The sequence below is a fragment of the Secundilactobacillus sp. MJ173 genome (assembly GCF_059704265.1).
Map to the genome: position 1 here is coordinate 1 of NZ_BAAKGN010000049.1, position 44,163 is coordinate 44,163.

General features: G+C 43.8%; 41 protein-coding genes and 1 riboswitch. Of the genes, 25 read left to right on the forward strand and 16 right to left on the reverse strand.

Annotated features, from left to right (window positions below; translation table 11 throughout):
- Window positions 1-69 precede the first annotated feature (69 nt).
- Entirely contained in the window at window positions 70-744 is a 675-nt protein-coding gene (locus AC6H04_RS07615; RefSeq protein WP_497571124.1) for a transposase, read from the forward strand.
- Between the two features lie 169 nt (window positions 745-913).
- Window positions 914-1,633 (forward strand): IS3 family transposase, encoded by a 720-nt coding sequence (locus tag AC6H04_RS07620; RefSeq protein WP_497571125.1) that lies wholly within the window; start codon window positions 914-916, stop codon window positions 1,631-1,633.
- Window positions 1,634-1,764: 131 nt separating this feature from the next.
- Here the strand turns inward: AC6H04_RS07620 and AC6H04_RS07625 are convergent, their stop codons facing one another.
- Window positions 1,765-2,283, reverse strand: coding sequence for a nitroreductase family protein (locus AC6H04_RS07625; protein WP_497571162.1), 519 nt, complete (start codon window positions 2,281-2,283; stop codon window positions 1,765-1,767).
- A 100-nt stretch (window positions 2,284-2,383) separates the two neighbouring features.
- Window positions 2,384-3,262, reverse strand: a complete 879-nt coding sequence (pepI, locus tag AC6H04_RS07630) for a proline iminopeptidase (RefSeq protein ID WP_497571126.1) — start codon at window positions 3,260-3,262, stop codon at window positions 2,384-2,386.
- A gap of 145 nt (window positions 3,263-3,407) precedes the next feature.
- Between pepI and AC6H04_RS07635 the strand changes: the two genes are divergently transcribed.
- Both AC6H04_RS07635 and brnQ read left to right on the forward strand, forming a co-directional pair.
- Window positions 3,408-3,926 carry a GNAT family N-acetyltransferase gene (locus tag AC6H04_RS07635; protein WP_497571127.1) on the forward strand — a complete coding sequence of 173 codons (519 nt, stop codon included), beginning with the start codon at window positions 3,408-3,410 and terminating at the stop codon, window positions 3,924-3,926.
- Between the two features lie 327 nt (window positions 3,927-4,253).
- The gene (gene brnQ, locus AC6H04_RS07640; protein WP_497571128.1) at window positions 4,254-5,588 is read left to right on the forward strand and encodes a branched-chain amino acid transport system II carrier protein; all 1,335 of its coding nucleotides are present in this window, start codon (window positions 4,254-4,256) and stop codon (window positions 5,586-5,588) included.
- 66 nt (window positions 5,589-5,654) lie between these two features.
- Here brnQ and AC6H04_RS07645 read toward each other — a convergent pair whose 3' ends face one another.
- Complete coding sequence (locus AC6H04_RS07645; protein WP_497571129.1) at window positions 5,655-6,281, reverse strand: LysM peptidoglycan-binding domain-containing protein; 627 nt, start codon at window positions 6,279-6,281, stop codon at window positions 5,655-5,657.
- 468 nt (window positions 6,282-6,749) lie between these two features.
- On the opposite strand from AC6H04_RS07645, the gene nrdD reads away from it, so the two are divergent.
- The 3 genes from nrdD (at window position 6,750) to AC6H04_RS07660 (ending at window position 11,080) form a co-directional block, all read left to right on the forward strand.
- Window positions 6,750-8,948, forward strand: coding sequence for an anaerobic ribonucleoside-triphosphate reductase (nrdD, locus tag AC6H04_RS07650; protein WP_497571130.1), 2,199 nt, complete (start codon window positions 6,750-6,752; stop codon window positions 8,946-8,948).
- A 9-nt stretch (window positions 8,949-8,957) separates the two neighbouring features.
- Window positions 8,958-9,533: an anaerobic ribonucleoside-triphosphate reductase activating protein gene (nrdG, locus tag AC6H04_RS07655; RefSeq protein ID WP_497571131.1), complete on the forward strand. Its 576-nt coding sequence runs from the start codon at window positions 8,958-8,960 to the stop codon at window positions 9,531-9,533.
- Window positions 9,534-9,886: 353 nt separating this feature from the next.
- Complete coding sequence (locus AC6H04_RS07660) at window positions 9,887-11,080, forward strand: MFS transporter (RefSeq protein ID WP_497571132.1); 1,194 nt, start codon at window positions 9,887-9,889, stop codon at window positions 11,078-11,080.
- A gap of 52 nt (window positions 11,081-11,132) precedes the next feature.
- Here AC6H04_RS07660 and AC6H04_RS07665 read toward each other — a convergent pair whose 3' ends face one another.
- Entirely contained in the window at window positions 11,133-11,747 is a 615-nt protein-coding gene (locus AC6H04_RS07665) for a hypothetical protein (RefSeq protein ID WP_497571133.1), read from the reverse strand.
- A 293-nt stretch (window positions 11,748-12,040) separates the two neighbouring features.
- Between AC6H04_RS07665 and AC6H04_RS07670 the strand changes: the two genes are divergently transcribed.
- The 5 genes from AC6H04_RS07670 (at window position 12,041) to AC6H04_RS07690 (ending at window position 18,434) form a co-directional block, all read left to right on the forward strand.
- The gene (locus AC6H04_RS07670) at window positions 12,041-13,147 is read left to right on the forward strand and encodes a GGDEF domain-containing protein (protein ID WP_497571134.1); all 1,107 of its coding nucleotides are present in this window, start codon (window positions 12,041-12,043) and stop codon (window positions 13,145-13,147) included.
- A gap of 71 nt (window positions 13,148-13,218) precedes the next feature.
- Window positions 13,219-13,662 (forward strand): universal stress protein, encoded by a 444-nt coding sequence (locus tag AC6H04_RS07675; RefSeq protein WP_497571135.1) that lies wholly within the window; start codon window positions 13,219-13,221, stop codon window positions 13,660-13,662.
- A 395-nt stretch (window positions 13,663-14,057) separates the two neighbouring features.
- Window positions 14,058-14,963 carry an AraC family transcriptional regulator gene (locus AC6H04_RS07680; protein ID WP_497571136.1) on the forward strand — a complete coding sequence of 302 codons (906 nt, stop codon included), beginning with the start codon at window positions 14,058-14,060 and terminating at the stop codon, window positions 14,961-14,963.
- A gap of 301 nt (window positions 14,964-15,264) precedes the next feature.
- Entirely contained in the window at window positions 15,265-16,743 is a 1,479-nt protein-coding gene (locus AC6H04_RS07685) for an MFS transporter (RefSeq protein WP_497571137.1), read from the forward strand.
- Between the two features lie 68 nt (window positions 16,744-16,811).
- Entirely contained in the window at window positions 16,812-18,434 is a 1,623-nt protein-coding gene (locus tag AC6H04_RS07690; RefSeq protein ID WP_497571138.1) for a glycoside hydrolase family 43 protein, read from the forward strand.
- A gap of 89 nt (window positions 18,435-18,523) precedes the next feature.
- On the opposite strand, the gene AC6H04_RS07695 is transcribed toward AC6H04_RS07690, so the two are convergent.
- The 4 genes from AC6H04_RS07695 to AC6H04_RS07710 all read right to left on the reverse strand — a co-directional run bounded on the left by AC6H04_RS07695 (window position 18,524) and on the right by AC6H04_RS07710 (window position 21,865).
- On the reverse strand, window positions 18,524-19,054 hold the full coding sequence (locus tag AC6H04_RS07695) for a hypothetical protein (RefSeq protein WP_497571139.1): 531 nt from the start codon (window positions 19,052-19,054) through the stop codon (window positions 18,524-18,526).
- Window positions 19,044-20,666 carry an APC family permease gene (locus AC6H04_RS07700; protein WP_497571140.1) on the reverse strand — a complete coding sequence of 541 codons (1,623 nt, stop codon included), beginning with the start codon at window positions 20,664-20,666 and terminating at the stop codon, window positions 19,044-19,046. Before AC6H04_RS07700 ends, AC6H04_RS07695 begins: the two co-directional genes overlap by 11 nt.
- Before the next feature lie 109 nt (window positions 20,667-20,775).
- Window positions 20,776-21,288: a universal stress protein gene (locus AC6H04_RS07705; protein WP_497571141.1), complete on the reverse strand. Its 513-nt coding sequence runs from the start codon at window positions 21,286-21,288 to the stop codon at window positions 20,776-20,778.
- A gap of 67 nt (window positions 21,289-21,355) precedes the next feature.
- Window positions 21,356-21,865, reverse strand: a complete 510-nt coding sequence (locus AC6H04_RS07710) for a YbhB/YbcL family Raf kinase inhibitor-like protein (protein ID WP_497571142.1) — start codon at window positions 21,863-21,865, stop codon at window positions 21,356-21,358.
- A 178-nt stretch (window positions 21,866-22,043) separates the two neighbouring features.
- On the opposite strand from AC6H04_RS07710, the gene AC6H04_RS07715 reads away from it, so the two are divergent.
- Together AC6H04_RS07715 and AC6H04_RS07720 are read left to right on the forward strand one after the other, a co-directional pair.
- The gene (locus AC6H04_RS07715) at window positions 22,044-23,195 is read left to right on the forward strand and encodes an ArgE/DapE family deacylase (RefSeq protein WP_497571143.1); all 1,152 of its coding nucleotides are present in this window, start codon (window positions 22,044-22,046) and stop codon (window positions 23,193-23,195) included.
- 268 nt (window positions 23,196-23,463) lie between these two features.
- Window positions 23,464-24,351, forward strand: coding sequence for a DMT family transporter (locus AC6H04_RS07720; RefSeq protein ID WP_497571144.1), 888 nt, complete (start codon window positions 23,464-23,466; stop codon window positions 24,349-24,351).
- A gap of 91 nt (window positions 24,352-24,442) precedes the next feature.
- Here AC6H04_RS07720 and AC6H04_RS07725 read toward each other — a convergent pair whose 3' ends face one another.
- Window positions 24,443-25,138 (reverse strand): hypothetical protein, encoded by a 696-nt coding sequence (locus AC6H04_RS07725; protein WP_497571145.1) that lies wholly within the window; start codon window positions 25,136-25,138, stop codon window positions 24,443-24,445.
- A 265-nt stretch (window positions 25,139-25,403) separates the two neighbouring features.
- On the opposite strand from AC6H04_RS07725, the gene AC6H04_RS07730 reads away from it, so the two are divergent.
- The 4 genes from AC6H04_RS07730 to nhaC all read left to right on the forward strand — a co-directional run bounded on the left by AC6H04_RS07730 (window position 25,404) and on the right by nhaC (window position 29,527).
- On the forward strand, window positions 25,404-26,387 hold the full coding sequence (locus tag AC6H04_RS07730) for a LacI family DNA-binding transcriptional regulator (protein WP_497571146.1): 984 nt from the start codon (window positions 25,404-25,406) through the stop codon (window positions 26,385-26,387).
- A gap of 21 nt (window positions 26,388-26,408) precedes the next feature.
- Window positions 26,409-27,272: an aldo/keto reductase gene (locus tag AC6H04_RS07735; protein ID WP_497571147.1), complete on the forward strand. Its 864-nt coding sequence runs from the start codon at window positions 26,409-26,411 to the stop codon at window positions 27,270-27,272.
- 162 nt (window positions 27,273-27,434) lie between these two features.
- Window positions 27,435-27,824, forward strand: a complete 390-nt coding sequence (locus AC6H04_RS07740) for a hypothetical protein (protein WP_497571148.1) — start codon at window positions 27,435-27,437, stop codon at window positions 27,822-27,824.
- A gap of 311 nt (window positions 27,825-28,135) precedes the next feature.
- On the forward strand, window positions 28,136-29,527 hold the full coding sequence (gene nhaC / locus AC6H04_RS07745; protein WP_497571149.1) for a Na+/H+ antiporter NhaC: 1,392 nt from the start codon (window positions 28,136-28,138) through the stop codon (window positions 29,525-29,527).
- Between the two features lie 53 nt (window positions 29,528-29,580).
- Here the strand turns inward: nhaC and AC6H04_RS07750 are convergent, their stop codons facing one another.
- Together AC6H04_RS07750 and AC6H04_RS07755 are read right to left on the reverse strand one after the other, a co-directional pair.
- A complete protein-coding gene (locus AC6H04_RS07750; RefSeq protein ID WP_497571163.1) occupies window positions 29,581-30,564 on the reverse strand; it encodes a GMP reductase in 984 nt (327 codons plus the stop codon).
- Window positions 30,565-30,578: 14 nt separating this feature from the next.
- Window positions 30,579-31,886 carry an adenylosuccinate synthase gene (locus tag AC6H04_RS07755; protein WP_497571150.1) on the reverse strand — a complete coding sequence of 436 codons (1,308 nt, stop codon included), beginning with the start codon at window positions 31,884-31,886 and terminating at the stop codon, window positions 30,579-30,581.
- A 306-nt stretch (window positions 31,887-32,192) separates the two neighbouring features.
- Between AC6H04_RS07755 and purB the strand changes: the two genes are divergently transcribed.
- Window positions 32,193-33,488, forward strand: a complete 1,296-nt coding sequence (purB, locus tag AC6H04_RS07760) for an adenylosuccinate lyase (protein ID WP_497571151.1) — start codon at window positions 32,193-32,195, stop codon at window positions 33,486-33,488.
- Between the two features lie 432 nt (window positions 33,489-33,920).
- On the opposite strand, the gene AC6H04_RS07765 is transcribed toward purB, so the two are convergent.
- Together AC6H04_RS07765 and AC6H04_RS07770 are read right to left on the reverse strand one after the other, a co-directional pair.
- The gene (locus AC6H04_RS07765) at window positions 33,921-34,847 is read right to left on the reverse strand and encodes an alpha/beta hydrolase (protein WP_497571152.1); all 927 of its coding nucleotides are present in this window, start codon (window positions 34,845-34,847) and stop codon (window positions 33,921-33,923) included.
- A 17-nt stretch (window positions 34,848-34,864) separates the two neighbouring features.
- Window positions 34,865-35,665, reverse strand: coding sequence for a tyrosine-protein phosphatase (locus AC6H04_RS07770; protein WP_497571153.1), 801 nt, complete (start codon window positions 35,663-35,665; stop codon window positions 34,865-34,867).
- Window positions 35,666-35,837: 172 nt separating this feature from the next.
- Here AC6H04_RS07770 and AC6H04_RS07775 point away from each other — a divergent pair, with 172 nt between their 5' ends.
- The 4 genes from AC6H04_RS07775 (at window position 35,838) to tenA (ending at window position 39,840) form a co-directional block, all read left to right on the forward strand.
- On the forward strand, window positions 35,838-36,494 hold the full coding sequence (locus AC6H04_RS07775; protein ID WP_497571154.1) for an NAD(P)H-binding protein: 657 nt from the start codon (window positions 35,838-35,840) through the stop codon (window positions 36,492-36,494).
- Complete coding sequence (locus tag AC6H04_RS07780; protein WP_497571155.1) at window positions 36,495-37,376, forward strand: alpha/beta hydrolase fold domain-containing protein; 882 nt, start codon at window positions 36,495-36,497, stop codon at window positions 37,374-37,376.
- Window positions 37,377-37,586: 210 nt separating this feature from the next.
- Window positions 37,587-37,674, forward strand: a riboswitch (TPP riboswitch).
- A 117-nt stretch (window positions 37,675-37,791) separates the two neighbouring features.
- On the forward strand, window positions 37,792-38,970 hold the full coding sequence (locus AC6H04_RS07785; protein ID WP_497571156.1) for an RNA-guided endonuclease InsQ/TnpB family protein: 1,179 nt from the start codon (window positions 37,792-37,794) through the stop codon (window positions 38,968-38,970).
- 153 nt (window positions 38,971-39,123) lie between these two features.
- Entirely contained in the window at window positions 39,124-39,840 is a 717-nt protein-coding gene (gene tenA, locus AC6H04_RS07790) for a thiaminase II (RefSeq protein WP_497571157.1), read from the forward strand.
- A gap of 260 nt (window positions 39,841-40,100) precedes the next feature.
- On the opposite strand, the gene AC6H04_RS07795 is transcribed toward tenA, so the two are convergent.
- Window positions 40,101-40,841 carry a gamma-glutamyl-gamma-aminobutyrate hydrolase family protein gene (locus tag AC6H04_RS07795; protein WP_497571158.1) on the reverse strand — a complete coding sequence of 247 codons (741 nt, stop codon included), beginning with the start codon at window positions 40,839-40,841 and terminating at the stop codon, window positions 40,101-40,103.
- A gap of 163 nt (window positions 40,842-41,004) precedes the next feature.
- On the opposite strand from AC6H04_RS07795, the gene AC6H04_RS07800 reads away from it, so the two are divergent.
- Both AC6H04_RS07800 and glpK read left to right on the forward strand, forming a co-directional pair.
- Entirely contained in the window at window positions 41,005-41,256 is a 252-nt protein-coding gene (locus AC6H04_RS07800; RefSeq protein ID WP_497571164.1) for a hypothetical protein, read from the forward strand.
- Between the two features lie 517 nt (window positions 41,257-41,773).
- Window positions 41,774-43,288 (forward strand): glycerol kinase GlpK, encoded by a 1,515-nt coding sequence (glpK, locus tag AC6H04_RS07805; RefSeq protein ID WP_497571159.1) that lies wholly within the window; start codon window positions 41,774-41,776, stop codon window positions 43,286-43,288.
- A gap of 55 nt (window positions 43,289-43,343) precedes the next feature.
- Here glpK and AC6H04_RS07810 read toward each other — a convergent pair whose 3' ends face one another.
- Window positions 43,344-43,550, reverse strand: coding sequence for a helix-turn-helix domain-containing protein (locus tag AC6H04_RS07810; RefSeq protein ID WP_497571160.1), 207 nt, complete (start codon window positions 43,548-43,550; stop codon window positions 43,344-43,346).
- An 11-nt stretch (window positions 43,551-43,561) separates the two neighbouring features.
- A complete protein-coding gene (locus tag AC6H04_RS07815) occupies window positions 43,562-44,044 on the reverse strand; it encodes a DUF2975 domain-containing protein (protein WP_497571161.1) in 483 nt (160 codons plus the stop codon).
- Window positions 44,045-44,163: the final 119 nt, after the last annotated feature.

A 44,163-nucleotide genomic window follows, 5' to 3' on the forward strand; every position in this document is an offset into this window, starting at 1 on the left:
GCGATAATCCCTTTATGGTTGTCAAATGAAAAACAATAATTCATTTGATAATTATGGAGGGATTTTTATATGCCTAGATCTAAATATACAGCCCAGGAGAAACTAGCTTTACTTGAACAGTTCAAGCACTCCGATCTCTCTGCACAAAGATTTTCGCAGCAGCATCGCATTAGTGCCCGTACCTTGGGAAGATGGCAAGAACGATATGATCGAGATGGCCTTGAAGGCCTCAATGAAACAACCAAGAATAAGAAATACTCGACAGCGCTTAAGCAAGCAGCCGTATATGCCTATCAAGCTGGTGAAGGCACACTTGATGAATTGAGTATTCGCTTTGGACTTCGTAATTCTGCACAGCTAAGCGACTGGATTATCAAGTATAATGAGGACAAACCTTTAACGGCATCGCCGTTTAGAAAGCAGGTCCCCACTATGGGTCGAAAGACAACATTTGAAGAACGAATTGAAATAGTCGAGTATGTAATCAAAGACAAACACTCTTACGCTGAGGCTGCGGAGCATTTCCAGGTCTCTTATCAACAGGTCCGCGCCTGGGTACTCAAGGTTAGAAATGGCGGGTACGAGGCTTTGGTAGACAATCGTGGACACCATAAAAATGAATCAGAGTTTACAGAGACTGATCGTCTTCGTTTAGAAGTCAAACGTCTTAAGGCCGAGCTTGCAGATAAAGAGCTCATCGAGGCATTCGTAAAAAAACTGCAGGAACTTCAGCGCAAGGGGTGAACAAACAACGTCGTCTGGCCTACGTTGCAATTAAAGAGGTCAGTAAAGGTAAACATGGGGCAGTTTCCACACTCTTAAAATTGATTGGTGTAAGCCGACAGGCGTACTACAAGGGACTGAACCGTACCGAAACAACTTGGGAGCAACACAATGTGTTGCTTAAAAACGTGTGCAATATTGGTATGACTTTCATCACCAAGGGATTGGAGCCGATAACTTACTCATTGCCCTGCAGCACGACGATGAAATCAAGTTTCCGGTCACAATCAAGATGGTTCGTCGCGTGCAGCGAGAACTGGATATTCACTGTCAGATTCGCGTCAAGAAGCGAAAGCGCCGTAAAGAAAGTGAGCAACATATTCTGGACAATGTCCTCAATCAAAACTTTGATGTAGAGGCGCCTAACCAGGTCTGGTTGTCGGACTCAACCGAATTAACCTATGGTGTAAATGGTGAATGCAGGATACGGTTCAGTGGTGTGCTTGATCTCTATGGACGTCGTTTGTTGGCTTATAATCTGAGTGCCACAGAAACATCAGTAGCAGAAGCCAAGGTTTTCCAACGAGCGTTTGAAGTCGCCGGGGATGTGCACCCAATGGTTCACACCGACCGTGGGTCAGCGTTCACTTCCAGTTTCTTCAACAACTTTCTCAGTCGTCACAATATCATCAGAAGTATGTCTCGACCGGGAACGCCATACGATAACGCACCTATGGAGCGTTGGTGGAATGAATTTAAATTGCGTTGGATGGAACGGCATCCAATGCCGAAGACGTACAAGGACCTGGTAAAGTTGGTTGAGAAAGGAATCGAATACTTCAATCATCACAATCGTTCAGCACAAAGAAACGGCCTCACTCCAGATGAATACTGGAGTGAAGCCGTTTAGAAACACACAAAACTTTATATTATTTCATTTGTCAACTTGACAGGGCCAAGTGCATCGGAATAGGCTTTATTGGCGTTAAATTCTGGAATCTCCCGATTTTTGTCACAGCTTCTCTTTTGATGCACACTGTTTTAGTCTAAAATTTCCGTCTTAATGCGATCTTGAGGAATATCGCGATCCCCATATGCATCTTCAGTTGGGCCAACGACCAAACCAGCAACCGGTGTGAAGCCTTTGTCGATTTTCAGGGCGTCCTTCACTTCATCGTTATCTGCGAATGCAGCAAGTGCACCCCAAATATGGCAAGCGCCTAAGTCGAGCTCAACTGCTGCAAGGTTCAGGTTTTCAATGACAGTAGCGGCGTTAGAATACGCTGCGTTATCACTAGCGTCACCCTTTAGCTGAACTGAAGCAATAATCAGCATTGGTGCGCCGTACAGCATTTTTTCGCGGCCAAAACGTTTGGCGGCCGTGTCGTCAATTAGTGATAACAGCTTAGGGTTCTGAACCACAGTTAATACTAGGCTATCATACTGCCCCATTGATACTGGTGAGGCGTATGCAGCCCTCAATAATTGCTCCCGCTGCTTCTCAGTAACTGGTTCACCGGTGTAGCTTCGTACAGACTTACGTTCCAATAATGCTTTCATCGTATCCAAATCTGTCACTCCTTTTGGGGTTAGTTTATCACTAACAATGAAACGTTTACAATTTTAATGTTTCATCGTTTTAACAGTTGTGTATCGGAGATTAATCGTTTTCTTTAAGCCAGTTATCCAGCACTTGGATGAACTCATCATGTTGATCTAATAGTGCCAAGTGACGGCTGTTAGCAAACAAGTGCCATTTCGCACCAGGAATGTGATCATAGACGGATTTAGCAATCAGTGGGGTGCAGAGATCATCCGTTCCGTTGGTGACTAGCACGGGCACGTGAATCTTATGCAGATCGTCGGTAACATCATAGTCGCTGATAGTACCGTTTTCGGTAAATTCGTTGGGACCTTCTGCGATTAAACTAGCACGTTTGCCGTTAGTTTCGCGACGCAGAGGTTCTGGTGAATTTTCGTCTGGGTCATCCCAGCAGTAGCGCTCCATGTAACGGTCATTGGCTGCTAGATACTTAGGACCAGTGAAGTTACCTGTACGTTCAGCTTCAGCGATGGCTTGACGGTCTTCGTAGCTGAGATATGAAATTAACCGGTGCTGTTCTTGCGTCCAGAGTTTGATTGAAGCAGGGGAGCCGTCGATCATGACGCTCTTGACACCAGTTTGGTCATATTGAGTGAGGTAAAGCATTTCCAGCATACCGCCCCAAGACTGGCCCAGCATGTGGATTTGATCCAGATGCAGATATTTCCGTAGCGCAATCAGTTCTTCAGCCCAAGTTTCTTTGACGTAGACGCTCTCGTCTTCAGGCAGAGAAGACTTACCGCAGCCAACCTGATCATACATAATTAATTGACGGCCAGTTTCAGCGTAGTCGTCCATCAGTTCAAAGTAGTTGTGTGATGATCCAGGGCCACCGTGAATGAGCAGTAGTGGTGCTAATCCCGGGGTGCCTTCACCCACGATGCGGTAGTAAGTTTTATAGCCACGAAATGGCATGTAGCCTTCTTGAATTTTCATTAATGATCAATCCCTTTCAGAATAGACTTCATAGATGATTGTACTACTGATTAGGGGTAACGGCTTGAAAATGGCGAGTTGCCTATCGTAAAATAGACCTAATTATTTTGTTCAAAATATGGGTGAAGGTATGGTGAGGTTAAACATGGCAGATTCAATTATTCAGTTAACGGAAGCTGATGCGGAGGAGCTGCAGGCAATCAGTCGGGAAACGTTCTTGGATACGTTTGGCGCGTATAATACTGACGACGATATGGACTGGTACCTCAACAACGAACTAAGTCTTAAGCGGCTGCAGCAACAATTGCAAAATGAAAATTCCTTCTTTTATTTTTTGAAGCAGGATGAGCAAATTGTGGGTTATTTAAAGTTGAATATAAACGATGCACAATCCGAGGATCAGGGCGGAGACGCGTTGGAAGTTGAAAGAATTTATGTCCGGGCAGACTATAAAAGACAGGGGTATGGCCGTCAGTTAATGGATTACGCCATTAAGCGGGCGTATCAACTGGATAAAAAATTTGTCTGGTTGGGCGTGTGGGAATATAATCACGCGGCTCAAAAGTTCTATGGGGCCATGGGTTTTAAGCAATTCGGCGACCATCTATTTATGCTGGGCGGTGCGCGACAGAGGGATGTGTTGATGAAAAGAGAAAGAGTGTGAAGGTAGGCGCTTAGAGACTGGAGCGTAAGCTAAGAAACACGGTGACCAGGTGGTTTGGGCCTGGTCACCGTGTTTCTTGGCTTACGTGCAAGTCTCTGCCTACCTGAACACGTTTAGACTATGGAACAGGAACCACGTGCAAGTCTCTGCCTACCTGAACACGTTTAATCTATAGAGCAGAAAAGCACCATGCCTGCCTGAACACGTTTAGTTTAAAAAACAGAAAACGCATGCAATTCATCCCCAAATTTTCATCATTTTCTCCTCAAAACTCTCTCAACCAACAGTAAAATAAAGGAAGAATGTTACATATATAGGAGAAATAAAATGTCCACACAAAAATTAAGCACCCGCAATCTGCTTTTCATCGGGATGATGTTATTCGGCCTGTTTTTTGGTGCCGGTAATCTAATTTTTCCCGTTTTCGTTGGCCAACAAGCCGGGACACACTACTGGCCAGCTTTGGTTGGCTTTTTGATATCCGGTGTTGGCTTGCCATTGTTAGGGGTAGCGGCAATTGGTATTACGAAATCGGATGGTGTTTTTCAATTGTCGCAGAAGGTTAACCGGTTTTATGCCTATGCCTTTACGGTGTTGCTGTATCTATGTATCGGGCCGCTGTTTGCTTTGCCACGATTAGCATCCATTTCGTTTGAAGTGGGGCTTAGTCCATTTGTTGCTCATGGGCATCAAAGTGTTGGGTTGCTGATATATTCGGTGCTATTTTTCTTGGCCGCTTGGTGGTTTGCCCGTAAACCCAGTAAGATCATGGTCTATGTTGGCAAATTTTTAACGCCAGCCTTCTTGATTTTACTAGCAGCTATTTTAATTATGGTGGTCATTAAGCCCATGGGTAGCGGTCAAATACCAGTTGGCGACTATGTAAAAGTACCGCTGGCAGCTGGTTTTACCGCGGGGTATTCCACCATGGATGCTTTGGCCGCGTTAGCTTTTGGAATTATTGTAGTTAACGCAATCCGTGATTTGGGCATCACTGAACCAACACAAATTGCTGGGGATACCATTCGTGCTGGAAGCATCGCTGTGGTGCTGATGGCGGTAATCTACGGTCTATTAGGATTATTGGGTAGGAATGCTCTGGGTCATTTTAGCCGTGCAGCCAATGGTGGACCAGTTTTGGCCAACGTTGCCCATTATTATTTCGGTGAGTTTGGAAATGTCTTGTTAGCGCTGTTGGTCATCTTAGCTTGTCTCAAAACGGCAATTGGGCTGATCACTGCGTTTGGTGATACTTTTAAAGAACTGTTTCCCCGAATGCCATACGCAGCACTGATTATTTTCGCTAGTGCCACACCATTGATTTTCGCAAATATTGGTCTGGATCAGTTACTGCTATTTTCCACACCGTTGCTTTATTTCATTTATCCGCTAGCTATTACTCTGATCTTAATGAGTCTACTGACACCAATTGTCGGCGAATCACGCTGGTTGTTCAGTACGGTAACGGTCTTTACCCTGATCCCAGCGTTGCTTGATGGTCTAAATGCACTGCCTGCTAACCTCCATCAGGGGTGGATTGCCAATGTTCTTTCAGTGGGCCACTTATTACCGGGATTCAGTATGGGTCTTGGCTGGACGGTGCCTGCATTGGTCGGCTTAATCGTTGGCTGGTGTTTATCAAGAATAGTGCCGCAAAAATAGCTGAAGATACAAAAAAACATGACGGCAATTGTCGTCATGTTTTTTAATTATTGGGTGGGATTTATCTTATAAAGCCCAGGCGCCCATGCCTTGTGCTTTGTAAAGTGAAACTGCAGCATTCACTTGGGCGTTAACGTCGCCACCGTTGATGTGCATGTTTTGGAACAGACCGTAAGCACCGCTTGAACTGTTACGGATGTTGGCGTTCCAACCAGATTCACGAGTGATGATTGCGTTCCAAGTGGAAGCTGAAACACCAGTCCGTGAAGCCATTTGGTTCAAGACGTAGCTCTTCATGTTGCTACCAGTGTAGCTTGATGAACTAGCGGTGTTGTTAGTTTGGGTAGCACCTGTGTTAGCTGAACCAGTGTAGTTGCTAGTTTGATTCTGGCTTTGGCTGTTAGCGTTGTAAGCTGGGGTTGCTTGACTAGTAGTTTGAGTAGCCGTTGCTTGACTAGTTGTTGAGCCATCAGGAATGACCAACTTTTCACCAGTAATGATCAGGTGGTTGCTGATGTTGTTAGCTTGTTCGATTGAGTTGATCGTTGTATGGAAAGTTTGTGAGATGCCCCATACTGAGTCGCCTGACTTAACGGTGTAAGTAGTCGATGCGCTGGCACTAGCTGCGCCTGCGAAGAATAAAGCGACGGCTGCTGCGGAAGTTGCTAAGATTGAAGTAACAAATTTTTTCAAGTATATACACTCCTATAATTTAAACCTGTGAGGTCCATCAATGTGTCGATTCATATCAATCAACACGACTGAGTTTACATGGTGGGTATTACCTTGGCGTATCACTGATTTTAAGAAAACAAGTCACTGTGCAACAATAAATTGAGCTTTTGTAATATTTGAAATAATAAAGAAACTTTTAAGCGTCTGGTATAAAGACGGTAAAGTCATGTATAGGTGACGCTTCCAAAATCAAATATGATGCTGATGAATGTTAAATATATTACTGAAAAATGAATTTTAGACATGTAAAAAGGTTAAATAGTTCTCCGATACATTTCTAGAATACTTTAATAATGATTACTATATATTGTGGTAATATTTTAAAATTCTTTCCGATTACATACAATATATGGTTGCAGTCCCTTGAACAACCCTATATCATGTATTTATGACAGAAAAACGGAACAAGATATTGAGGTGAGTGGGATGCAAGAACCAAAAGAATTAACTATAGAAACGTTAACGGTTCTCAAGCGTGATGGCCGGGCCGTTAAGTTCGATACCAAGAAGATTGAACGTGCAATCAAACGGGCAGCTATTTCTGTTGAGTCAGAGTTAACGGATGAAGATCAGCACGCCATTGATGACGTGGTAGAGGCTGTTTTGACCGAAATCAGCAGTCGATTCAAGGAAAACGTTAAGATTTACGAAATCCAAAGTATTGTTGAACACGAATTAATGGAACGTCATCAACTTGACTGGGCACAGGCCTACATTAATTACCGTGCTCAAAAAGACCTCAAGCGAAACCAAGCTACTGACATTAACTTTACGATTCAAAAGCTGCTACATAAAGATGAAACAGTAGTGAACGAAAACGCCAATAAAGATAGTAATGTTTTCAACACGCAACGTGATTTAACTGCCGGTACAGTTGCGAGAACGATGGGACTGAAAATGCTGCCACCGGATGTTGCCAACGCTCATTTAAAGGGTGATATTCACTGGCATGATTTGGATTATCAACCATATAGTCCAATGACCAACTGCTGTTTGATCGACTTCAAAGAAATGCTGAATCACGGTTTTAAGATTGGTAACGCTGAAGTTGAACCGCCTCACTCCATTCAGACGGCGACTGCTCAAATGTCACAGATCATCGCTAACGTCGCTTCTAGTCAATACGGTGGCTGTTCAGCTGACCGGGTTGACGAATTGTTGGCACCATTTGCGCTGAAGAACTATGACAAACACCTTGTAGACGCAAAACAGTGGATCGATGGTGAAGACCGGCAAAAAGCCTTTGCTAAGCAAAAGACCATCAAAGATATTGATGACGCGATGCAGGCGTTGGAATACGAGATCAACACCCTTTACTCTTCTCAAGGACAGACACCATTTACCACGCTTGGTTTTGGTCTGGGGACCAGCTGGATTGAACGGGAGATCCAAAAGGCTATCTTGAACGTTCGGATTGCTGGTTTAGGCAAGGAAAAGCGGACTGCCATCTTCCCTAAGCTGGTTTTTACTATCAAACGCGGACTGAATTTAAAGCCCGAAGATCCCAACTATGATGTCAAAGAATTGGCTGTAAAATGTGCCACTAAGCGGATGTATCCGGATGTTTTAATGTACGATAAAATCGTTGAACTTACCGGATCATTTAAAGCACCTATGGGTTGCCGTAGTTTCCTGCAAGGCTGGAAGGACGAAAACGGCGAGGAAGTTAATGCTGGGCGGATGAACTTAGGAGTTGTTACCTTGAACTTACCTCGTATCGCGCTCGAATCAAAAGGCAACAAGGACAAGTTCTGGTCAATCCTAAAAGAGCGACTTGATATCTGTAAAGATGCTTTGGTGTTTAAGGTTAACCGTGCTAAGCAGGCCACGCCGCAAAACGCACCGATTCTTTATGAATATGGTGCTTTCGGTAAGCGTCTTAAGCCAGAAGACTCTGTGGATGAACTATTCAAGAATCGCCGTGCTACGGTTTCACTAGGCTATATTGGCCTTTACGAAGTTGGCACAGTATTCTATGGTCCAACTTGGGAGCATAATTCTGAAGCTAAGCAGTTCACGGTTGACGTGGTTAAGAAGCTTTATAATAGTTGCAAAGATTGGGAAGATCAGTACGGTTATCACTTTAGCGTTTATGCGACACCCGCTGAAAGTCTGACCAATACTTTCTGTCAAGCTGACATTAAGAAGTTCGGTCGGGTTAAGGATGTTACCGATAAAGAGTACTATACGAATAGTTTCCACTATGATGTTCGTAAATCGCCAACCCCATTTGAGAAGATCGACTTTGAGAAGGATTACCCGCCATACAGTGCCGGTGGCTTCATCCACTATTGCGAGTATCCAAATTTGAAGCAGAATCCTAAAGCGTTGGAAGCGGTGTGGGATTACGCTTATGATCGTATTGGCTATTTGGGCACCAACACGCCGATCGATCAATGCTTCAAGTGCGGGTTTAAAGGGGAATTCAAACCAACGGCTCGTGGCTTCGAATGCCCAGAGTGCGGCAACACTGATCCTGCTACTTGTGACGTGGTTAAGCGGACTTGTGGCTACTTGGGTAACCCTAACCAGCGGCCGATGGTTCATGGTCGGCACGTTGAAATTGCTAGCCGGGTCAAGCATATGACTTTAGGTAATGATCAAAACGATATTGCAAGACAGTAAGGTGACTGGATGGAAACGAATAGAGTGAGATTGCCGAAGAATCCGCAGCCAAAAGAATGGCTGGCTGATGATTTGAGTGAGCAGCGTGTCGCTAGCTACAAACCTTTTAACTTTGTGGATGGTGAAGGTGTGCGCTGTAGCTTGTATGTGAGTGGCTGTATGTTTAGCTGTCCGGGTTGCTATAATAAAGTCGCCCAGAACTTTCATTTTGGAACACCCTATACGCAAGAACTAGAAGATCAGATTATTGAAGACTTAAGCCAGTCCTACGTTCAGGGATTGACGTTATTGGGTGGCGAACCATTTTTGAATACTCAGGTCTGCAACCGACTTTGTCACCGGGTTCGTCAAGAATTTGGGCATGATAAGGATATTTGGAGTTGGACTGGATATAAGTGGGATGAACTCATGAAAGAGTCTGATGATAAAAAAGAACTGCTGAGTCTAATCGATATTCTAATAGATGGTCGATTTCTCGAGGCTAAAAAGGATTTAACGTTGCGGTTTCGTGGTAGCAGTAACCAACGGATCATTGATGTGCCTGAATCGCTGAAGAGTGGGCGGGTTGTGATGTGGAGAGCGTGAAACAACTCGGGTTGATTCCAGAGTGTAACGCAAAAAGGCGGGGTTCCCCGAACTTGGGGACTTCGCCTTTTTGCGTTACACGGCCGGAATCAGAGTTGTTGAACGCGTTTTGGCTATGTAGCAGTAAAAGGGCGGGGGTTCCCCGAACTTGGGAACCTGCCTTATTATTGTTATACGGCCGGGGTCAGTGTTGTTGAGCGCGTTTGGCTATGTAGGAGAAAACGAGTTTTCCAAACTTGACTCCTCAGACATTCCACTAATTACGCAAGTGTTATCATTTTCTCAAAAAAACTTTTAGTTGTCCTCAAAAGTGTAGTATTCTAAAACAGGATTAACTTCGGGAGGAATTAAATTTGAGTAAATATCGATTACAAGCAATTGTGTTTGTGTTAGTGGCTTTTATGCTTGGCTGTAACGAATTCATGGTTGTGGGAATTCTGTCAGACATTGCCAGTCATCTACACGTTTCGATTGCATCAGTCGGATATCTGGTGACTGTTTTTGCCACGGTTTATGCTATCAGTACGCCATTTATTACGATTTTGACGAGCAAATACAGTCGTTATAAGACGCTATTGGTTTTGATGGGTATCTTTTTGATTGGGAATACACTAAGTGGCTTTGCTACAAATTACTGGTCGATGTTGGTGTCTCGTGTCATCGCGGCTTCTGTTGCGGGCTCGATTATTTCACTGATCATGACGTTCACCACGACTGTTGCGCCACAAGAAAAGCGGGCAAACCTCGTGTCATGGGTGTTCGCCGGCTTCAGCATTGCCTCAGTCATTGGGGTGCCAATCGGGACCACGATTAGTACAAACTATAGTTGGCGGTACGCCTTTTTTGCGGTTTCAGTTGTTACTGTGATCACCTTTTTCCTATTAGTGTGGTTACTGCCTAAACACGTTAAACAAGTTCAAGGTTCGATCAAAGATCAATTAAGCTTATTAAAAGATCCCCGTATTTACACGGGAATTTTGCTGGTCCTTTTCACCGCAGCAACAATGTACGGTTACTACACGTATATTCGTCCGTTACTCACTACGGCGTTAGGGTTCAGTAATGAAAGCTTGAATATTTTGCTGTTTATTATTGGTATCATGAGCATTGTGAGCAATCGGTGGTCAGGTCGAATCGCCGAAAAGAGTGGCCTGAGCGGTATGCCTAAGTACTACGTTGCTGATATTATTTTTCTGGTATTGTTACCTTTAGCACTGGCAACTAAGATTTCAGGATTCGCAGTTTTGTTGATTCTTTCGCTGATTGTGACGTTGATCAATTCACCTATTCAAATTCATTTTCTCAACACAGCAGAACGAGAATACCCGCAGTCGCTGGTATTAGCGTCTTCACTGAACTCGATTTTCTTTAATTTTGGTATTTCGTTAGGGTCAGCTACTTCGTCGGTTTTAGTTGATTCGATTGGGCTGAAGAATATTAGTTTAGCTTCGGCTGCGTATGCGATTATTTCGTTGGTACTTATTATTGTACTGAACCGGAATATTAAAGCTAATAAACAGGTTGAACAAGTTCGCCAATCAGAATAGTAAAAAGCCTAGTTAATCAATCAAAGTGATTGGTTAGCTAGGCTTTTTGACTCTAAGAGATGCCATCAAGATTGCTAGGTTCCTCTAAGTAAGGAATGTAGAACGCTTGGGAAGATTTCTTATTAGTTGCTGTAACTGTATAGGTGAGTTTGGGTTTATATTGTTTTAATGATAATTTGAAAACTGCTTGTGTGCCGCTACCCGTGTTCTGACTCTGAAGTTGCTTCTTACCGCTGAAGAGGCGCACGGTACGATGCGAACCTAACGTATGAATCGTTACGGTAGCATCCGACTTAGTTCGAACTTCGCCGAAATTGACGATATCGTTTGTGGCATACGCAGAACTGGATAGTTTCTTGATCTGAGTGACACGTTGATGCTTACTGGTTGTCCCATATAGTTCAAAGGTTTTATAACCAGTAAATTTGTAGTTTAATTTGTAAGTATTTTTCTTTAATTTGTAATAGCTCGTGTGGTGATTGTATTTAACCGCGAGCAGTTTTGCTGACTTTGGTGCTTTGACCTGGACGTTCAACTTAGAAGAAGCGTACGTGACTTTCTGAGTACTTAATTTAGGTAAAGATTTTGCAGAAGCCGATGTTGTTGTACCAAGAGACCCTCCAAGCAGTGTCAGAAAAAGGCCGGAAATAAATAAAAATTTTCGCATGAAATCTCCTTACTATAACGGTTAAAACAGTAGATAGTGACGATAATATCATAATTATGATACAGCGTAAAGACGATTCTATATACATTTGGCATATAATTAGTAGCGCTATTATGACAGGTTAAACTTGAGAATGCAAGGATTTGTTTCGCAAATAAACTCAAAATTGAAAGGCCGTTAACTTGTGTTTACATCCAAAGCGGGTTAATCAAGGTACGATGATTAATCAGTTTACCATTGTCTTTAAAAATTCTATAATTAAGGTAAATGACTCGCTGCGAGGGGGTGCAGTAATGGGGATGATAGCAGCAACATTCCTATTAAGTTTTTTAACGATAGGTTTTATTGGGTCCTTGCAGCAATTAATGCATATGCTGGATCATGATATTGAAGGTAAGAACCCTTCTCCATGGCGAACTGAACTGGTTTATACGTTGTATTTTGCAGCGGTGACGACCTTCGTATTCGTGATGTCTATGCACGCAAATTCCACAGATCAACTGTTGTGGATCAACGGTGCGCTGGTACTGATGATGAGCTATACGGACGCCGTTAAAACACGGTTGAACATTATTTTACCGCTGATTCTCACTGTGGTGCTATTTTTCTTCATTACAGGGACTTTTAGTTACTGGCTCATTTTAACGTTAACAATTGGGATACTTTTACTACTAATTGAACGCCGATGGTTTTTCCCGTTTGATAAACACCCACTAGTCATTCTCAGCGTTAAGGCCATCATTGGGGCAATTTCGTGGGCAGGGTTAACGGCGGCACTCGATTTGAAAACGCGTCAAGCAATCATGATGTACGTTGTTTATTTGTTGGTAACCGCACTCGTTTATTGTTTTATGGTCTTGCTTCGGCGTGAACACATTGCTAATGTTGATACGGCGCGTAGCCTGCTTTATGATAATTTAACTAACGCTCATAGTTGGTTGAGTTTCAAACGGGATGCCGATGATTATTTTGACAATTATCACGAACTTAGTATGATTGCCATGGATATTGATAACTTTAAACAGATTAATGACACTTATGGTCACTTGGTTGGCAATGCAGTGCTGGTTCAGTTTACAAAGCGTCTAAAAGAAATTTTAGCTCAACAGGCAAGTGATGCGAAACTTTATCGAACCGGTGGCGAGGAGTTTACTATTCTTTATCCAGGCGTGACTATAGAAACTGTCAAGCAAACCGCTGAGGGACTCCAAAAGGCTGTTCGGCATCTGCTGATTGAGACCGAGACTGGTGAACAAATTCGGGTGACGGTGTCGATGGGTGTTGATTGCCGACGTGGATCTGATAAGAAAGCCATCGAAATCTTCAATCGTGCTGATCGTTTGTTATATGCCTCCAAGCGAAATGGTAAAAATCAAATTTCAATTGGTGCAGAGGGGTAAGCTTTGGTACAATAAAGAGCGAAGTCAAAGTTCGTTTAACCATTTTAATCCATGACGAAGGAGTAATTGGTATGGCTGATTTAGATCCGAAAAAGTTTAAGCATATTTTAGTTGGCGTTGATGATTCACCGGATGCCCAATTAGCCTTTCGGTACGCAATGAACCGTGCCAAAGAGGATGATGCTGAGATGACGATTACGTCGATCCTGGAATCTGACGATATGAACGTATATCAGGCACTGAACAAAGATTTTGTGCATGGCAAACGTGATGAGTTGGAAAAGCACGTTTTAGGCTATCGAGATTTGGCCATGCGGTTTGGCATTAAAAAAGTGAACGTTATTATTGGTGAAGGCAATCCCGGTGAAACGATTGTTAAACAAATTATTCCCGAAGTTAAGCCCGATTTATTGATTATTGGTTCACTGTCAAAAAAGGGTATTCGGAAACGTTTCGGGTCTCAGGCAGCATATATGGCCAAGTACGCACCAATCTCTGTGTTGGTGATTCGTTAATATTGAACTCGTTCAAACAAGTGTGTGACAAAACTTGGGAGATTTCAGAATTTAATGTGAAATAATGCCAATTCCGACGTATTTTGTTGGAATTGGCATTATTTGCGTTAATGGAAGGAATCTGAGTTTTGGCGCACTATTTTTTCGGCATGAGTAATTTAGATTATGTCGGGTAAGTTATTTGTAGCGGTAACTATTTTAGAAATTCTGATATCAAAATCAAACAATCAGAAAAATTAATATCATAAAATAACAAATTTCGGTCAGTAAAAGCCAATTCTGATTGTTTGAAATTCAGATATTCAATTTGACTAATGAATAAATATTGCATAGTATAAAATTGGATAGTAAACTACTATAGATTACAGATGGTTTATCAGAGGACGGTGTGTTTAATGACAGAGAGATTTGTGTCATTACCAGTAGTTGAATCGAGCATCTATATATTTGGTGGACACCAGCGGACTGTACCGGGTGGCTGGAGTTTCTTTGAACAAAAACACCAGGTATTTGAGCTCATGTGTATCGTTGAAGGACAGCAAACAACCGAAATTAAGGGTGTTTCTGCTTATACGTATGGACCAGGAGACGTGATGATTATTTCACCCGGCACGCTGCACACTAACTGGAATGCCAGTAAAACTGCTGAAATGACCTACATTACGTTTCACTTTAACATTGAGAGTCTTGAATTAAAGTCGGAAATTATTAGTACCTTAGCAAACAAAGTGTTGAAAGCGGATACAGAAGTGGCGCAATTGGCAATGAAAACTGCCCAGCAAATGGTGCAGGATAGTCGGGAGTCTGATCTTAGTTCAGAAAAGTTGAAAATTAAGGTTCAAATTGAACTGCTGAAATTCTTATATGGCCTCATGAAGCATAACGAACACGCGAAAGGATCCAATTCTAAATACTCGGAACGTGAAGCTCAAACTGCGCGTGAGATTGCCACTAGAATCGAAGATAAAATCGAGCAGGACGAGGTCAGCCATTTTTCTTTTGGTGACATCTGCCAAGCACTGGGAATTAGTCAAGGACACGGCCACCGGGTTTTCAAGAAGGTGTATGGCGTTACGCCGTTACACTTTGCTGACGAGCAAAAATACCGCAAATCAAAACTATTGTTAGGCTCACCGGAGAACTCCATTGAGGAAGTTGCCTATAAGATGGGGGCCAGCAGTATGTCTAACTTTAGTAAGCAATTCAAGAAGTGGTCGGGGATTACGCCCAGCAAGTACCAACGTCAAATGATTGGCAAACGGTCAGTCAAAAATGTTAAAGAAGGCGGCTATTTTGAATAGAATATCATCATTAATGAATATTAAATCATTATCACATGCAATGGTTTTGACCCAAAAATAGTCTTGATTTTGCATGTGAATATCATAATTTAACTAAAAATAGGCATAAACGAAGATAGATTGACCAGTTGGAAGCGATTACACTTGTCCTATAACAAGCTAGCTTGTCGCTTAAAAAGTTAGTTGGTAATTAAGCGAAATGCAACCGGCGTTGTAGGTTACCGAGAGAACTTAACGTTGATTTGGTTGTTTTAATTAACCAACTAATAAAGCACGACACTTTTGATTGGAGGAAACAATTATGGCATCTGTGCCTAAGCAAGAAGCCGTTGAACAAAACGACGAATTTGCCAAGTTATCTTGGCGTGAACGTATAAGTTATGGGGCTGGTGACCTCGCACAAAACCTGATCTTTGGGACCATTGGTTCTATGCTCTTATTCTATCTGACTACCGTTTATGGTATTTCTGCAGCTGCTGGTGCAACGATTTTCTTAGTTGTCCGCTGGATCAACGTTTTCTGGGATCCATGGGTTGGCGCGTACGTTGATAGACATAAGTTTAACCCTAAAGTTGGTAAGTACCGTCCGTTCTTGATTAAATATGGGATTCCGTTGACCATTCTGTCAGCAATGCTGTTTTTGCCAATACCAGCTGTACGAGGCAATATTTTATATGCCTTCTTAGCTTACATGGCAACTGCAATGGTTTACTCGATGGTTAATATTCCTTACGGTGCTTTGAACGCATCATTAACCCGTGATAACGATGAAGTTTCAACCTTAACGACTGTTCGGATGACTGAAGCTAATATTGGTAACTTGTTGGTATATACCTTCTTACCACTTTTTGTTCAGTTAGCTTCACCAGACAAGCAATTAAAAGACATTGGCTTCTTTGGTATCAAGTTACACCTTGGTAACTATGCTTCACCCAAAGCCGGTGGCGCATACTTCCTTGTCATGGCTATTTACATGGTGATTGGATTCGCGATGTTGTTATTCACTTACTCTGGTGTTAAAGAAAGAATTTTACCAACCAAAGAAGAATCAGCATCCGTTAAATACAGTGATTTATTCGGTGAAATCAAACGTAACAAGCCACTGCAAATCTTGGGCTTATTCTTCCTGATTGGGTTCACATTCATGTTCTTTGGTAACACTGTATGGCCATTCTACATGCAATATAACGTTGGTCACCCAGAATGGATGGCTTCAATCAACTTGATTGGCTCGATTCCAGGTATTTTCTTAGTCTTCTTATGGCCAATCGTTCGTCGTAAGATTGGTAAAAAAGGTTTCTTCTACTTGTTCCTTAGCTTGTTCATCGTGGGTTCATTAGTTCTTTGGGCATGGTCATTACCAGGCTTTAAAGATCAAACGATGCTTGGCTACATTGGTCGTTTCTTGCAACAATGGGGCTTAACAGCTGCTACCGGTTACATGTGGTCAATGGTGCCAGAAGTGGTTTCATATGGTGAATACAAGTCCAAGAAGCGGGTTGCTGGGATTATTAACGCCATCATGGGTCTCTTCTTCAAGATTGGCCTAGCACTTGGTGGGATTATTCCAGGTTACATTAACGCCTTCTTCAAGTTTGATGGTTCTGCAGCTCATCAATCAGCCTCAGCAATGATGGGGATTCAGTGGTCAATGATCTGGATTCCAATCGTCTTAGCCGTTGTCGCAATGCTGATCATGAGCCGTTACCCATTGAGTGACAAGCGAATCGCTGAAATCAACGTTGAGCTTGAAGCTGAACGGAAAGCAAAGCGCGTTTAATTTAAGTTTGAAATTAAATTTTCGACACTACTAAGCACACTATTATTTTGTTTGAAAGGAAGATTTTCATGAAGATTCAGAACCCGGTTTTACATGGTTTTAATGCTGACCCAAGTATGGTCCGTGTTGGGGATACTTACTATATTGCCAACTCGACCTTCGAGTGGTTCCCAGGCGTTCGGTTACACGAATCAAAGGATCTGGTTCACTGGAACCTCTTACCTTCACCACTGTCGACCACAACGTTGCTTGATATGAAGGGTAATCCAAGTTCAGGCGGTATCTGGGCACCAGATTTGACCTATGCAGATGGCAAATTCTGGTTGATCTACACCGACGTTAAGATTACCGAGGGTGCCTTCAAGGATATGACTAATTATCTGACGACTGCCACCGATATTCGTGGCCCATGGACGGACCCAATTCGTGTTAACGGTGTTGGGTTTGATGCCTCACTGTTCCACGATGACGACGGTCGTAAGTACCTGGTTCAACAAACCTGGGATCACCGTGAATACCACCACCCATTCAACGGCATTACCTTAACTGAATTTGATACCGCTACCATGAAGTTGAAGCCACAAACGGCTAGAACGCTTTATACCGGGACGAAGGTTAAATTAGTTGAAGGTCCGCATCTATACAAGATCAACGGCTACTACTACTTGTTCGCAGCCCAAGGTGGGACAGTTTACACCCACCAAGAAGTCGTTGCCCGTTCAAAGACCTTGGATGCATTATCATTCGAGTCAGAACCAGACGGTCCATTCTTGACCAACTTTGATACCCCTGATTTGGGTATTCAAAAGCAGGGTCATGGCGCCCTTGTTAACACACCAAGTGGTGACGAATGGTACTATGCTTCACTTTGTGGCCGTCCATGGAACCATGAAAACGAATCAGCTTATGATCCTCGCGGCTGGTGCACATTAGGCCGTGAAACGTCCATTCAAAAAGTTGAATGGGACGATGAAGGCTGGCCACGGGTTGTCGGCGGTCACGGTGGTCAAATGGAAGTTGACGCCCCTAAGGATGCTATTTTAACCGAAGCCCCTAAGGACGGTTCTCAACACGATGAATTTGACACACCAAAACTCAACGATGAATGGAACACGTTACGGACACCGTTCACTGCTGAAAAGGGTTCATTTGGTGATGGTCATTTGACCCTGATCGGTAAAAACTCTCTGGCAAGTACCTTCGATGTTTCAATGATTGCGCGTCGTTGGCAAGCCTTTAACTTTGATGCTGAAACCAAGGTTAAGTTTGATCCATTCACGTATCAACAAATGGCAGGTTTAACCAACTTCTATAACGAAAAGCACTGGTCATTCGTCTTCATTACTTGGGACGAAAAGAAGGGTCACGTCATCGAAGTTGGCGAAAATAACAACGGTGATTACACGTCATACCTTAAAGATGATGCCATTGCGATTCCAGAAGGAACGGAATACGTTTGGTTCAAGGTTAAGGCACGTAAGCAGTCGTATAGTTACGAATACTCATTTGACGGCCAAACCTGGCATGAGATTCCGGTTACCCTTGATGCCGCCATCTTGTCAGATGATTACGTTCTGCAGAATTATGGTGGTTTCTTCACTGGTGCGTTTGTTGGTTTAGCAGCCGTTGATTATGCTGGCTATGACCAACCCGCAACCTTTGACTACTTCGACTATAAAGAATTAGATTAACTTTGATTCACAATCAACCTCACATTGATAGCATCAAAATAGCTGATCCATCAGTTTCTGTCTGATGGACCAGCTATTTTTATGCGTAATCACGATTGTTGACCCTTAGTCTTCCAATACTTCGTAACGTAATAGTTTTGACGGCTTACATAATCGATAACCATGACATCGGCCTTATCGATTAACGTTGGGGCACCAAAGGAGACGGATTCAAAGTCCACGAGCTGTAACCCAATCTGGTATTCACTAATCATCGAAACTCGTCCAGCGTAGACTTCAGGACCGGTAATCAAACTGATTAACCGCTGTTCACCCTGGCATTCAGCTAATAAACGATCGACTGATTCCCAGTTATTGGGGAGTTGTTTTGCGAGATGGAACGGGTCAAAAATGTTGGCTGCTTGGTTTTCTTTGATCATTGACTGACAAAAATCTAAATAAGATGAGTCCGTCACAATTTTAGAAACGTGCGAACGGTCGATGATTTCAACGCTATCGACCTGGCCGTTATCATCGATGGAAACAATCAGTAGCTGGTGCGGTGTTTCTGCGATAGCAGTACCAACGATAAATGAATCGTCGTCATCTTCTAGATAAAGTTCAAACAGGTTATTCGTCATCTTCCATTTCGCCTCGTTCCTTGGCTTCTTGGTTGAGCTCTTGGGCTTTGCCAAAATCTTCGGTGACAACATAGCTACGAATTCCCCACCAGTAAAAGCCTAGTGATGCAATGATAATGATAATGAAGTCCAACGGATATGGAATCCAGTTTTGCCCGTTAAATTGGTGACTGCCAATGTAAGACATGATGGAAATGAAAATTAGGTAGCCAATCATCCAACCACTGGCTTTAAAGGCCTGTCGGGTCGAAACAAAGTGGTTCCGCCATTCATAGTAGAAGTAAAAGGGCAGACCCAATAAGATGATCAAGATAACTTGGATCGTGGTGGGCCACATTGCCCAGTAGGTGGCTAACGAGGCCAACACAAATGAAACGGGGGCAATCCATGGTAGTCGTTTTAGCCGGATTGGACGATAGAGATCCGGTCCCATTTTTCGTAGTGAAACAGCAGTGACGGGTCCCGTTAAGTAGGCAATCAAAGTTGCGGTTGATAACACCGTTGCTAATACGGCCCAAGACCGGAAGACGGTGACCATGACCATACTCAAGACGGTATTGACCATCATGGCGTACCGGGGAATCCCATACTTCAAGTTGATCTTACCCAGAAAATGGGGGACGTGGCGATTGCCTTCCATGGCAAATAACGCTCGTGCGGTATTTGCCACAAAGGAGACGCCGGTACCAAATGGGGAAACAAAAGCGTCCATATACAGCAGGACAGAAAGCCAGTGAATGCCGAGTAAGATGGCCATGTCAGCAAATGGTGAATTAAAGACGATACCATGCCAGCCGGTTGCGGCAATCATTTTCGGTGGAATCGCTGTAATGAAGGTGCTTTGCAGGATGACATACAAGATACCGCTGATTAGCAAGGAAATGGTGATTCCACGGCCAATGTTTTTCTTGGGATGTTCAATTTCGCCACCCATGTTAATGACCGTTTGAAAGGCATCGAATGAGAAAATAATCCCCGCGGCTGAAGTAGCGGTAAAAATTGGTGCGGAACCATAAGGCATAAACTCATGTAGATTGCTGCCGTAGTTGCCGGGATGGAAACCAGACATGGTTAGCATGATGATGGTTAGTAGTGGAATCCCAATTTTAAAGACTGAAATCAGACTGGTAAAGCGGGTCAAAATGGTTACAGACCAAAAGTTTAGGGCCGTGAAGACGATAATGAAGCCGAAAACCACAAATAGCCCGCTGGTAGTAATGACACCGTTGCTAAGAAAATGGTGGGTCCAGCGTGCCCACGCCCATGGCCAGGTACTCATGTACTGAACCGCGGCCACAGCTTCAATGGGAATCAAGGTAATCAGTGAGACCCAGTTGGCCCACGCTGCAATGAAGCCCAGCATTGAACCATGAGAGTACTGGGCATATTTACTCATGCCACCTGATTCTGGGAACATGGCCCCGATTTCAACATAATCATAAGCGATTGAGCCAATGACTAAGCCCCCAATGATCCACGAAAAAATGGCAGCTGGACCAGCAATTTTGGTAGCTTCCCAAGAACCGAACAGCCAGCCGGAACCAATTAAGGAGCCTAATGCCAGCATGACCAGTTGAAAGAGGTTTATTTTTTTGAACTTTGGTGCTTCCATATTGAGCCCACCCTCGTTTTATATTTTAGATGTTATTAGTATGTATGAAAGAAGGGCCGAATTGAAAGACTGCCAATTCGACCCTTCCAGCTAGTGTTTTGAAGCCTGCTTATTCTTCTTGATCCTGGTTCATCTTTGTGCGGAAAGGACTTTCAATTTTTTGTCCTGGTTTATTAGCTAAATTAGTGCGGACGACCAAGACATCACAAGTTGCATTACGAGTGACGAAATCGGTAACGGAACCGTTCATCACCCGTTCCAGCGCCCCCATACCAGTGGCACCCATCATGATCAAATCGTTTTGATGATCTTTGATGAAATCAAAAGCAATCACCGTTTTGGGATTACCGAAGCGGATGTGGGTGCTGATATCAGTCAAGCCGTACTTTTCTTTAATTTGGCTGGATAATTCAGCTAAGTACTCCGTTGCATCCTCTACTAGTGAATTTACGATGGCACCATTTGATAGACCACCATAGTAGTTAGACTGGTGGGTATCGATGATACTCAGTAAATCGAGATGTGATTTATTTCGAGTCGCAACACCAATGGCTTTTGCGAGGGCTAGCTCAGCAAATTTCGAAGTATCTAAGGGTACCACGATTGAATTGTATTTTAACATGTCTCTTACTCTCCTATATCAAGCAGGTTGGGCTTGGAATTAGATGAACCAGGTTGAATGGGGTGACCTATACCCGACCTAAAACGACTTGAGTTGCTTCCGCCAATACGTGACCCTTCATTGCATCATGCAACTGGTTAAGCCAGAAGCCATCCTTTAAGGGTAACTCAGCATCTAGCGCATAAACCGTCACTGTATAGCGGTGGTCTTTATCTGGTGGTAGCGGACCGCTATAATGCTGGCTAGTTTGTGGATTCTGATTATTGACTAGTTGCCCAGCAGTAGAATTATTGCCAAAAGTCATGGGTACTTCACCAGATTGGCTGGCGTTTTCGGGAATCGTTGTTAAGTCACCTGGCAGGTTAGCGGCTACCCAGTGAATCCACGTGAATCCCCCAACGGGAATGGCATCGTGATCGACCATGGTAACGGCGTAGGTTGCAGTTCCTGCAGGTGCGTCTTTAATTTCAATTGGAAATGAGCGAACGGGGCCATCATCGATGCGATACTCCGCGGGTGCGTACTTACCGTAAATATCGGGTAAGTAGCCGTTTGTAACTGGCACTTGGATTTCCATAGTTTCACGCTCCTTTGTCGAACTTGTTTCTATTATAACGCAATTTATGTGCTGCGCGACAACTACTGTTTAATGGGGTTCTCAAGCTGGAATAATCACGCTTAACCTGGATTGACGTTGCAATCAGTATTCGTAGCGGAGTATGCTATCTTTAAACAACGTTAAGGTGGAGGCTGAAGTGGAGAATTCTGATAAAATTGCGATTTTACAAAAGCTGATTCAGATTGAGTCGGTTAATGGTAATGAAGCCGATGTTGCACAATACATTGCGTCGTTATTTGAACCGTATCAGCAGTCAGTCAAGGTTGAATTTGTGACTTATTCGCCTGGCCGTGACAATTTGGTGGTGACGATTGGTACTTCTGAAGGTAAACAGCTAGGGCTATCCGGCCATGAAGACGTGGTTGATCCTGGCGAGTTAAGTGACTGGCATCATGATCCGTTTGCAGGGGAGATCGTGGATGGTAATTTGTATGGTCGTGGCGCTTCAGATATGAAGAGCGGTTTGGCAGCCATCGTGATTGCCATGCTGGAGTTGTTGGAGGATGGCACACCATTAAAGGGGTCTATTCGATTACTGGCAACCGTTGGTGAAGAAACCGGTGAATACGGTGCGGCACAGTTGACTAAGGCTGGTTACGCGGATAATTTGGCTGGTTTGGTGATTGCTGAACCTACTGGACTGGATAAGATTGCGTATACCGCTCGCGGTGTGATTGATTATCACGTTGATTCCATCGGTAAATCGGTGCATAGCGCGCAATCTTCTAAGGGCATTAATGCCATTGATAATTTGATTGTCTTCTACAACGAGGTGACGACGATCATGCAAACGTTGGATAAGATGGATCCCGTTTTGGGCGGGTTACTGCACAACGTGGATTTAATTTCCGGTGGTGAACAGATCAATACGATTCCTGGGAAAGCCCGACTATCGGCCAACGTCCGCACCATTCCGGCTTATCCCAACCAGATGATATATGATATACTGGAAAAACTTGTCCATCGTCTAAACGACAGGCCAGGTTTTCAGTTAAAGCTTTCATACAGTTATCCAGAAGAAGCCGTTCCGGGACGACCAGACGCACCGCTGGTAAAATTAGCGCAAAAAATTGGCCACCGAGTAATCGGTAACCGCGTCATTCCGGTGGGTGCTGGCGGTGCTAGCGATGCCTCGGAATTTCTTCGGGCTAAGAGTCGGTTTTCAGCTATCGTATATGGTCCCGGAACGAATACGTCTCATGAAGCGGATGAATATGTTGAGATTGAACAATTTTTACAGGCGACTGAGCTGTATCGGAAGTTGGCTTTGGCGTTTTTGGAGGGGTGAGGTACATCACCTAACTGGGCTACAGAAAGCAGAGAGCTGCATGTAAGCCAACTCTGCCATAAATCCAAGTTCGGGATTTTTGCCAGAGCCAGCTTACACTCCGCTCTCTAACCGCTTTCTTCCACACCTTATCTAATCAGGTTCCAGAAAGCAGAGAGCTGCATGTAAGTCAGCTCCGGCATAAATTCAAACCCGGGATTTTTGCCGAATCTGTCTTACACTCCGCTCCCTAACCGCTTTCTTCCACACCTTAATAAAGGAGTTTTCCATGCAAATTTCAAAAGGACGCGCCAACCTCATGCTGCTCATGGCAGCCATGATCTGGGGCGCCGGTTACATTTTTTCAAAGATGGCGACTAACGCCAATATACAAGCTGGCTTGATCAACGCCATTCGTGGATTTATCTACGCTGGCTTAGCCTTTCTTTTCTTTCACAAAGCAATCCTGAAAATGACCACGGCTGATCTACGCCTGGGACTGGTTGCTGGATTTATCAACTTTTTGGGTTACCAGTTTCAAACTTGGGGATTACGGTACACCACGCCCTCAAATAACGCGTTTTTAACGGCGGTTTACGTGGTGATTATCCCCATTATTATTTGGTTAATGTATAAACGGCGTCCTGAACCGAAGAGTTATCTTGCTATTATTATTGCGATTATCGGGATGGGTTTTCTAACCAATATATTGGTTAATGGGTTTACACTGCATATTGGTGATTTATTAACCTTAATATCGGCCTTTTTCTACGCACTTCAAATCGTTTACTTTGGAATGCGGTCAGCTAACACCAGTCCCTTTGTGCTGTCATTTATGCTGGGAATCACGCAGGGCGGTTTTGGCCTAATCTGGTCGCTGCTTTTTGAACACGCCAGCTATGGTGCCATCAATTGGCAGGCGGGTTTATGGCCAGTGATTGTACTAGGAATCGTTTCTTCATTTGGAGCTCAAACGCTTCAAATCGTTGGTCAACGGTTTACGGATCCGACACCCGCTGGTTTGATCTTAATGACTGAATCCATGTTTGGTAGTATTTTCTCTGTCATTCTTGGGTTCGAACCTTTCACCATGCATTTGCTGATGGGCGGTATTTTGATCATCATTGCTATTTTGATCATGCAGCTAGATTTTTCGCGGTTTCAATCAGTTGAATAGCTGAAAATTCAAAAGCAGCGTTCATCAAACACCATCTGGTATTTGATGAACGCTGCTTTTGATCAAGTTCGACTGAATAAAGCACGACTCATTACTTCACGAAACGAAGCACGTAGTTACCCTGTGCATCTGAAGTAATCGTATAGGTAGAATATCCATCCTTCAGCCATTGCGATTTCGTGGCTTGGGCCCAACTCTTCGCGTCCGAGACGGAAGAGAAGGTATGAGGCTGACTGAATGTGATGGATCCTGAGTTGTTACTACTGTTGTCGGTTTTCTTGGAAGATGACCCAGCTGAGTTAGAAGTAGTATTGGCAGAGCTAGACGATTGCTGAGTACTGGACTTGGCCTTTGTATCGTCTAACTTTTTTTGTTCGCTGTTCTTAATTGTTGCATCTGATTCCTGATTAATCGAACTTTGCAAAGAGCTTCGCTGAGATGCAGTGATCCCTTTATCATCATACACTGAACCGTCTGAGCGGTTATCAGCAGAATTGTTTGGGTCTGAAGTAGACGCACCATCTTGTGATGCATCATCAGACCCGGTATTACTGGAACTATTGTCTTTAACAGATTGTTCGGTGTTTTGAGCACCATTTTCGACTGTAGTCGAGCGGTTAGCAAGCCAAACGCCAACACCCACGATCAGCACGAGTGTTACTAGAAAACTGATGATAATTTGTCGGAAATGCGACGGCCGTTTCGGTGGCTTACGCTTATTGGCTGACTGATTATCGGTGTTGAAATTATAACGTTGCATACGCGATTGCGGTTCTTGATTATTCACGTAAAATACCTCCAATATCAAGAACGAGCGAGCAAGCCATTAAAATACTACTAGTGCTAGTTTAACTCATTTAGGCCTAAAGTTTACTATTTTTTACTCATTTTGTAAAATTTGACGCGTAAAAGTAGGCTAATCTTTGCTGAAATCGCGTCAGTTAATGTGTTGCACTTAGAGTGTTAATTTGATAAATCTTAGTGTGGTAAATTTAGTAGGTGGTTTATGGTAGAATGAAAGTTAATGTGACATAGGGAAAAGGGGCGATTGAATGACGGCGACCATCAAGGATGTGGCGGAACAAGCAGGGGTTTCTACCGCTACGGTTTCCCGTGTGCTGGCCAATAAAGAGGGCTATTATTCAGAACGTACTGCGCAACGAGTGCGTCAGGTTGCTACGTCTTTAGGATATGAAAAAAATATCAGTGCGGTTGAACTAGTGACCAAGAAAAGTCAGGTTATTGGGGTGATTATTTCTTCCGTTAAGACTAATTTTTCCAATAAAATTATTGATGGTATTCAAGATGAGGCGCTCAAGCACGGACTTAGCGTGATTATGCTCTATGCAGGTCAAAACGATCCGCAGTTACAGGAGCGGGCACTTAAGACGTTGATTGAACGGTCTGTGAAGGGCATCTTAGTGGTGGCGATTCAATTGACAGATCAAAATTTACAGCTATTACAAACATCACAGATCCCTTACCGTTTCTTGTCGACTTCGTATAATAGTGATCGACTACCTTCCATTGCTTCTGATGATTATCAGATTGGCTATCAGGCCACGCGATATCTGATTGAGAAGGGGCATCGCAAAATTGGCTTGGTGGCGGTGGATATTAGTGAACATATCGGTCAACAGCGCGTCGCTGGCTATCAAGCTGCGATGCGGCAGTCAGCGTTACCAGTTAAAGATGACTGGATCCAGACTGGAATGTACACCTATGATGATGGCGCCAATGCGATGAAAACTTTTGGTCAGCAGCCAGAGGTGACAGCGATTATCGGTGCTAGTGATTTAGCATCTATTGGGGTTCTCAATCGAGCCGTTCAGTTTAACCTTAAAGTACCCGAACAATTGGCAATTATCAGCATCGATGGGACTTATTTAGCAGAGATTGTGAGACCGCAATTAACCACGGTGACCCAGGCTTTTTATGAGATGGGTACCCTGGGAATGCAGATGCTGATTGACCAGACGCAACCAGTAAAATCGTTGTTTACGCCCATTAAGATTGAGAGACGACAAAGTACATAATTTTGAAAGGTGGTTTTTATTGTGCATAATGATATTCCTCAGATTCCGTTAGCAAACAATCATACGATTCCGCAGTTAGGCTTGGGTGTTTTCCAAGTTGATAATGCAAGCGATATTAAAAATTCCGTGAAGTGGGCGCTGAAAGCCGGCTATCGGCACATCGATACGGCTGCATACTACGGTAACGAACAGTGGGTTGGTGAAGCGATTCGGGAAAGCGGTTTAGACCGTAAAGACCTTTTCATTACGTCAAAGCTCTGGAACAACGTCCGCGGGTATGACGAAACCAAGCAGGCGTTCCAAGAAAGTTTGACTAAGTTAGGTCTGGATTATTTGGACCTTTATTTGATTCACTGGCCAGCACCTGGTTACGTCGATAGCTGGAAAGCCATGGAAGACCTTTACCGCGATGGTAAAATCAAGAACATTGGTGTGTCTAACTTTGAACAAAATCAGCTGGAAGATTTGATGAGTCAGACTGAAATCAAGCCAGTCGTTGATCAAATTGAAACCCACCCATACTTCCAGCAAACAGAAATGCATGCTTATCTTGAGTCTCAAGGTATTCAGCATGAGGCTTGGAGCCCACTTGGCGGTGGCAAAAATAACGCGGTTAACGATCCACTATTTGTGAAGTTGGCAAAGGATCACAACGTTACACCAGCCCAAGTGATTTTACGTTGGCACGTTCAACGTGAAGAAATTGTTATTCCTAAGTCAGTCCATGAAGACCGGGTCAAGGCCAATCGCAATATCTTTGCCTTTGGTCTTGATGAAGCTGAAATGTCAGAGATTGCTAAGCTGGATCAGGGCAAGCGAGTTGGTCCAGATCCTCAGAATTCTGAATGGCTGAAAAAGTCGCAGAAATATGGCGCTAGAAAATAAGAGTGCGTAACAAAACTTGCTAGATTTCAGAATTTAACGTGAATAAAGCTCATTTCGGCGTACTTTGTCGGAATGAGCTTTATTTGCTTACCCAAGCTAGCTTCGTTAGAATGATGGTATGGTTTTGAACGACGAAGATAACCAAGCAGAGGAGCGATTTTTTTGACACATCGAGCAAAATGGATGACGATTTCTGTTGTGATTTACGTGATTTTTGTTATCTGCGCAGTCGTGTTTAAGTTACTGGATCCAGCGAAAATTGGACTGCCATGGACCGTTTTCTGGTATGTTGCTGCCGCTGGGTTTATGTATTATTTTTACTTCAAAAATATGGCCTATCAAGAAGTCATTTATTACGCTCGGCAATTTCACTTGAAAAAAGTGGACTTAGAAGCCATGGTGCCAGATCGTAAGAATGCTGCTGAAGTGCCTGATCCGGATCACCCCAACATATTGATTCCACTTATTCAAGTGCCACTGAGTGTGACTAATCGACTCACGGATGTGCTGGAACAGCGGGCAAAGACGGAAAACATGAAGCCGTTTAAATAGCTAGTGACAATAGTGACGGTTTGTTGCTTGACACGTTACCATTCGACATGATAGCATTAACCTACTTTATTGCTACTCAACTCAAGTAGTGCACAGTCTGGGTGTCAGGAAGTCGGTGGTTGCTGCGAACCGATCAGGGCTGTGTGACCAAATACTGAGGAGCATCGTACGGAAAGTTCTAGATCCGTTATCATCTAGTGAGTGAGGAGTCTGTGTACTCCTAAGCTGGGTGGTACCACGGTTAGTCCAATCGTCCCTGTTGCGTCTATGACGTAGCGGGGACGATTTTTATTTAGAAGGGATTGGTAACGATGGAAAAGCGGTCGAACGTTAAATTTGGTGAGGCAATCGCTGTGTTATTGATGATGCTTGTTGTCATGGGGGTCGGCGTCATTGGTTTTCGAATTAGTCCACAGATCCCGGTGTTAGTAGTCATTGCGCTAGTCATTCTTTGGGCGAAAATCCGACATTTTAGTTGGGATGAGATTCATAAGGGGATCACTGAGGGTGTTTCAACTGGGATCGTGCCGATTTTTATCTTTATTTTGATTGGGGTACTGATCAGTGTCTGGATTGCAGCTGGGATCATTCCGTCCTTGATGGTGGCGGGATTTCACATGCTTAGTGTTCAGTGGTTTGTGCCGTCAGTCTTTCTGGTGTGTGCGTTGATTGGGACTTCTATTGGGAGCGCTTTTACCACTATTTCCACGGTTGGAATCGCACTGTTTGGGATGGGGACCACTATGAGTCTTAATCCAGCCTTGGTTGCCGGTGCGATTATTTCCGGTGCTATTTTCGGTGATAAGACGTCGCCACTTTCAGATTCAACTAATTTAGCGGCTGCAATCGCGGATGCCGACTTGTTTAAGCACATTAAAAATCTGATGTGGTCGACGATTCCATCATTTTTAGTGTCATTAATTTTATACGCTGTTCTAGGTCATGGTGCTGCTAGCAGTGATGCACTGACAAAGGTATCTTCGACGGTAAACGTGCTTAGCAGTCACTATGACATTACCTGGTGGGCGGCGTTGCCGATTCTGCTGATGTTTATCTGTGCGTTTATGAAAATTCCAGCGATTGGTACGTTATTGATTAATATCACCGTGGCGGTGGGGATGATCTTTATTGAAGATCCTTCAACGAAGATTGCGGCCTTGGTCAAGATGATGGAAACCGGTTTTGTTTCTCATACGGGGAATCAAGCTGTGGACGCTTTGCTCACTCGGGGTGGGATTTCTTCCATGATGGGGACTGTTTCACTGATCTTTATGACCCTTTCTTTGGGTGGTTTACTGATGAAATTCGATTTAATTCAAATTGCGATGCAGCCATTGGTAGCCCCATTACACCGAAATGGGGATTTGGTCACTGCTGGTATTTTTGCCGGCATCGGCGTGAACTTGTTTGTCGGGGAACAATACTTATCGACCATTTTGCCTGGGAAAGCCTTTAAGAAACCGTTTAATGATCATGGCTTAGACAATTTGGCGTTGAGCCGGGTACTGGAAGATGGCGGTACGGTGATTAACTACTTGGTGCCGTGGGGCGTTGCTAGCTCCTTTGCGGCTGGCACTCTTGGCGTTAGCACGCTGGCGTTTCTGCCATTTTGTTTCTTCAGTCTCTTGTCACCGGTATTTTCCATTTTAAGCGGGTACACTGGGATTGGGTTGAAGAAGTTACCACAGGCTGAAACGGAATAATCACATAAAAAAACGTTCAACGAAAATTTTTCGCTGGACTTTTTTTGATTGCTTTAGTATGAATCACCATTCAAAACCGAGTTCTTAACCACCACGTAGTCAACTAAGCGGATGTCCATCAGCTTGTTGCCACCAGCGTATGAGATCGAACTCTGCAAATCTTGTTGCATTTCAGAAAGGGTGTCAGCAATGTCACCGCGATAAGGCACTAACATTTGCTTGCCTTCCACGTTACGGTAGGCACCTTTTTGAGTTTCTGAAGCAGAACCCCAGTATTGCTTGTAGCTCTTGCCATCGATTTTGATCATCGTACCAGGTGATTGTAAATGACCGGCCATGAGTGAACCAATCATAACCATGCTGGCGCCGAAACGAATCGATTTAGCAATGTCGCCGTTGTAGCGAATCCCGCCATCAGCGATGAGGGGCTTGCTGGCAGCCTTGGAGCAAAGTCGTAGAGCGGCTAATTGCCAGCCACCAGTACCAAAACCGGTTTTTAGCTTGGTAATGCAAGCTTTGCCTGGGCCAATGCCCACTTTAGTTGCATCGGCACCGGCGTTTTCCAGTTCGCGGACGGCTTCAGGAGTACCGACGTTACCAGCAATGACGAAGCTACCGGGCAGGTATTGCTTGATGTGCTGAATCATTCGGATCACAGAGTTGGAATGCCCATGGGCGATGTCGATAGTGATGTATTCTGGGACATCGTTGGCATCTGCTAACTCTTGAATGAAATCAAGTTCTTCCTGCTTGACGCCGACACTGATTGAAGCGAAGAGATCCTTGCTATGCATCATTTTAACGAAGTCGTGCCGCTTTTCTGGTTGGAAACGGTGCATGATGTAGAAATAATCGTTTTGAGCCAACCAAACAGCAAGGTCATCGTTGATTACGGTCTCCATGTTGGCAGGTACTACTGGAATCTTGAATGTCCGCGGGCCAAATTTGACGGAAGTATCGGCTTCGGATCGGCTCTCAATAATACATTTATTTGGGATCAGTTGAATGTCTTCGTAGTCAAATACTTCTGGGTTCATCATTGCATTACTCCTTATTCTTTAACAGGTGCGTCTGTATCTTGCCAAGCGTCAATCAAGACGTTGGTTTGAGTCCGGTCAGGGCCAACTGAGAAGGTGGCGATATCAACGCCGACCAGTTCAGACAGTCGGTTAACATAGTTCTGAGCGTTAACGGGTAAATCTTCAAACTTCTTAACGCCAGTAATATCTTCGTCCCAGCCTGGGAATTCTTCGTAGACTGGTTTACAGTTTCTGAGTTCCTTCAAACTTGCTGGGTAGTGGTAAATCGTTTCGCCATCAAGTTCATAGGCTGACGCAATCTTCAAGGTCTTCAGACCAGTCAGCACATCTAAACAGTTTAGTGAGAGGTGAGTTAAACCAGACACCCGCTTAGCGTGACGCAGCACAACGGAATCGAACCAGCCGATTCGGCGTGGACGTTTGGTAACAGTACCATATTCATGGCCGGCTTCACGGATGAAGTCGCCAGTTTCGTCGTTTAATTCAGTTGGGAATGGACCGTCGCCAACACGTGAAGTGTAAGCTTTGCAGGCACCAACTACTTCGTCGATCTTCGAAGGACCAACGCCGTTACCGATAGTGACACCACCGGCAACTGGGCTGGAACTAGTTACGAATGGGTAAGTCCCATGGTCGATATCCAACATGACACCTTGAGCGCCTTCAAAGAGGACGTGTTTGCCGGCATCGATAGCATCGTTGATGACCACTGAAGTATCGGTCACATACTGTTTGATTTCTTGACCATATTCATAGAAAGGTTCGTAAATATCGTCGAACTTCAACGGTTCATGATCGTAAAGTTTCGTGATCATTTCGTTCTTTTCTTCAAGATTTTGACGTAGTTTTTCTTCAAACGTATCTTTTTCAAGTAAATCAGCTACTCGAATACCGATTCGTTCAGCTTTATCCATGTAAGCTGGGCCGATACCCTTATTAGTAGTGCCGATTTTAGCTGTTTTAGCTTCTTCTTGTAATTGATCAATGAGGATGTGGTAGGGCAGAATAACGTGTGCCCGGTTAGAAATCCGCAGATTATCCGTAGAAACGTTGCGGTCGTGCAGGTAATGGAGTTCTTCAACCAATGACTTGGGGTTAAGCACAACACCGTTACCAATGACACTTAACTTGTCTGAGTAGAAGATCCCAGATGGAATTAAGTGTAACTTATAAGTTTCACCTTTGAAGACAATGGTATGTCCGGCGTTGTCGCCACCTTGATAACGCGCCACAACATCGGCCTGCTTGCTCAGAAAGTCGGTAATCTTACCCTTACCTTCATCGCCCCATTGACTCCCTACTACTACGATAGATGACATTAGAACACCTCATATCTATAAATTGCTGAGTGAGTTAAACACGAACAACCCAGCAATTTATATATTACCAACTTAAGATTGAAAAATCAAGCTAAAATACGAATATTAATAATAAAAATGTGTTTAATGTTCTTAAATGTCGTATTTACTACTAGCTTATAGGATGAAAATAAAATTGTAATTAACTACCATCTAAATTAGTTATGCAAACTCACGGATATTATGTTATGATTTTAGTGGAAATTCAGCAATGAATTTCAATTAATGTTCGTATTTTAATGAAATTAATCAGAAATGAGGACTATAATGCTCGAAAGATATACACGCCCAGAAATGGCGGAAATTTGGTCGCTCCATAACCAGTATCAATCTTGGCTGGAAGTCGAAATTGCGGTGGATGAAGCGTGGGCTCAATTAGGGGTCGTCCCTCAAGAAGACGTTGATAAGATCAACGAGGAGGCTACTTTTAATGAGGATCGAATTGCTGAAATCGAAGCTGTTACTCATCATGATGTTGTGGCATTTACCCGTGATGTGTCTGAATCACTGGGGGAAGAACGCAAATGGATCCATTATGGCATGACGAGCACTGACGTTGTGGATACAGCGCAGGGCTACCGTCTGAAGCAAGCCAACGAACTATTGCGACAAGATTTATTACATTTAAAAGAAGTTGTTAAAAAACAGGCACTTAAATATAAGGATACGGTGATGATTGGCCGGACCCACGGTGTTCAGGCGGAACCAACCACTTTTGGGCTGAAATTAGCCCGTTGGTATTCTGAAATCAACCGCGATATCGACCGGTTCAATGAAGCTGCCGCTGAAGTGGAAGCTGGTAAAATCAGTGGGGCTGTGGGGACGTTTGCTAACGTACCGCCATTTGTTGAAAAGTATGTTTGCCAAAAGTTAGGAATTCGGGCACAAGAGATTACTAGTCAAGTGCTGCCTCGAGACTTGCATGCTAACTACATCGCTACTTTGGCTTTGATTGGCACTAGCTTGGAAGAATTCGCTACTGAGATTCGTGCCTTACAGCGTTCTGAAATTCATGAAGTGGAAGAACATTTCAATAAAGGTCAAAAGGGTTCATCAGCGATGCCGCATAAGCGAAACCCAATCGGTTCAGAAAATATTACCGGTTTGGCACGGGTCTTACGGGGCCATGTTCAAACAGCGTACGAGGACGTTGCCTTATGGCATGAACGTGATATTTCCCATTCTTCAGCGGAACGAATCATCTTACCGGATACCACTGCAACGCTAGATTACATGTTGCATCGGTTTGCAAAAATCGTGGAAAACTTAACGGTCTTCCCAGAGCGGATGAAGCATAATATGACCTTAACCTATGGCTTGATTTACAGTCAGCGGGTAATGTTGAAGCTGATTGACGCTGGTTTAACGAGAGAAACGGCCTACGATTTAGTTCAACCGTTGACGGCTAAAGCGTGGGATGAGGGCGTCCAGTTCCGTCCGCTAGTGGAAGGAAATGAAACCATCATGTCCCATCTATCAGAGGACGATATTAATGATGCCTTTGATTATCATTATCATATCCGCAGGGTGGATGAGATATTTGAGAGGATTGGGTTAAAGTAAGGTGCGGAACCAGGCGGTTAGATAGCGGAGTGTAAGGGACTTCAGGTATAAATCCTGGGCTTGGATTTGTGCCTGAAGTCCCTTACATGCAGCTGTCTGCCTGGTGTAGCCCGATTCGGCTATATAACAGTAAAAATCCCTATTAAAAAACCAAACTCGTTGGAGTTTGGTTTTTTTAATAGGGATTAACTTTCCAATTTAAGGGGGGAATTGGAAGGTATTAAAGAGGAGCATGGGATCCGTTTCTAGGGGGAGGAGGATAGATCCCACATGCAATCAGTTCCTAGGGGAGAGGAAACTGATGAAACAAGGAAGTGTACCCTCTTAAAATTAAGAGGTATAGCTTATTACCTTTGCTATGATATAAATATATCAACAAAATGTGACAAAAGTGTGAAATTCAAACGGGATATGTTTGAAGTTTTTCTTATGTTAGAAATAAGTTTTTAAAAACGTTGAAACACGTGCCTGATAAGCTGCCGGATTATACCAGAAACTTTCGGCGTGAGTAGCGTTTTTGACGATCCAAAGTTGCTTGGGTGCCTTGGTAGCACGGTAGTTTTCGTAGGCCATTCTAACTGGCACATACGTATCCTTGCCACCGTGGATAAATAGAATCGGGCGACGGTTCTTTTTCAGCTGTTCCATAGAAGACACGTCGCTCAGATAAAACCCTAATCGGTGACGATTAATGGTGCTGACCATTGGTTCAATGGGGTATTCAGGTAGATGATACTGTTCCTTTAGCAGATAAGTCATCTCTTCTTTGATACTGGAGTAGCCACAATCTGCAATAATGGCTTTTACCTGTGTCGGTAGATTTTCCCCCGACAGCATTTCCATGGTAGCGCCACCCATGCTAACGCCAAAGAGCAGGATCTTTTCGTCTTCCCCCTTGATGTCGATCAGTTTGTTGATCCAGCTCATGTAATCAAGTCGGTCCAGCCAACCAAAATTAATGTATTTGCCAGCGCTGTCCCCATGAGCGCGGTCGTCAGGCATCAAAATGTTAAAGCCTAAGTTGTAAAACATTTTCGCATAACTCGACATGGTCTCACGGTTTCCCTTATAGCCGTGGGAAATAATGACTGTTTTTTTCAAGTGATCAGGGTGTTGAATGAAGGTTGCCACTAGTCGTTTATGTGGGTCATTTTTATTCAAATACCAGGTTTCCTGTGGAATCTGTTTAAACCAATCTACGTCGTCGTAGTATTGTTGAGCGTATTTTTGCTTTTCTTTAGAGGTTTCTGGCACGTAGTTAACCCGCTTAAACGCGATGTTAAATAGGTAGTGACTGACGTATAGTGCGCCTGTAGCGACGGCTGCCAGTGGGAGTCCAAGTGTAACTGTTTTTTTCAAGTTCTAACCTCCATGAATTAATGAGTTAAGTAGAGTTTCTTCAAATCAGCAATGTCTTCATGAGATAATTGCAGTGCTTTATTTAAAAATTGTGGCATTGAGCCGTAATAGTTATCGATAGCTTTCATTGCGGCATCAAAATAACCGCTTGAAACTGACATTTGGGCTTTTATGGTAGCCAACATTGTGCCAGTAACGCCCTCGTTTTTGGCCTTAGTTAACCGTGTTTGAACGAATGGTGATAAAACATCGTTGGTTAATAGGTAATCTTGTTTGATGATTTTTGGTGACACGCCTAATGCTGAAAGGAAAAACGTCGCACCCATACCAGTTCGGTCTTTACCAGCTGTGCAGTGGAATAGGAGAACGTCTTTTTCGTTAGTATTATTCAACAGCATGGCAAAAAAGGTCTGGTAAGCGGAATGGGCCTGAGGTTCGATCACCATTTCTTGGTAGACGTTGACCATGTGCTCAAAGCCACTCTTCTTTCGTGCTTTCAGTTCGGCGTCGAGTTGAGCCTGCGTTTTTGACGCATCCGTTTTATCATCAGGAAAAACTGGGAGGTGACGATAAACGATGCTGCTAGGAATATGATCTGGTGCTTCGGCTACTTCTCCATTAGAACGGAAATCCACATCATACTTAAGACCATAGTCAACTAAAGTCTGCTGATCCCGATCCGATAAGTGAGCCAGTGTTCCGGTGCGAATCACGCGCTGCCATTTGACGGTTTGACCGTCGCGGGCGGGATAGCCGCCAAGTTCCCGAAAGTTATAGCCGTGGTCCATTGTGAGTACACGTTGATTAGCTTGTTGCATGAAAGTCCCCCCTCGTTGATGTCATACATGCGTCCCTTTATTGTAACCCAATTAGCGAACCATTTCATGTTTCAAGATGCTGGGTAGGGGTGGTATTGATTGGCAAATTGCTTTTTTAAAGTAAATGAAAGCGCTATAATTGTCGTATCAATATTGTCACGGGAAGGTGATCATGATGAAAATCGGGATTATTGGCGGCAATGGCAAAACGGGTTCAGCCGTGTATGCGGAGGCAAAGAAACGCGGCCATGAACCCACAGCTATAGTACGTAATGAAGAACGGGCACGTGAAGCGCTGGGTGATGATGCACAGCTGTTAGTTACAGATGCGTTTGACTTAACTCAAGCTGATTTAGCCGCTTTTGACGTTGTCGTTGATGCGTTTGCGGTTCCTATGGGGGCACCGTTGGCCTATTTACATTTAGACCTACTGACTAAGTTGGTGCATGATTTACGTGATACTAACACGCGTTTATTTGTGATTATTGGCGCGGCCAGCTTAAAGCTGCCTGATGGTCAGCGCCTATTGGACCAGTTATTGACAATGCCAGATCATGATCAGTGGATTGGAACCCCGCTGAATCAAACCTACGAATACGAATTTCTGCAAATGATCGATAACGTTGATTGGGTGGCCGTTTCACCATCACGTAACTTTGGCTCGGGTCCAACTAACGGGTATGTCTTAGGAACAGATCAAATTTTGGTTGATTCAAAAGGCAAATCCGAACTCTCTCATGGTAATATGGCATTAGCGATTTTGGATGAAATTGAATCCCCGAAGCATCAACACCAACGATTTACAGTGCGTAATCAGGAGGTTGAATAGATGAGTGTACGTGGTGATTGGCTTCTATTTAAGACAAAACGTAGTCGGTTAAAACAGCAGGTGGCAACCAGCTTTCTGCATCCTAGCCGGCGAACGGATCACCTTGATCCAAGCAACTTCAAGCAGCCTGACCAAGTGAAAGTGGTGCCACTAGAACGCGGACGTTTAGTCACGCTTCTGCCAGAATCGGAAACGCACCAGCACGTGGTTATTTTTCACGGGGGTGCTTACACGGTACCCGCCACCGACAGTCACCGTCAGTGGATGGAAACGATTGTGTCGGATATGGGCGCTAAGGCAACCATGTTGGATTTTCCATTAGCCCCTGAAAATACGGCTGTGGTGACGGTGCCAGCTTCGCTAGATGCCTATGTGGAACTGCAGGCAGAGTATCCGGATGATCAGTTTTACTGGTTGGCGGATTCGTCTGGTGCAGGATTAGCGCTGGTACTCTTACAGCAACTGCGCGCTAAACAGCGGCCGCTGCCGAGTTCCACCGTATTAGTGTCACCATGGGCCGACTTAGCCATGCGTGATCCGGAAATTGTCAAGCGCCACCAAACTGATCCAGAATTACCATTGCAGGCTATGCGTCAGGTTGGCGCCAATTATGCGGGTAATTTGGTATTAGACGATCCATTAGTTACCCCACTGAACGGCCCCATGGATCACTTGGGCCGCGTTAGTCTTTGGTATGGTACAACGGAATTGTTATTGCCTGACCATCGCAAGTTGGCTGATAAGCTAAAGCAGGCCGATGGTACGCAGGTTGATGTACATGAAATGAAAAATATGTTGCACGATTTCTTGATGTGGCCGGGCTTACCGGAGAGTAAACAAGTCTTTGCGACGTTGCAACAGTTGATGCAAAAGAGTGTGTGATACAACTCGGTAGATTCCAGGATGTAACGTAAACAAGCCATTTCGATGTTTTTTGTCGGAGTGGCTTGTTTACGTTACATGGCCGGAATCTGAGTTGTAGAACACGATTAGGCTATATTGACGGATCGAATTTAAGTACACTTATGTTACCGTCTCTTTACGCCAACTAATTGATTTCGCTTTACGTATAAAAATGCTATACTCACTTTAACATAACGCTAGGGGTGCCCCGTGCTGAGAAATACCCTTTAAACCTGATCTAGTTAGTACTAGCGAAGGGAAGCCGATTAATCGAATAATTCAGAACTTTCAGAGTAGGGAGTTCCTAGCTTCTATGTTGAAAATTATAAAAGGAGGTGCTACCTGTACCTCATTTTATATAAAATTTTGTAAAGGAACATGAAAAGGTGATCTTATGCTAACCACCTACCAAGTTGAAATTAAACCCACCGCCAAACAAGCATGGCTGATTGATTCTCACATTAGCGGTAGTCGTTGGGCTTACAATTTGTTTCTAGACATCAACAAACAACGCTATGAGCAAGGCTACTACTACTTAAATGCTTATGCTTTTAGTAAGTGGTTTAATCATGAGTACCTAGAGGTTAACCCTGACGACGTGTGGATTAAGGATCTGTACGCTAAATCGGTTAAACAGGCTTTTATTGATGCTGATACGGCTATGAAGCGGTTTTTCAAGAAACAAAGTGGTTTCCCCCGTTGGCGATCATTTAAACGGGGGCAGGGTAGTTACTACTTTGTTAAGAACAGCAAAACGCAAATTATTCCCTGTCAGCGTCACCGAATCAAGTTACCGAAGCTCGGTTGGATACGTCTAAAAGAATGCGGTTATATTCCTACAGACTCAGAACACTTCATTATCAAACAGGGCCGAATCAAATTTAAGGCAGGTCGGTATTACCTGACCTGTTTGGTGGAACAGGCTGAACTGCCAAAGTTAGAATTAACTGGCGACCCAATTGGCATTGATCTTGGTCTAAAAGAATTTGCCATCTTAAATGATGGTACTTTGTATCACAATCAGAATAAAAGTAGTCGGATAAAGCGCATCAGAAAACGCCTTAGACGCCTGCAAAGAAAAATGTCTCGTCAGTATCAAGCACTGAAAGCTAGAAGACAGAAAGAAGGGAAATCTGCTACTGATTTAAATCTAGCCAAAACTCAGCTGAAAGTGCAACGCTTATATCAACGATTAACCAATATTCAGTCAGATTATCAAAATAAGATTATCGCTACTGTAGTGAGAACCAAACCGCAGTGGGTAGCCTTAGAAGACTTGAATGTTAGAGGTATGATGAAAAACCGACATTTAGCCAAGGATATTAGTCACCAAGGATTCTACAATTTTAGAATCAAATTAGTTTCTAAATGCCAGTGGTTAGGCATTCCCGTACATCTGACCCACCGTTTTGAACCGACTTCCAAATTGTGCCACCACTTTGGTCATAAAAAAGTTGATTTGAAATTGAAAGATCGGATGTATGAATGTCGAAACTGTAACTATACCGAAGATCGCGATATTAATGCGGCCCTGAATATCAGGGATACTGAAAACTTTGAATTAGCCTACTAAACAGGCCTCAAAGTATGTACCGGTGGCTAGCCGGGAATTAACGCTTGTGGACTATCATACCAACTGTATTAGCGAGTTTTATGCGAGACAGGATAGGTAGAAGCAAGAATAATCTATAACTTTTTATAAGTTATCAGTAGCAGAGATTATTTTATGGACTTTTCGACAGAACTAATTGAAGCAGGAACTCCCATTTTAAATCACATCATGGCTCATCCCTTTGTTAAAGGCATTGCAGCCGGACAGTTATCTAGGGAAGCGCTCATGTTTTACGTGACGCAGGATTATAATTATCTAAATGAGTTTTTACATGCTGATGCGGTGGCACTCTTGAAGAGTACTTCGCGTGAGGATATGCAGATTATCAGCCAACAGATTGATTTTTTGCTCGGAGGTGAATCCAAAGCGCATCAAAACTTCTGTGAGGTTGCCGGGACTTCGTACGAGTCACTCCAAGGGCAACCGATGACGCCAACTACCAAGCTATATACGAATCATATGCTGGAAGTGTTAAAGAAGGGTGACTTGATTGATATTATCGCTGCCATGACGCCATGTCCTTGGACTTACGGTGAAATTGGCAAAACTTTAGTTGCTCAGGGAAAGAATACGCCTGAAAATCCGTTTACACCTTGGATTGAACTCTACGCACCGGATGATGACGACTCCTCTCAGCGCTTTCCATTCTTTGATATCTTGGATCGTGAAGCGCCAAAATACAGTCGAGATCGGCTTGATGAGATTAAGCGCAGTTTTCTAGAAAGCTGTGAGTTCGAGTGGGACTTCTGGGAACAGGCATTCTATCAGAAAGATTGGCAGTTTTTGCCGGGTGTTCAGTTGGCGCAGATCACAGCGTCGAAGACTGAATAAGCTGTATTCTCTAAACGAAAAAAGAGGTTGTGCCATAAGTCTATATTGGTAAGTATTTCAATCCATTTTTTAGCTACGATTAGTCATAATGATACTTTGATTCCAATACGTTAACATAGCCTAATCGCGCGTCAAAACTCAGATTCCGGCCATATAACACCCCAAAACGCCATCCCGATAAAAACCATCGGAATGACGTTTTGGGGTGTTATATTCTGGAATCTACCGAGTTTTGTCACAGCTTCTTGGGTTATATCAGCTTATTTTCGATCTCGTTCAGCCACCTTTTGACTGCGAGCAATCAAGTCCGCAAAAAGGGCTTTCGAGTCTTCATGATGCTTATACATGTTTTCCGGATGCCATTGGACGGCTAAAATCTGGTCGTTATCAATGGATTCTAAAGCTTCAATAACACCATCATCTGCGCGAGCCGTCACCTTTAAACTGCTAGCCAGCTTTTTAACGGCTTCGTGGTGCCGGGAGTTCACGTAAGGCCGTTCTCCTACGATGTTAAAGAGCCGACTGTCCGGATCCACGGACACGTGATGTGACGGCATGTTGCCAGCGGCTGCTTGGTTATGTTTTAACGTAGCGTGGGGATTTTCCGACAGATCCTGGTAGACGGTTCCGCCTAATCCAGCATTGATCAGCTGCATGCCACGGCAAATGCCAAAAATAGCCTTACCTTTTGCAACAGCCTGTTTGAGCAGTTCAATCTCGAATAAATCCCGTTTGCGGTAGGTTACGCCAAGCTTTTCGTGAGGTTCTTCACCATAAAAAGTGGGATCAACATCAGCGCCACCAAGAAAGGCAACACCATCAAATAAATCTATGTAGTCGACAACGTCTTTGGGATCAACACTGGGGAAAATAATGGGTAGGCCACCAGCTTTTACAATGGCCTCAATAGCAGGCCGGGGCGCAAAGGCAGCGTTTCGTTCGTTAATAATATTGGTAGCTTCAGCTAAGGTATCAGCTGGTAGTGCAATTCGTGGGCGCAAGGACGATTCCTCCTCTTCCTTAAAATGAAGTTAACAGATTGATAATTTGTTTTCAATTCTAACATACAAAGCACCATCTCTCCGTTAAAATATTTAACATTCCCCCGAAAGAGGGTTACATTAGTATTGTAACTAAAATTAAACGAGGTAAATGAAGATGGCAATGACAGAACGACAAATGATTCAAGAAATTTTGAATACGGTAGATGTAATCTACGCATTTGAAGACGTTGATGAAGACGCTAAACAATATACCCTATTGGTTACGCAACAGGATAACGATAAACGCCCGATTGAAGATGTTAACGCGGAAATCAAGAAGTATTTCCAAGAAGCAGATTTCAACTATAAAGAAGAATTAAACCCAACGAATACCGACAAATCAGCTGATATTCGTGTCGTCATAAAACGATAGTTAAAAAATAAATAACCCTCATGCAGTGAGCAGTTGCTGTGTGGGGGTTATCTTTTTTAGAGTTATTTGTTTGAAATTAATGGTTTGAAATTAATGATTTTCAAATCAAGTAAATACGCTTTTCATACATACTGATAAAACAGGGAAGTTAGTGGTGGTGGCATTGATTTCTGCTGTAATCAGGCTAATCGATATGTATCGGAAACTCAAAAAAAGATTAAAATAAAAACCATTCCGCTAACTTTGGCGAGTACCGGAATGATTTTTAAGTTCTAAACATGCCACCGTCATTAACGGCTCTGCAAGGAAGTCCTACTCCAGTAGGGCTTCTTTTATATTGATATTATAACATGTCACCAAGCTACCGTGGTGGTTTAAGCATGAAAATACTACTAAGAAAGACTAATAATTGGCTGAGATTGCGTCATAATTAATGACATGAACTTTGTGAATGTGATACAGTAAGACTAGTTTTGAAACCGTTTACTTATCACAAAGTTGGAGGGATTAAATCGTTATGGCAATGAAGGAGCCGGAACATTATATACTCGCAATCGATCAGGGGACTTCGGTGACCCGCGCAATGTTATTTGACCACACAGGTCGTAAAGTGATTGAGAGTCAGAAGTCGTTTCCACAATACTATCCGCACAATGGTTGGGTTGAAGTCGACGCTAATGAACTTTGGAACTCTGTTCAATCGGTCATTGCGACGGCTTTGATCGATGCGGGCGTTCATCCTGAAAACATTGATGGTATTGGGATTTCAAGCCAACGTGAAACTACTGTGATTTGGGATAAGGCTACCGGTCAGCCTATTTACCACGCTATTGGCTGGCTGTCGAAGCAAACCGCACCGATTGCGAAGCAGATGGTGACGGATGGCTATTCTGACTTGATTCATGAACATACCGGACTTGTGATTGATTCATATTTCTCAGCAACTAAGGTTCGGTGGCTGTTGGATCATGTGCCTGGTGCGCAAGAGCGTGCTGAGAAGGGCGAACTATTGATGGGTACCGTGGATAGCTGGCTAGTTTGGAAGCTCTCCGATGGCCAATTACACATTACCGATTACACCAATGCCAGCCGAACCATGATGTTTAACATTCACGATTTAAAATGGGATGATGAGATCCTTAAAATTTTGAACATTCCCAAGAAGATGCTGCCAGAAATCCACTCTTGTTCTGAAGTATATGGCACCACTAAAAATTACCAATTTTACGGTGTTGAAGTGCCAATCTGCGGGTTAGTGGGGGACCAACAAGCCGCTTTGATTGGCCAGATGGCTTTCAAGCCTGGGGAAGTTAAAAACACGTATGGTGACGGGGCCTTCATCGTGATGAATACGGGTGATAAGCCGCAACTGTCGAAGCACAAACTACTGACGACGATTGCTTACGATTTGGATGGTAAAGTGACCTACGCCCTCGAAGGGTCAATCTTCGTGGCGGGGACAGCGCTGAACTGGCTACAGGAAACCATGAAAATCATTGATAATGTCCCTCAATCTCGACAAGTTGCCATGGCATCAACCAATGACGATGAAGTATACGTGGTACCGGCCTTTAACGGGTTAGGGGCGCCGTACTGGGATCAAGATGCTCGTGGTGCCGTCTTCGGTCTTACTCGCGGAACGAATCGCAGCGATTTTGTGAAGGCTACGCTGCAATCTATTGCTTATCAAACCCGTGATATCATCGAGACGATGCGGCAAGACACCGAAATGCCGGTGGTGGAGATCTTGGCCGATGGCGGGGCTTCACGGAACCGTTACTTGATGCAGTTCCAGGCGGATATTTTGAACCTGCCGATTGTTCGCTCCAGTGAGGAGGAGACCACGGCGCTGGGAGCAGCAATCTGTGCTGGTCTTGCAATCGGCTATTGGAAGGATTTAGATGAAGTCAGCAAGATTCACGCGGCTGGTAGGACGTTTACACCGGAAATGACCGATGAGCGGCGTGCACATCTGTATGATGGCTGGCAGATTGCGATCAAGGCTACTCGAGCATTTAAACCGCAACACTAAAGTGAAGATACAAAAAGGGCACATGGCTGACATGAAGATCAGTTATGTGCCCTATTTATTTAGTTGGCCGATAATGCAAAATATCGCCAGGCTGGCAGTCCAATACCTGACAAATTTTTTCTAGTGTTGAAAAGCGGACTGCCTTAGCCTTTCCCGTTTTAAGAATCGACAGATTAGCGATGGTGACGCCAACGGCTGTTGAAAGCTGTGTCAAGGTCATATGGCGCTTGGCTAATAGTTCATCTAGCGTAATTTCAATCATATTTTGAACTCCTAGATTGTTAAATCGTTTTCGTTTTTAATCCGTAAAGCCGCACGCCATAGCCGGACAAGGATAGCTATAAAGACAGTTAAAACCAACGGCGCGGCAGCAAGCACGAAACCAATCAGTAATAAACCGGGGGCGTCATCCAGCTGAGTAGCCGCAAAAATAAAGGGCAACCACAGCCAAACGCCCGCAGTAACTGTTACCAAGGCCCATTTTAAGTGGGTAAGGCACGTGACCGCGTGGGTGCTAAAGGCCTGATTGCGGTCGATGACACCCAATAGTTGTTCAGCAAAGAAGACAGCTGTCAAGAAACCGATAATCGCAAGGTAAATACCGATACCTAAGATTACCACAACGATGTTCAAATGGTGCGGTGCATGAGTAAACATTTCCTTTAGCATAATCGGAAACGGAATCAGTCCAACCGCGATGACTAAGAGTGCTAAACCGCCTAATATAATCCGTAAAAACCAAGTTCCCGTTCGCATGGTGATGCCCCCAATCTTGTTTTCGTTGATGTTAGTATAGCATGGGTTTTATCGAAAAACGATAAAGGATTGGTTAAGTTTTTACTGGGATTAAATATAAAGAAACGTCATCCTGTTTT

Bases quoted from the DNA above. Each gene is read 5' to 3' on its own strand.
- AC6H04_RS07665 (WP_497571133.1), bottom strand. From the start codon at position 11,747: ATGCGAAAATTTTTATTTATTTCCGGCCTTTTTCTGACACTGCTTGGA.
- AC6H04_RS07685 (WP_497571137.1), top strand. From the start codon at position 15,265: ATGGCATCTGTGCCTAAGCAAGAAGCCGTTGAACAAAACGACGAATTT.
- nhaC (WP_497571149.1), top strand. From the start codon at position 28,136: ATGGAAAAGCGGTCGAACGTTAAATTTGGTGAGGCAATCGCTGTGTTA.
- tenA (WP_497571157.1), top strand. From the start codon at position 39,124: ATGGACTTTTCGACAGAACTAATTGAAGCAGGAACTCCCATTTTAAAT.
- AC6H04_RS07755 (WP_497571150.1), bottom strand. From the start codon at position 31,886: ATGTCATCTATCGTAGTAGTAGGGAGTCAATGGGGCGATGAAGGTAAG.
- AC6H04_RS07730 (WP_497571146.1), top strand. From the start codon at position 25,404: ATGACGGCGACCATCAAGGATGTGGCGGAACAAGCAGGGGTTTCTACC.
- nrdG (WP_497571131.1), top strand. From the start codon at position 8,958: ATGGAAACGAATAGAGTGAGATTGCCGAAGAATCCGCAGCCAAAAGAA.
- AC6H04_RS07770 (WP_497571153.1), bottom strand. From the start codon at position 35,665: ATGCAACAAGCTAATCAACGTGTACTCACAATGGACCACGGCTATAAC.
- AC6H04_RS07680 (WP_497571136.1), top strand. From the start codon at position 14,058: ATGACAGAGAGATTTGTGTCATTACCAGTAGTTGAATCGAGCATCTAT.
- AC6H04_RS07625 (WP_497571162.1), bottom strand. From the start codon at position 2,283: ATGAAAGCATTATTGGAACGTAAGTCTGTACGAAGCTACACCGGTGAA.
- AC6H04_RS07705 (WP_497571141.1), bottom strand. From the start codon at position 21,288: ATGTTAAAATACAATTCAATCGTGGTACCCTTAGATACTTCGAAATTT.
- AC6H04_RS07810 (WP_497571160.1), bottom strand. From the start codon at position 43,550: ATGATTGAAATTACGCTAGATGAACTATTAGCCAAGCGCCATATGACC.
- AC6H04_RS07750 (WP_497571163.1), bottom strand. From the start codon at position 30,564: ATGAACCCAGAAGTATTTGACTACGAAGACATTCAACTGATCCCAAAT.
- AC6H04_RS07800 (WP_497571164.1), top strand. From the start codon at position 41,005: ATGACAGAACGACAAATGATTCAAGAAATTTTGAATACGGTAGATGTA.
- purB (WP_497571151.1), top strand. From the start codon at position 32,193: ATGCTCGAAAGATATACACGCCCAGAAATGGCGGAAATTTGGTCGCTC.
- AC6H04_RS07775 (WP_497571154.1), top strand. From the start codon at position 35,838: ATGATGAAAATCGGGATTATTGGCGGCAATGGCAAAACGGGTTCAGCC.
- pepI (WP_497571126.1), bottom strand. From the start codon at position 3,262: ATGAAAATTCAAGAAGGCTACATGCCATTTCGTGGCTATAAAACTTAC.
- nrdD (WP_497571130.1), top strand. From the start codon at position 6,750: ATGCAAGAACCAAAAGAATTAACTATAGAAACGTTAACGGTTCTCAAG.
- AC6H04_RS07695 (WP_497571139.1), bottom strand. From the start codon at position 19,054: ATGACGAATAACCTGTTTGAACTTTATCTAGAAGATGACGACGATTCA.
- AC6H04_RS07710 (WP_497571142.1), bottom strand. From the start codon at position 21,865: ATGGAAATCCAAGTGCCAGTTACAAACGGCTACTTACCCGATATTTAC.
- glpK (WP_497571159.1), top strand. From the start codon at position 41,774: ATGGCAATGAAGGAGCCGGAACATTATATACTCGCAATCGATCAGGGG.
- AC6H04_RS07615 (WP_497571124.1), top strand. From the start codon at position 70: ATGCCTAGATCTAAATATACAGCCCAGGAGAAACTAGCTTTACTTGAA.
- AC6H04_RS07785 (WP_497571156.1), top strand. From the start codon at position 37,792: ATGCTAACCACCTACCAAGTTGAAATTAAACCCACCGCCAAACAAGCA.
- AC6H04_RS07720 (WP_497571144.1), top strand. From the start codon at position 23,464: ATGCAAATTTCAAAAGGACGCGCCAACCTCATGCTGCTCATGGCAGCC.
- AC6H04_RS07690 (WP_497571138.1), top strand. From the start codon at position 16,812: ATGAAGATTCAGAACCCGGTTTTACATGGTTTTAATGCTGACCCAAGT.
- AC6H04_RS07670 (WP_497571134.1), top strand. From the start codon at position 12,041: ATGGGGATGATAGCAGCAACATTCCTATTAAGTTTTTTAACGATAGGT.
- AC6H04_RS07635 (WP_497571127.1), top strand. From the start codon at position 3,408: ATGGCAGATTCAATTATTCAGTTAACGGAAGCTGATGCGGAGGAGCTG.
- brnQ (WP_497571128.1), top strand. From the start codon at position 4,254: ATGTCCACACAAAAATTAAGCACCCGCAATCTGCTTTTCATCGGGATG.
- AC6H04_RS07780 (WP_497571155.1), top strand. From the start codon at position 36,495: ATGAGTGTACGTGGTGATTGGCTTCTATTTAAGACAAAACGTAGTCGG.
- AC6H04_RS07675 (WP_497571135.1), top strand. From the start codon at position 13,219: ATGGCTGATTTAGATCCGAAAAAGTTTAAGCATATTTTAGTTGGCGTT.
- AC6H04_RS07815 (WP_497571161.1), bottom strand. From the start codon at position 44,044: ATGCGAACGGGAACTTGGTTTTTACGGATTATATTAGGCGGTTTAGCA.
- AC6H04_RS07700 (WP_497571140.1), bottom strand. From the start codon at position 20,666: ATGGAAGCACCAAAGTTCAAAAAAATAAACCTCTTTCAACTGGTCATG.